Here is a 57358-nt window from a genome sequence, read left to right as displayed (position 1 = left end):
AATTCGGTCTCGCGCATTTGATCGTCGCGATAGCGCAGAAACGTGGATACGTTCTCGACCAGAATGCGCCGTCGCAGTCGCGACTGCATGCGGTCCACGCGGTCGGCCATCAGCGTGAGCGCATCCTCGGTCAGCGGCAACGGCAGCAGGTCGTTGAACTGGTGACGCGCCACGCGGTTCCAGCACAGGTGTTCGGAGACCAGCGCCGGTTCGACGCGTTCCACGAGCGCGGCAATGCGTTCGAGATGCGGGGCAAAGTGATCGTCGCCAGCGGAGCCCAGTCCGAGCCCCACGCCGTGCAGGCTCAGCGGGTAATCGGCGCGCAGGGTTTCCAGGACACGGAGATCCCGTCCCCCCGCGCCGAGATAGTTCTCGGTATGGACTTCGAACCAGTCAACACGATCGGCATCATGGCGCCGGGCCAGCACTTCCGCATAAAGGGAAGTGCGCAGCCCGATACCAAAGCCGAGATCGCCCTGCGGGGGAGAGGCTTTGGGGGTCATCTTGAGGCTCCGCCGGACAAGACGACTTACTTGGCGCTCAGCTTGCCACCCATCTGCGCGCACGTGCCCTTGGCCACGTACTTCCAATCCTTCGGATCCTTGTCAGCCTTCGACTGGCCAGCGCACGAGTGGCTGCCCGAGCTGCTGGCACAGTCGTTCTGCCCGGCCATGGAAACGCCGTAGCACTTCTCCTTGCCCGCATTGGCATCGGCGGCATGCGAGATACCAGCCGAGAACAGACCGACGAGCGCGGCGGCGACGAGAGCGGATTGCTTGTTCATGGTGAAGACTCCTTGGATACGTGTGGATGCCGCGCGGCCATCGAAGTGGGAGCCGTCGCGGCGACCGTCGGTGACGATCTGGACGGTAGTCGGAGCCTAGACCCACTTCCTTACACGTATCGGAGAACTTTTTTTGCGATGCGCACGATGGGCGCGTCGGGGCCCGCGTTTCAGATTCGCGTGGCCGCGTACACCAGCACCGCCGACAGCGACGTGGAAACCACGGCGATCAGCGCGCTTTGCCTGAAGCTTGCGCCGAGCGCGACGACAAAGCCGGCCGTGTACGCCACGAACATGGCGCCGACGCCCAGCAACGCAGGGATACCGTTGAGGCCGCCCGGGCGCGAGCCGGCGCTCATCACGGCCGTGATGGCGATGAACAGGAAGAACAGCGACAGCCCCACCGCCTTGAACGACTCGCCGAGCGTGGCCTCGTTGCCCGTGACCGCGCGCGCAATGCCTCTTACCACGAACGCTATGGCGATCAGCAGCACGGTGCCAGTCGCGAGGACGTTGATGGGGACGATGAACGCAGCGAATAACGCAATGACGATCAGCACGAGCGAGAGCAGCATGGTCGGGTATCGATGAAAGGTTGTTGTAAGGAGTGGAAGCGACCGCGACGGTATCACGGCGCGTTCCGGCCATGTCTCCCATCAAAGTGGGGTGTTGCATGTACCGCACGCCCGACTCTCGTTATCATCCAGACTCTTGCAGCCTTACGCCCATCACGTCATGCAACCAAGGATTGAAGCCATGCTCGAAATGCCAGACCGCTCGGCGCCCGGCATGATCGTGGATGCGCTGCGCAACGAGATCATCCAGGGGCAACTGAAGCCCGGCGAGCGCCTCAAGCAGGACGCCGTGGCCGCGCGTTTCGGCGTCAGCCAGACCGTGGCGCGCGAAGCATTCAAGGATCTGATCAGCGAGTGCTTTCTGGTCGCCGAGCCGCGACGCGGCGTCAGCGTGGCGCCGATGACGGCCGAGGAGGCCGAGGAAACCACCGCGCTGCGCAGCGTGATCGAGCCGCAGGCATTGTCGTGGGCGATCCCGCATATGACCGGCGCACAGCTGGATGCGGCCGAGAAGCTGCTGAAGGAGCTCGACCGCGCGCGCAAGGTGAATGACATCATCGCGCTCAACGCCCGCTTTCATCGCGCGCTCTATGCCGCTTCCGGCCGGACGCGCACGATCGCGCTGGTCGAGTCGCTACGCCTGAGCTTCGAGCGGTATCTGCGCTTTACGTGGGAATCCACCTCGCACCTCAATCAGTCGCAGCAGGAGCATCGCGAACTGCTGCAACTCTGCCGCGCGGGCGACGCCCAGCACGCGGCCGTACTACTGCGCGACCATATCGCGGCGACGGGCAGGGTGCTGGTCGATTGCCTGAAGGCCGCGGAGGCGGCTGGCACTCCTGAATAGCAGCACCGAAGCTATTAAAAGTTTCCCAATAGGGAAAATTTCCTGGCGGCTGCTGTCACAGGGCGTCGGCACCGCGATCGTGGTGCCAGTCCGCACATCTCTAGTGCTCTCCGCACTCAAATCGCGCTAATTTCCCGCTGAAATCCGCCTGCTCGAGTGACGTTTCGTCCCTTATGTTCCCGCTTTCCTATATTCCGCGCCGGGTGGCACGTCTCATGCGTATGGGAAACATCGGGAAACTTTTTGGGAAACCTAGGGGGAGTGCCACCGTGACCTATCCAGCAGCCATTTCGACGCCGGTCCAACCGGCCGTCGCCGACCAATCCAATCTCAGCCGTGTGCTGTTCGCCAGTTCAGTCGGCACCATCATCGAATGGTACGACTTCCTGATCTACGGCACCGCGGCCGCGCTGATCTTCAACAAGTTGTTCTTCCCCGCCGCGGACCCAATGTTGGGCACGCTGGCCGCGCTTGGTAGCGCGGCCGTGGGTTTTCTGGCGCGTCCATTTGGCGGTGCGGTGTTTGGCTTCATGGGCGATCGGCTCGGCCGCAAGTCGATGCTGCTGATGTCGCTGCTGCTGATGGGCTTTGGCACCTTTGCGATCGGCCTGCTGCCGACGTATCAGCAGATCGGCGTATGGGCGCCCGTGCTGCTGGTGCTGCTGCGTATCGTGCAGGGCATTGGCCTGGGTGGCGAGTGGGGTGGCGCGGCGCTGATGGTGCTCGAGCATTCGCCGAAGCATCGGCGCGGCCTGTACGGCAGCCTTGTGCAGGTTGGCTTTCCGCTCGGGTTGATTCTTTCCACGGCGGTGTTCTGGGCGGTGTCCTCGCTGCCCGAGGAAGCGTTGATGAGCTGGGGCTGGCGCGTGCCGTTCCTTGCCAGCATCGTGCTGGTCGGCCTTGGCAGCTTTGTGCGCATGCGCATCACGGAATCGCCGGTCTTTGAGGAGATGAAGGCGAAGAACGAGCTGGCGGCCAATCCGCTCAAGGAAGTGTTCACGCGCCATCGCAAGTCGTTCCTGGTGGCCATTGGCCTCAAGCTGTGCGAAGTCTCGTGGGTGTATCTGCTGACCGTGTTCCTGGTGGTCTATGCCACCACGAAGCTGGGCCTGCCCAAGAAGATGCTGCTCAACGCGATCTTCATTGCGGCAGTGATCGAGGTATTCATCATGCCGCTGTTCGGTCTGCTGGCCGACCGCATCGGCCGTCGCCCGCTGTTCTTTATCGGTACCGCCTTTACGATCCTCTTCGCCTACCCGCTGTTCTGGATGGTCGATACGCGCGATCCCACCTTGATCGTGACCGCGATCGCACTTGGGCTGATTCTGGGGCAGGGCATGATGTTCAGCATCGAGGCCACCTATTTCCCCGAGCTGTTCGGCGCGCGGGCGCGCTACACCGGCGCCTCGTTCGGCTTTCAGGTGGCCGCCGCGATCGGCGGTGGTCTGACGCCACTGTTTGCGACCGTGCTGGTGGAGAAGTTCGGCGGTACCGAAGGCGTCTCGATGCTGCTGATCGGCGTGGCCATCGTCACGCTGGTCGCGGCCCTGTTCGCCCGCGAGACGCGCGGTTCGTCGATTACACAGGCCTGAGCGATGACGAGTCCCGCGCGTGACAGCGCGCGCGGGCTGCGCTAGACTTAAGTTTCCCGGTGGGAAACTACGGGAAACATCACCCGCAACACCTTCAACACACAGAGACTCACAGCATGCCGCAACCAACCACCCTCCGTACCGATCGTGCGCCCGCCGCCGTGGGCCCTTACGCGCAGGGCGTGCGCCTGGGCGACCTGGTGTTCTGCTCGGGTCAACTGCCGATCGACCCCGTGACGGGCGAGATCGCCGCTGACGTCGAGGCGCAGACCCGCCAGTCGCTGGCCAACGTGGCCGCCGTGCTCGAAGCCGGCGGCGCCAGCCTGGCCACCGTCGTCAAGACCACGGTGTTCCTCAAGGACATGAACCAGTTCGCGCTGATGAACGCCGTTTATCAGCAGTTTTTCGGCACTAGCGTATCCGCGCGTTCGACCATCGAAGTGGCTCGCCTGCCGCGCGACGTACTGGTGGAAATCGAGGCAATCGCTGGCGTTTCGGCGCCGCAGGAGTAAGCCATGATCCAGTGGAGCGGTGGCCGTCTGCACCATATTCATATCGCGCCGTCGGCGTCGTACGAGATGGAAGAGCTCGAGCGCGCGGAACTGATCGCCGGCAAGGGCATCGTCGGTGACCGTTACTTTCTGGGCACCGGGACGTACTCGCCCAAGCCGGACGTCCGCGAGGTCACGTTGTTCGCGGCCGAGGTGCTGGACGCGCTCGCGCGCAACGATCCGCCGCTGCAGCAGGCGCCGCTGATCCTCAAGCCCGAAGAGCACCGGCGGAATCTGACCGTCTCCGGCGTGCCGCTCAACGATCTGGTCGGCAAGCGCTTCCGCGTCGGCAACGTGGTGCTTCAGGGCGGGCGGCTCAACTTCCCGTGCAAGTACCTGGAGGAACTGCTCGGCATGCCCCTCTATCTGCCGCTCTACAACCGTTCGGGCCTCAATTGCTCGATCGTCGAGGGGGGCTGGATCGAGAAGGGCGATCCGATCGAGCCGCTGGCCTGACCACGCATTCTTACCGCATCCCGCCTCATGTCTGCACGCATCATCATGAAACTCGTCGTTGACCAGATCATCGACGACACCGCGGACGTCCGCGTCATCACGTTCCGCCATCCGCGACGCCCCGAGTTGCCCGAGGCCGAGCCCGGCGCACACGTGGACGTTCATATCCCGGGCGGCAAGATCCGCCAGTATTCGCTGTGCAACGATCCAGCCGAGCGCGGCGTATATCGCATCGCGGTCAAGCGCGAGGCCGACGGCCGCGGCGGCTCGCGCTGGCTGCACGAACATCTGGCACCGGGCATGGAGATTCCGGTCACGGTGCCGCGCAACAACTTCGGGCTGGCGAGCGCGGCCGAGCGGCATGTGTTGATCGCAGGCGGCATCGGTATAACGCCGTTTGTCTCGATGGTCCGTCATCTGAGCGCCGCGCAGGGAGCGTTCACGCTGCACTACTGTGCGCGCACGGCGGCAGAGGCCCCGCTGCACGCGGAACTGGCGCAACTGTGTACGCCCACGCAACTGCGCACGTGGTTCAGCCGCGAAGCGGAAGGGCAGCGCTTTGACGCGCAGGCGCTGGCGACGCCCGAGCCGGGCACGCATCTCTATTGCTGCGGACCGGCCAGCCTGGTCGATGCGGTACGCGCGGCCACAGCCGCATGGCCGCCCGAGCAGGTGCACTTCGAAGTATTCGCGGCAACGCTGGACGAGAACTTCAAGCCAGAGCCGTTCGATATTCGCGTGGCGTCCACCGGCGAGACGATTCGCGTGCCAGCCGATGCGTCCGCGCTGACGGTGCTGCGCGAGCGCGGTTTTCCGCTGGCGTCGTCGTGCGAGATGGGCGTGTGCGGATCATGCGTGTGCGGCTACACCGACGGCGTCGTGATCCATCGCGACGCGTTCCTCGATGCCTCGCGCCGGCAGGAGAAGCTGGCGCTGTGCGTGTCCCGGGCGCGCGTCGGCGTGACGCTCGATTTGTAGCTCCATTCGTAGCTCGTTTATAGGACCGGGTGCCTGATTTTTGGCAGGACGCGCGCAAGGCGGTAAACTTGCGCGCAGATCAGGCAACTCGCACCGTACGCATGAAACCGAGCCGTATCTCTGGGAGCAAGAAGAAACCTTCGCCGGCGCGCGCCGCCACCAAGGCTTCCGCGTCGACCCGCGCCAGCAAGTCCGCCAGGCTGACCAAGGCCATCAAGTCCATCGAGCCCACCGAGAGCGCCGCCAACGAGCCATCGCAGGACGAGGCGAGCGGCTCCGCGCATGGCGCGCTCGGGCAACGGCTGCGCCGCCATCGGCTCGATGCGCGCATGACGCTGGCCGAGGTGGCCGAGCGATCGGGGTTCGGCAAGGCTTATCTGTCGCGCATCGAGAACGGCAAGAAGGTGCCGCCGATCGCCACGCTCGCACGTATCGCCGCCGTGCTTGGAGTCGAGCCCGGCGCGCTGCTGGCCGAAAGCGCGGGCCCTGGCACCGCCGTGCCGGCCTGGCGTGGGGTCAGTGTGGTCAAGCGTGACGATCACCGGCCCACGGTGCTGGGCGGTACCGCGTTCGGCTACAACTACCTGTCGGTCACCAACGCCGCGCATGGTCAGGCGCTGCAGGCGTTCCTGTTCAGCTTTCCCGAGGAAATCGACAAGTACGTGTTCTTCGAGCATGACGGGGAGGAGCTGATCCACGTGCTCGAGGGCAAGCTCGAGTGGCAGATCGGCATGGACAAGTACGTGCTGGAGCCCGGCGACACGATCCACTTCGACTCGCGCATCCCGCACCGCGGCCGCAGCCTGTCCGGCTCCACCAAGGCGCTGATGGTGATGTACGCGCCAAGCACAGACAAGGAAACCCTCGCCTAGCGAGGGCTTGGGCCTCGTTACAGCGCCAGATGGATCGGCTGACTGTTCGCGGCCGGCATCGCGCAGCAGATCAGCGCCTCGCCCTCCGGCACCGGAAACTCGGGTTGCTGCGCATAGGTGACCTCACCCTGCAGCACATGCGTGCGGCAGCTGCCGCAACTGCCGGCGCGGCAACTGAAGGGCGGAGACAGACCGCGGTCCTCCGCCAGCTCCAGCAGCGAACCAGCACCTGGATTCCAGCGTGCTTCCTTGACCGACTCGGTGAAGATGACCGGCACCGAGTCGGTTGCCACCGGCGCGAGCACGGGCGCATCGTCACGCACGATCGACGAGGTACCGAACGCTTCCGCATGAATGCGATCGTTCGGCACATTGAGCGCGCGCAGGCCGTCGTACAGCGACTGCATAAATGCCGCCGGCCCGCACAGGTAGAAATCGTAGTCGTCGAATGGCAGATGCGCGCGCAGCACGTCGATCGTGACGCGGCCGGACTCGTCGTAGTCCCTGCCAATCATCGCGCCCGAAGGATCGCTCAGCAGACGCACGATTTCCACCGCGCCATTGCCGCGTAGTGCCAGCGCATCGAGTTCCGCGCTGAACGCACGCTCGGCCAGCGAGCGTGCCGAATGGAAGAACCATGTCGGCCGCATACGCTGCTTGCGCGCGCCTTCATAGATCGTATGACGCAGCATCGCCAGCATCGGCGTGACGCCGATGCCCGCCGCCAGCAGCACCGCCGGCCGGCGCACGGTGGGATCGATCGTGAACGCGCCAGCGGGAGCGCGCGTCTCGATGATGTCGCCGACTTTCACATGATCGTGCAGATGGCGCGACACCTCGCCCTCGCGCTTGACGCTGATGCGGTAGTCCGCATCGGACGGGGCTACCGACAGCGTATAGGTGCGCATCACAGGCGCATCGTGGCCCGGCAACGTGACGCGGATCGGCAGATGTTGCCCGGCCTGATGCGGAATGCGTCCGGCGTCATCGGCCGGTGCCAGATAGAACGAGCGCACCACGCTGCTTTCATCGACGATGCGTGTGACGCGAAACGGCCGCCATTGGTCGGCTACGCTCGCGGCGCGCAGACGATCGGCCGCCTCATCCCAGTCGCCCGTCATCAGCGAGCTCGGTGCCTCGCCATCGGTCCTGGTGACCCAGCGCAGCGGCAGCGCGCGTTCGCGTCGCACGATCTGCTCGGGGAAAAAGCGCCACAGACGCTCGGCGCCCTGGAACGCGGCAATTTCGGGCGAGTCGACGATGACCTCGGTGCGGCCGTACATCTGCAGCAGTTCCCCGGTAGAGAAGTCCGCGAAGGTGACGCCGGCCACCGGGTTGAGCGTGAAGTTGCCAAGCGTGTTGAAGAACAGATTGCCGTTGAAATCCGGAATCGTGAGGCCGCCGTCGGCATCGAGACGAACGAAGCCAGGCTTGCCACCACGGTGCGAGACATCGACCTGACGCGGCTCGCCGTCGAGGTCGGCATAGGACGCGACAAACAACGCGCTGGCACTGGCGATCAATGCGCGGGCCCGCTCGTCGAGCGCTTCCAGGCGCTGCACGGGCGTGCTGGTATTGCTCCCGCCCGCCGCGTCGTCCACCGGCGTCAGAATGCGTTCATGAATGTAGCGCGGGCAATTGCCGAAGCTGTGCCCGACGTCGATATGCGCCCGGGCCGCACCGTCGAAGCGCAGCACACCGTTCATGCGGTTGCGCCGGCGCGTGGCCAGGTCGATACCCAGCAGGCCGATCGCATCGCCATCCTCGAACCCCGCATCGGCGGGGTCGGAGGCGTCGCGCACGATGGCGATATCGAGCACGCGCGGATCGGGCGAGCGCAGGAAACCCGGCGCGCCGGTACGCAGCGTCGCCCAGACGCGGCCATCGGGTGCCACCGAACCCAGCACGACGAACGGCAACTGCGCGAAGAACTCGCGATGCTGGTCCGGCATGTAGTCGCGCACCACGCGGCGGCCGACCTCATCCATTCTTGCCGCCACACCAACGCGGGTTTGCATTGCGACTTCGCCTGGATGCCAGGGGGCACGGGTAGTGAACATGGTTGGGTACCTTTTTGCGATGCGCGGGGGAGATTCAGGCGGCCAGACCGACCGGCGTCTGCTGGAACGGTACGAAGCCGGGCAGGGCTTCCACACGTTGCAGCCATTGACGCACGTTGGCGTAGTCCTTCAGATCGACAAAACCTTCCGGCGCGCGTGCCGTGTAGCTATACAGTGCCACGTCTGCGACGGTTGGGTGTTCGGCGGCAAACCACTTCCGGCCGGCCAGCGCGTCGTCCATGCGCTTGAGCACGACGTGGGCGCGGGCAATCACCTGCTTGCTGTCGAGCGGCGCGGCAAACACCGTGATCAGGCGTGCGGCGGCGGGGCCGAAGGCGATATCGCCGGCGGCAACCGATAGCCAGCGTTGTACGGCCGCGGCTTCAGCCGGGGTTTCGGGGAGCCAGTCGGTCTTGCCAAACTTCTTGCTGAGGTAGACCAGGATCGCGTTCGAGTCCGCCACCACCGTATCGCCGTCCACCAGCACGGGAACCTGGCCAAACGGGTTGATCTTCAGGAACTCGGGGGCCTTGTGGGCACCGGCGCCCAGATCGACGTCCACCAGATCGAACGGCTTGTCGATCAGCGAGAGGAACAGGCGGGCACGGTGCGAGTGGCCGGAGAGCGGGTGGTAGTAGAGTTTCATGAGCGTGTCCTAGGTTGTTGGTTTCGCACGTAATGTCGTGCTGGAAACCATCATAGGGCGGCTCAATCTCCAGAAAAACGGGCTATCGGAGAAGGGATTCTTCTTGAAATAAGAAGAATCGAGGTTATTGAGGGCGACTCGGCACTCAGTTCAGGGATTTATCCGCGCGCAGGCGGTCAATGGCCAGATCCAGGAATGCACGGACCTTCTGCATGGCGTGGCGGCCTTCCCGATGGATCACGTGGATCGGTATCTGGGGAGGCTCGTAGTCGGCCATCACCACGCGTAACTCGCCGGCCCAGAGTTCGGCCGCCACCTGATAGGACAGCACGCGCGCGAGGCCAAGGCCGGCCACGGCGGCCCGGATCGCGGAATCGTTCGTGGTGGTGGACAATCGCGGCCGAAAGCGCAGGGGCACGGACTCGCCCTTGACCATAAAGCGCCATTCGGGCGTGAGCGCGACGGCGGTGGTATGGATCAACGCGTGACTGGCCAGGTCTTCGGGCGTGCGCGGCGTGCCATGACGTTCGAGGTAGGACGGTGCCGCGCACACGACGCGGCGCACGCGGCCGACCTGCACCGCCTGCAGCGAGGAGCTCGACAGCTCGCCGATGCGGATGGCGACATCGACGCCCTCATCGACGAAGTTGACGTTGCGATCGAGCAGCAGGGTGCTGACGTCGACCTCGGGGTAGCGCTGCAGGTATTCGACGACGATTGGCATGACATGCCGCGCGCCGAACAGCGTGGGCGCGGTCACGACCAGATGCCCCCGCGGCGTGCCGTGCGTGCCGGCCGCCGAGAGTTCGGCTTCTTCGATCTCGCCAAGGATGCGGCGGCAGTTCTCGAAATACGCGGCGCCGGTGTCGGTGGGCCGCACCAGCCGCGTGGTACGCGTGAGCAGCCGCACGCCGAGGTGCGCCTCGAGCTCGGTGACGACGCGGCTGACCACCGACAGCGACACATCGAGCTTGCGCGCGGCCGCGGTGAACCCACCCGACTCGACCACCGCGACAAAGGTCCTCATGCCCTGCAGTCGATCCACGCGCGCTCCCGAGAATGGTTGATGGCACGCAGTATATCGGTTGAAGGCGCGGTTGAAGGCGCGGTTGAAGGCGCGACTGCGGGGCGTGGTTAGGCTGCCGCCTCCATCTTCATCGTCAGCGGCGTGCGCTGGCCCGGCGCGACGTAGGCGGCTTCCAGCAATGCCTGCGTGTACGCATGCTGCGGACGATCGAGGATGTCATCGACGCTGCCTTCCTCGACGATGCGGCCCTGATGCATGACCACGATACGATCGGCAACTTCGGACACCGCCGCCAGATTGTGCGACACGAAGAAGCACGCGAAGCCATGCGTGCGCTGCAACTCGCGGAACAGCGTCAGCACCTGCTTCTGGATTGTCATGTCGAGCGCGGACACCGGCTCGTCCGCCACCACCAGCGCGGGGTTGCGGATCAGCGCGCGCGCAATGGCTACGCGCTGGCGCTGCCCGCCCGACAGCGCGTGCGGAAAGCGCTCGGCCAGCCCATCGAGGCCAACTTCGGCCAGCATGCGATCCACCCGCAGGCGGCGTTCTCCGGCGGTCATCGGCTCCGCATGATTGAGCGGTTCCGACACGATCTCGCCAATGCGCTGGCGCGGATCGAGCGAGGAATACGGATCCTGGAACACCATCTGGCAGGCGAGTCGGAACTCGCGCTGCGATTGGCGCGTGCCACTGCCAACCGGATTGCCACGGAACTGCAGCGTGCCGCCGGCCAGCGGCAGCAGACCGATCATCGCGCGGCCGAGCGTGGTCTTGCCCGAACCCGAACCGCCCACCACCGCGACGACTTCACCGGGACGAATTGCCAGCGACACGCGATCGACCGCAAGCTTGTCCGTGCCGCGCGAGAACATGCGATGCGCGCCGGGGTAGGCCACAGATACATCGCGCGCCTCGATCACGGGCGGCAGGTCCGCGACCAGCGGACGTCCCACCGCGCGCTGCGGTAGCGCATCGATCAGGCTGCGCGTGTACGGCGACTTGGGCTCGCGCAGCACGGCATCCGCGCTGCCATATTCCACCTGATCGCCCCGGCGCAGTACCAGCACCGAGTCCGCGTAGTGCGCCACCAACTGCAGGTCGTGCGTGACCAGCAGCACGGCGGTGCCGCTGTTGCGCGTCAGATCGGCCATGATCTCCATGACCTCGCGCTGGCTCAGCGCGTCGAGCGCGGTGGTCGGCTCATCCGCAATCAGCAGTCGCGGCTTGAGTAGCATGACGGACGCAAGCATGATGCGCTGGCGCATGCCGCCCGAGAATGCATGCGGGAACGACGCCATGCAGCCCTCCGGATCGGCGATCTGCACGCGGCGCAGCATCTCGATGGCACGCTCGCGCGCCACCTTCGGCGAGAGCTTCTCGTGCAGCAGCAGCCCTTCGCACAGTTGCGCGCCCACGGTCATGGCCGGGTTCAGAGAGACCATCGGTTCCTGAAACACCATGCCCGCTACCTGACCGCGCAGCCCGCGCATCGCGCGATCGGACAGTACGGCCACGTCCTTGCCGTCGAGCATGATGGTGCCGCCGGTCTGTGCTACCTGTGCCGGCAGCAGCCGCATGATCGCGCGGCCCGCCATGGTCTTGCCGCTGCCCGACTCGCCGACCAGCGCGAGTACCTCACCGGGCGCCATCTCGAACGAGATCCCCTTCAGAATGGCGTTGCCGCGGGTGCTGTGCAGCGTCAGGTTGCGCACCGAAAGCAGCGGGGCGGCGGCCGACGCGGATGACGTGGGGTTAGCCATTGCGGTAGTCATGCCTGCTCCATGCGGGGGTCGAGCCAGTCGCGCAGTGCGTCGCCCAGCAGATTGATGCCCAGTAGCGTGAGGGCGATGCACAGGCCGGGCGCAATGCCGAGCCACGCTGCGGATTCGATATAGGGGCGGCCCGACGAGAGCATGTTGCCCCAGGTCGGCGCCGGCGGCGGCACGCCCAGGCCAAGGAAGCTCAGCGCGCTTTCCGCCAGCACCACCCAGCCGAACATCGACGTGCCGAGCACCATCAGCGGCGCGGCGCAGTTCGGCAGGATATGGCGCAGCATGGTGGTCAGTTCACTGTTGCCGATCACGCGCGAGGCTTCGACGAATTCCTTCTCGCGCAGCGACAGCACGGTGCCGCGCACCAGACGCACCACGGTCGGCGTATAGGCCAGGCCCAGTGCCAGCACGATGCCGTACTTGTTGGCACCCGTCACCACCATGATGCCGAGCGCGAGCAGGATGCCCGGAAATGCCAGCAACGCATCGTTGACCACCATCATCAGGCGATCGGTCCGGCCGCGGAAATAGCCGGCCACGAGGCCGAACAGCGTGCCCAGCAGCAGCGCCAGCACCACAGTGAGCGCTGCCACCAGCAGGCTGGCGCCGGCGCCGGCGATCAGGCGCGAGAGGATGTCGCGGCCGAATTCGTCGGTGCCGAGCCAGTGCAGATCGGTGGGCGGCTTCAGCCGCATGCGCAGATTGAGTTTGAGCGGATCGAACGGCGTCCACACCAGCGACATGAGCGCCATCGTGATCACGGTGCCGACGAGCGTGCCGCCGATGGCCGCATTGAGACGAAGTTTCATGAGGTTGCCACTCGCGGGTCGAAGAGGGGATAGAACAGGTCCACGACGAGGTTGACCACTACATAGATGATCGCGGTGAACAGCAGGCAGCCCTGCACCACCGGATAGTCGCGCGCAAAGATCGCATCGACCAGCAGCCGGCCGAGGCCCGGCAGCGTGAACACGGTTTCCAGTACCGCGATACCGCCCAGCAGGTTGCCGAGCACGAGGCCGATCATGGTCCACGTGGGCGCAAACGCGTTGGGCAGGACGTGGCGCAGCAGCACGCGCAGCTCGGACAGACCCTTGGCGCGGGCGTGCGTCACGTACTCCAGGCGCAGCGTCTCGATCGCGCTGGCGCGCGCCATGCGGGTCAGCACACCCATCTCGATCAGCGTCAGCGTAACAATGGGCAGCAGCAGATAGCTCAGCGCCGCGCGCCAGTCCTCACTGAACGCGACATAGCCGACCACGGGTACCCAGCCGAGCTTGAGACCGAACAGCAGCAGCAACAGCAGGCCGAGCCAGAAGCTCGGGATCGACAGGAAGAGCGTGGCGCCCGCCACGATCGTGGTATCGGCGAGCGAATTCTGCTTCCACGCGGCAAACAGGCCCGCAGGCACCGCGATCGCCGCGGCGGCGGCTACCGCGACCAGCACGATGGTCGCGCTGACCTGAAAGCGTTCGAACAGCAGCGGCAGCACGGCCTCATTGGTGGTGATCGAATGACCGAGGTCGCCACGAACCATATGCGAGAGCCACACGCCGAACTGCACGACCAGTGGCTGATCCAGCCCGAGTTGCGAACGCAGGTCGGCCAGTTGCTCGGCGGTGCCGCTATCGCCAAGGATCAGCTGCGCCGGGTCGCCGGGAATCAGGCGCATAAGCACGAACACGAGCAACGCCACCAGCAGCAGCGTCGGTAGTGTCCACAGCGCGCGCCGCAGCAGATAGAGAACGAACGAGGATGACACGGGATTCGGCTCCGGTTACTTGGTAATGCCCGCCTGTGCCGAACCCGGGGGCGCGGCAGCGGTCGTGGCTGCAGTTTTGGCAGATGCGGGTGCGGCGGCACCAGCGAACGTGACACTCCACGCGCGCGGCTGTCCAAGCGGCCAGCCATGGAAATTGCGCACGTAGTTGCGGGCGGCGCTGGTACGGGTCTCCGAGTAGACAAAGAGCGCCGGCACGTCTTCGCGCATGCGCGCCTCCAGCGCGTCGAACGTGGCCTGCCGCTTCGCGGGATCGGCCTCGTTCATGCTTTCGTTGAGCAGGCGGATTGCCTCGGGCGCTTCCCACACCTTGCGCGGCTGCTTGTCCTTGGGGCCGACGATCATCTCGTACGACAGCGACGGGTCCAACCGCGCCGAGTAGCTGAACGCCATCGCCTGATAGTCACCGCGTGTGTAACGGTCCAGCAGCGTGGCCCAATCCAGCACCTCGACGTCGATGCGCAGTCCGGCTTCCGCGGCCATGGCCTGCGTGAGTACGGCGATATCGAACAGCGCGTTGTAGCGCTTGGTCGTCAGGATCTTGATGGTCTGGCCACGATAGCCGGCTTCGTTCAGCAACTTGCGCGCGGCGGCAATATCGCGCCCTGGCATCACGGCCTGTGCCTTTCCGTAGAACGGGCTCGGACGCGGGATCACCGAGCGGCTGGCCTTGGAGCCGCCACCGGTCACTGCATCGACGAGTTCGGGCACGTCGAGCGTGAGCGCGATCGCGCGGCGGATGCGGGCATCCTTGAGCAGCGGGTCGCGGGTCTGGAACAGCATGCCGGCCTGACTCATCGTCGGCGTGCTATCCAGCACGATGTCCTTGCGCGCGCGGTACTCGGGCAGATCGTTGTCCTCGACATCGGGAATCACGTCGATGTTGCCCGACAGCAGCGCGGCCTTGGCCGCCGACGGATCGGGAATGACCATAAAGCGGACCTTGCCGATCTCGGGCGTCTTGTTGCCGGTGTTGCCATCGCGCTTGCCCGGTAGCGCCTGATAGTAGGGATTGCGCACCAGCTCGAGGTACTGGCCGCGCTTCCAGTCGGTCAGCTTGTAGGGGCCGGAGCCGACGAGCTCGCGCCACTTGCCGTCATGCCCGATGGAGCTGCGGTGATAGATGCCGGTGCCGCCGCAGTCGGGGCGCGCGAGCGTCTTCAGGAACAGCGCCGACGGCTTGTCGAGCGTATAGACCACGGTCAGCGGATCTTTCGCGTCGACCTTGAGCACCTTCGCGTAGCCGCGCCCGTCGAACTCCGACAGGCAGCGCCAGTTGTTCGCGGGTGTCATGTACCGATGCCATGCAAAGACGACGTCGTCCGAGGTGATCGGCGCGCCGTTCTGGAATTTCAGGCCCGGACGCAACGTGAACGTGTACGTGAGTCCGTCGGCGGACACGTCGACCTTCTGCGCGAGCAGCGGGCCAACCGAAGTGTCTTCGCGAAAGGCGACAAGCCCCTCGACCAGGTGAGCCACCACGGCGTCGGTGTTGACGTCGCGGTTGATGCCCGGGTCGGTCGAGCGGATATCGGCATTGAGCCGCACGCGCAGTGCGTCCTGCGCCGGCTGCGCGTGCGCGGTCAGTGCCGGCAGCGTTATCAGCGCGGCGGCTGCGGTTGCGATCGATGCCTTTGTCGCCTTGGCCATGCTGTCTCCTCCTGGGAACGTCATCGACTGGTGGATGTCTGGATATCCATCTCGAGATGGAACTTGGTGAAACTCGGATACAGCGCGGGCAGCATCGAAACCTCCATCGAACCCAGTTCCGGTTCCATCACGATCATCGCGACCGTGGCGGACAGGTTGTTGCTGGTGTTGGGGCGCGGCGGGCGGCACACCGACCACGGCGTCTCGAAGTCGTCGAACAGGGCGTGCTTGATCGTGTCGACGGTGACGTTGCCGATATGCGGCGTCACCAGCTGGCGCACGCGTTCGTCTCGATAGAGCGAGTCAGGCATCTTCTGAATGCCGAGGTCGCGCAGCTTGGTCAGCGCCACGGGGCTCAGCCAATGGTTCGCGTGCACGACGATGCCACGCTCCGGCTGGATCTGGAAGGTCTCGTCGGGCGCGCACTCGAAGTTGATCGCCACGCCGCCGGCATGCGCGACCATGATGTTGTTGGCGGCCGACTTCGCCGTCACGTACACCGCCTGCATCGCGAGGGCCAGCCGCTTCTGCTCCAGGACCTTGCGGCGGATCAGTGCCAGGGGTACCGCGAGTGTGCGATAGTCGCGTTCGCATTCCAGATAGTTCGCGGTAATCGAGATGCCGGCCGCGTTCATGCCCGAGCGCGCGAGCGCGCCGGCTTCGGTGAACGTCAGGTAATCGGGGCCGTCTTCGCGGTGGACCTTGAGCACGACCGACGACTCGGCGCATTCGGCTTTCCAGTCCCAGTTCTGGGCATGGATCACGCGACCATGCGCGGTGGCTTCGGGCAGCGCGATCACGCCGGTGCAGCCGTCGGGCTCGATCGGCACCGGCTGCTTGTTGCGCATGCGGTCTGCCAGCTTGAGGACTTCGGTCCGCGCGTTGAGCATGACCACGGCCGCGTATTCCACGCCGGCGCCCTCGGCAATGCCCTGCATCTCGTCGATATACGTCGCATCGAACGCGGCGATGGTCGGCTCGAACGTCGCGACGATCTTCTGTAGTTCCGGCCAGCTGAGCTTGTTGTTCTCGAGCTGGCGGGAGTAATGTTCAATGCCACGTTTGATACGCGTGGCGGCTTGTTCGCCATATTGGCGGCCGCGCTCGCGCGGCGGGCCGCTGACTTCGATCAGCGGGCATTCGGGAGCGGTGGATGCGACTTGTTGGTTTTCGGTCATGGTCGTAACGTACGGCGGGAGAGGTCAGGAGTACGGCTATGGTTATGCGTGTCTGGTTTTGCGCGTATGATCTGAAGTGTATTTTGGTAACACAAAAAAATCAATGAACATTCCGAATCTGGCGTCGAGTGAGGGCTCGGGCCGCACACGGCTCGCGTTGCAGGACCGCATTGCGCAATGGATCCGGGACGAATCCCTGGAGGTCGGGGATCGCCTGAACGAACAAAAGCTGGCCGAGTCGCTGGGGGTGTCACGCACGCCGATCCGCGCCGCGCTGGACCAGCTGGAAGCGCAGGGCTTTGTGGAGCGGCGCCGCAACAAGGGCGTGGCGCTGCTGGCGCCGCCGCCGGTGGCGGAGGCCGAAGCGCAGGTGCCGGCCGACGAGGACGAACTACTCGCGCGCATCGCACACGACCGGCAGCGCAAGTCGTTGCCGGACGAAGTGTCGGAACGCGACCTCATGGAGCGTTACAACGAGACGCGCGTGACCATCAAGCAGGCGCTGGTGCGGCTGGCGGACCTCGGCATCGTCGAGCGCCGGCTTGGCTATCGCTGGAAGTTCCAGGATGCGGTCTGGTACAGCGAGGCGCGCCTCGAAAGCTACCGCTTCCGGCTGGTGATCGAGCCGGCCGCGATCCTCGAGCCATCCTTCGTGCTGCCGCCGGACTGGGCCGCGCGCATGCGCATCCAGCATTCGGCGTTCCTGACGCAACCGTGGACCGAAGCGTCGCCGGTGGCGTTCTTCGAGACCAACGCGGCCTTCCACGAAGGCCTGGCCATCGCGTCCGGTAACCGCTTTTACGTCGATGCGATTCGCCGGCTGAACCGCATCCGGCGCCTGTCGAACTATGACTGGAAGCACGGCCGCAGCCGCGTGGAGGTGAGTTGCCACGAGCATCTGGGGATTCTCGCGGCGCTCGAATCAGGCAACCTCGCCGGGGCCGCGGAGTTGATGCGGCGCCATCTGGATGTGGCCAGCCGCCTCAAGGCACCGCCGGCACCGTCAACCGTGGCGGTGACTCAGGACGCCTTGTAGCTCGTCAGATGGATGCTGGTTTCCGTGGCGCTGATGCCGCGGATCAGCCGCACGCGTTCGAGCACGGACGCCAATCCATCCAGCGATGTGGCGCTGACCTCCGCGAGCAGATCCCAACGCCCGTTGGTATCGTGGAGTGCGGTCACACCCGGCTCGCCCAGCAGGCGCGCGATGACCTCGCGCGCCTGATTGCCTTCCACGGCGATGCTCATCCATGCGGCAATCGTCTCGCGCTGGGTATCTGGCCGCACCTGCACCGTATAGCCGACGATCACGCCGGCCTTCTCCAGCCGGGCAATACGATTGGCAATGGTGGTGCGGGCCACGCCTAGCCTGTGCGCGAGCAGGGCGGCACTGGCCCGCGCATTGGCCCGGAGCAGGCCCAGCAACTGGTGGTCGAAGTCGTCCATGACAGGAAAGGCGGTTGTCGGCATTGGTGCTGTGGTGATACGATGCGAAAAGTATTTTGTGAATACAATAACCACTTTCGCCATGAAACGCCAGACCCATCCGTTGTTGTCGCCATCGCCCGGCGTCTCGTTCGAACTCGTGAGCCACCACTTCGGCGAGCCCGGTGGCGGCCGCAAGGTGTACCTGCAGGCCGGCCTCCACGCGGATGAGATTCCCGCGATGCTCACCGCGACCATGCTCAAGGAAGATTTCACGAAGCTCGAGCAGGCGGGGCGGTTACGCGGCGAGGTGGTGCTGGTGTCCGCCGCGAATCCGATCGGGCTGGCGCAGGGCGTGCTCGGCAATTTCGTCGGCCGCTTCGAGGTGACGAGCGGCAAGAACTTCAACCGCGACTTTCCGATGGTCGCCACCGAGGTCAGTGCCGCGATTGCCGAGCAACTGACGCAGGATGGCCAGGAAAACCTGCGCATCGTGCGGGCCGCATGGCGCGAGGCGCTGCTCGCGCGCAAGCCGGCCTCGGCCTTTGCGTCGCTGCAGCAAAAATTGATGCTGCTGGCGCACGATGCCGATTACGTGCTTGATCTGCATTGCTCGCGCGAAGCCGCGATGCACGTCTACACGGGCGATGCGATCTGGCGCGAGGTGGAGCCGCTGGCGCGCTATCTGGGTGCCACGGCCAGCCTGCTCGCGCTGGACTCGGGCGCGTACTCGTTCGACGAGGCGCATAGCTATACGTGGTATCAGATCCAGCAGGCCTTCGGCGAACGGCATCCGATTCCGCATGGCAGCGTTGCCGTCACCGTGGAGCATCGTGGCCAGCGCGACGTAACCGACGCGCTCGCGCGGCAGGACGCCGATGCGCTGATCGCGTACCTGACCCACGTGGGCATCATCGATGGCGAGGCGCCACCGCTGCCGCCTCTGCTGCAACCGGCCACGCCGCTCGCGGGCAGCGAGCAGCTGGTGGCACCGGCCGCGGGCATCCTGGTCTATCGCGCGGCGGTGGGTTCGACCGTCAGGCCCGGACAGCCGTTGTTCGATATCGTCGATCCGGTCGATGGCACGCGCACCACGATGGAAAGCCACACCGAAGGTGTGTTCTACATGGGCCGCGAGGTGCGCTTCGTCAAGCCGGGCGACCAGATTGGCCGCGTTTCCGGTGCGCGCGCATACCGCACCGGCAAACTGCTGAGCCCCTGATACGCGTTACTTGCGCCGCTGCGCCATGTACGACAGGTAGGCAATGGCGGCGTCGAGATCGGCGTCACTGAGGTTTGCCTGCGGGAAGCTGGGCATCTGCATGCCCGGCCACGCACGGATGGCGCGTGGATTGCGAATGAATTCGCGCAGCACGCCCGGCTGGAAGTACTCGGTCGGACTACGCGGCAGGTTGAGGTCGGGCCCCAGCGCGGCATCGCCAGCGCCGTTCAGCTTGTGGCAGACCATGCATTGCGTGACCACTACGGTCTGGCCGCGGCGCACGATCGAGTCGGCCGGCACTTCGCTGCCGACCTCGATCTGCGGCCACTTGCCCGCGCGCGCGGACACCATGCGGATTGAGCCGATCTGGAACGGCCATTGCTCGCTCTTGATACCCGACGCGGTGGGGCGCAGCCACACCAGATAGAACGGGCCGGTGGCCTTGCCATCGTTGGCGCGCGGCCATGGCGCGTCCGGCGGTTCGATCGCGAGCCACGGCTCCGCGCCCTTGCCGGTTGGATCGACGACGAGCGCGTGCGGAAGGTTGGTCACGTAGCCGTCGATCGCGGCAATCTGCAGGTCCTGATCCTTCCCAAGCGTGGCAATGCCGGGCAGCGCTCGCAGCGGCACAGCGCGATAAGTCATCGTGCGGTGATACGACACATCGCCGGGCACGGTGATGGTCTTCACATCGCGGCGCGCGAGCAGTTGCTGCGTGGTGAGGGTGGTCGGCGCGTTACCGGCGGCGTCGATCCTGAGTTCGGCTGCGGAGGCGATGCTGGCGAACGTCAGTACCAGCGTCAGGCAGACTGTGCGGATTGAAAAAAATCGGGGCATTTCGTCAATCGCCTCGGGGGCGACGTTCTTGTCGTGAAGCGCGATTCTGCGCTCACCCCCCGAAGCGATCAAGGCGAAACGCTTAAAGCAGATCGACCACGCCCCCATCGACGCGCAACGACGCGCCCGTGGTAGCCGAGGCCTGCGGCGAGCTCGCGTACACGACCATGTTCGCGACTTCATCGACGTTCGCCGCGCGCTGGATCAGCGACGTGCTGCGGTGCTCCATCACGAACGCCGCGCCGGCTTCCTCGAGGCTCTTGCCAGTGCGGGCGATCTCGTCCTTGAGCATCTCCGCCACGCCTTCGGTCAGCGTCGGCCCCGGCAGCACCGAATTGACGGTCACGCCGGTACCAGCCAGACGCTTGGCCAGGCCGCGCGCAATCGCGATCTGCGCGGTCTTGGTAAAGCCGTAGTGGATCATGTCCACCGGAATATTGAAGCCGGACTCCGACGCGATAAACACGATGCGGCCCCACTTGCGGTCGGCCATGCCGCGTGCGTACGCGCGCGACAGGCGCACGCCGCTCATCACGTTCACCTGGAAGAAGCGCTCCCACTCGCTGTCCGGGATCTCGAAGAAGTCCTTCAGCTCGAAGATGCCAAGGTTGTTGATCAGCACATCGACGACCGGATGTTCGGCCACGATCTGGTCGCACACCTTCGGGTCAGACAGATCGCCGACAAAGCCCACTACCTTGGCGCCGGGGACTTCCGCGGCGAGCGTCTTCAATGCCTTGTCCACGCCGGCCGCGTTGCGGCCATTGACGATGACGCGTGCTCCCGCGGCCGCCAGGCCCTTGGCCGAGGCGAAGCCGATGCCAGCGGTGGAACCGGTAACGAGGGCAGTCTTGCCGGACAGATCGATGTTCATGCGAGCTCCATGGTTGGATGAGTCCACCGTGCGGAGGACAACCGGATCAGTGTAGGCCGTGCGCGCATGAGAAAAAGGGGCGCTTTGAAAATGACTTTTCCAGAGCAGGCAAGAATCGTCGATTCTGTCGCCCAAAAACAAAACAGCCGGCACGAGGCCGGCTGTTTTGCGAGGGTACGAAGTTGTCTTACTGGAACAGCTTCGTTGCTTGCAGGATCGTGTTGTACACGCCCCAGCACAGCGGGATCGTGACATACAGCCAGAACGCCGCCAGCAGGCCCTTGTTGGTTTCGACAGTCTTGTTTTCCATGTCGATAGACTCCTGTTCCGGTTAGTGTGCCGCGCCTGCGACGCCGCCCATGCGCGCGACTTCGTCGTCGCTCATGTGGTGCTTCTCATTGACGCGCGAGACCAGCAGGTTGCAGAGGAAGCCAACCACCAGCACGCCGGCCATGATGTGCACGGTCATCGTGTACGCTTCCGCGGCGGCCACGCCCTGCGACACCTGATACTCGCGCACGTAGTTCACGATCACCGGACCGGCGATGCCGGCAGCGGCCCAGGCGGTCAGCAGACGGCCGTGGATACCACCGACGTAAGCGGTGCCGAACATATCGGCCAGGTAGGCCGGAATGGTCGCGAAGCCGCCGCCGTACATCGACATGATCACGCAGTAAGCCAGCACGAACAGCACGATGTTGCCTGAGGCGCCCAGTGCGGGCACCAGCCAGTACAGAATCGCGCCCAGCACGAAGAACACGAAGTACGTGTTCTTGCGGCCCAGCAGGTCAGACGACGAGGCCCACACGAAGCGGCCACCCATGTTGAACAGCGACAGCAGACCCACGAAACCGGCGGCCGAAGCAGCGTTCACGGTGGTCTTGAAGCTTTCCTGGATCATCAGCGAAGCCTGGCCCAGGATGCCGATACCGGCGGTCACGTTCAGGAACAGCACGAGCCACAGCAGGTAGAACTGGGGCGTCTTGAGGGCCTGGTCGATGTGAACGTGGTTCTTCGACACCATCTTGTTGACGGTTGCCGGCGGGGTCCAGCCTGCCGGCTTCCAGCCGGGCGGCGGGACGCGAATGGCCAGCGAGCCGATCGTCATCGAGATGAAGTACGCCACGCCCAGCACCAGGAAGGTCTGTGCCACGCCAACCGAGGTGGCGCTCTTGAAGTGGTTCATCAGCGCGACGGACAGCGGCGCGGCGATCATGGCGCCGCCGCCAAAGCCCATGATGGCCATGCCGGTCGCCATGCCGCGACGGTCCGGGAACCAGCGGATCAGCGTCGACACCGGCGACACGTAGCCGAGGCCAAGGCCGATACCGCCCAGCACACCGTAGCCGATGTAGAGCAGCCAGATCTGGTGCAGGTACACACCAAGCGAGGAGATCAGAAAGCCGCTGCTGAAGCAGCATGCCGCCGTGAACATGGTCATGCGCGGACCGACGCGCTCGAGCCACTTGCCGGCGAATGCGGCCGAAATGCCCAGGAAGAAAATCGCGAGCGAGAAAATCCAGCCCAGCGTGGTCAGCTTCCAGTCATCGGGGGCCGACGACGTAATGCCGATGGCCTTGGACAGCGGGCCATTGAACACGGAAAACGCATAGGCCTGGCCAATGCACAGGTGCACGGCGAGGGCGGAAGGCGGCACCATCCACCGGGAAAATCCCGGTTTGGCGTAAGTCGCCTCTTTTGAAAAGAACGGTGCACGGCCATAAGCCACGCCGCCGCCATCATTCATGACACTGCTCATGATGTAAATCTCCGGACAGGGATCCCGGACAGGACGACCAAGACCTGGCGTGTCCAACCGGGTTGTCTGTGGCACCCTGGCTGGTTGACCCCGTCACGCCGTGGTCGTACTGCCCAACGATGTCGCGCCGGCGTACGCGTGTTCGCGCCTGCCGTTGCGACGTTTTGCTACAAAGGACGGTTACTTCAAAGGGCGGTTGCTACTCGGAAAAAATAGAAGGGATGGCGCGGCTGGAAGGGTCGTGCGAGGAAAGTGGCACGAGCCTGAGGCAGGCGAGGCGGAGGTGGTGGGCGCCGCTGGTGTCGGCAGGCAGCGCGGGGGCGCGCTGACTTGTTATGCTGTTTTTCATTGTCTTCCCGTTAGGGCGTGGCGATATATGCTTTGTTTTGCATATATCTACCGGAAAAATATTTTGGTCGAACCTTAGCGCCACGCATTGGCGACTTCAATAGGAAAAGAATGACATATTCCCGTTTCAACTCAATGTTGGGGTTTCAGCACGGATAAACCCGGTCTAAATCCCCCGCATGCGTATGGTTTCTGCAACAGACTGGCGTCGGGCATATTGGAAAGATGGGGGTGCCATCGATATATGGCATGGCGCCACGCGACTGATGCGCTACTCTTTCGGCAAAACATACGGGGGGTAATGTCAGGATGGATCTTGACCGCATCGATCGGGAGATTTTGCTGGCCGTACAGGCGGATGGCCGTATCACCAACGCGAGTCTGGCGGACTCCGTGGGCCTTAGCGAAACACCTTGCGCGCGCCGGCTCCGGCGTCTGGAAGCGGATGGCTTTATCGAAGGCTATCGCGCCACGCTGTCGCGCCGGGCGCTCGACCTCGGCCTGATGGCCTTCACGCAGATTCGCTTTGGCATGCACGATCGCGAGCTGACCGATCGCTTCGAGCGCGAGGTGCAGGGCATTCCGCGCATCGTGGCGTGCCATAACGTGGCGGGCACCGCCGACTACATGCTGACGGTGGTCGCGCGCGATCTCGATGACTACGGCGCATTTGTGCGCGACGTCATCCGTACGCTGCCCGGTGTCACATCGGTGGAGTCGATTCTGAGTCTGCGCGAAGTCAAGCGCCATGGCGGGTTGCCGCTCCTCTGACGGCGTTCCGCGGCGACGCAGGCCGCGTAAATCAAAGCGCCCGTAGAGGAATCCTCTACGGGCGCCGGATGCGCGCGGATTCTACCGGAAATTTCCCGACTACCTCCGGCGACTTGTTTCGAGGCGCAATTACTTGGCTGCCGCGAGGATGGCGTCCGCTACCGCCTTCGGCTGCGACACCATCGGCACGTGGCTGGCATTCACCTTGACCACCGTCGCGTGGATCTTCCTGGCGTCATCGGCCTGCTGCGTGGGCGGAATCATCTGATCCTTCTGCGCCAGCACGAACCACGACGGCTTGCTCTTCCAGGCCGCGCTGTCGCCAACCTTCTCGCCGAACACCTTCGACTGCACCGGGCCCTGCGTCGCGGCCATCAGCTTGACCTCGGCCGGCGACACGTCCGGCGCGAAGTAGGTCTTGAAGTCGGCATCGGTCAGCGTGAGGAAGCCACCGCTGTCCGCTACCAGGTTCTTGAGGCCGGGCGCCGGAGCGTACGACTTGGACGCATCGGCCACCGACTGGCCGGCTTCCGGCGCAAAGGCCGCCACGTACACGAGCGACTTCACCTTCGGGTTGTTGCCCGCCTCGGTAATCACCACGCCGCCCCACGAGTGGCCGACCAGCACCACGTCGCCTTTCTGCGCGTCGATCACGCGATTGGTGGCGGCCACGTCATCGGCCAGCGAAGTCAGCGGGTTCTGCACGGCCACCACCTTGTAGCCGCGTTGCTGCAGCGTCGGGATGACCTTGTTCCAGCTGGAGCCATCGGCAAACGCGCCGTGCACGAGCACGATGGTCTTGCCGTTGGCTACGGCTGCCTCAGCGGCTTCCGCCGGGCGCGCGGCCAGCGAGAATGCGGTGGCGGCGACAGCAGCGACGAGGGCGATGGTGGTGGTGCGATAAACGTTGGCGACACGGTCCATGATGCTGATCCTTTTGAGTTCTGGGTTCGGGTATGAAAGGGCGCTGATCGGGTATCGCCACACCGCATGTACCGGATGCCGCTGACGACGAACGAAGATTAGTGCACTAAGAGTTAGCGCGTCAATAGTTATTGCGCAAAATATTTGCGTACAGTATGCTTTGAGAACATTCCCGCATTCCGCCATGACTACCAAGCCTCCCGCCAAACTCTCCGCCAAGCCTGCCAAGGCAGGCCCCGCCGCATTGAGGCCCGTCGATCAGCGCCTGTGCTTTCTGATCTATTCGACGTCGCTCGCGATGACGCAGACCTACAAGCCATTGCTCGAGGAGACCGGCCTCACGTATCCGCAGTACCTCGCGATGGTCGTGCTGTGGGAGCAGGATGGCATCGCGGTGAAGGACCTCGCCGCGCGTCTGGGGCAGGACTCGGGCTCGATGACGCCGCTGCTCAAACGGCTGGAGTCCGCCGGACTGGTCACGCGCCAGCGCACGCCCGGCGACGAACGCAGCCTGTCGCTGCTGCTGACGCCCGCGGGCCAGGCGCTGCGTGAAAAGGCGCGCAAGGTCGACGCGGCATTTGAACGCGCCTGCGATCTTAGCGATGACCAGGTAGGTCAACTGCTCGATGGCATGGAGACATTACGCGGTCATCTGCAGCGCTGAGCATGCATCGGAACGATAGCCTTCGCTCTCCTTTCGGATGACTTGTCATGTAGACATGTTGTAACGAAAAAGACATGTGACTTCCCTACTATCGGGGCCGGTATTGCACCGACCCCACAAGGAGAAGACATTCATGTCGTACATCACGGACAAGCTGCGCGCGCCGCGCCGCGAAGCTGAAGGCGTAGTCACGGTCCCCGGCCAGACCCTCGAAGAGATCGTTGCCGCCAACCCCGCGCGTCGCAAGGTGCTGCGTGGAGGGCTCGGTGTTTCGCTGCTGTCCGCGTTTGGTAGCGGTGGTTTGCTCGCGGCATGTGGTGGCGATGACGATCCCGCGCCGGCACCGGCTGCCGCGCCTGCACCGGTGCCCGCTCCGGGCCCGACGCCGGTACAGCCGCTGGACTACAGCGTCAATTTCACGCCGCTCTCGTCGAAGCTCACGCCGAACACGGTGCAGGTGCCCGACACTTACACGATGGAAGTGCTGTTCTCCGCCGGCGATCCGGTGGCCGCGGGCGCGGTCGGCTACAAAGGCGCCTTCCAGACCTCGATGGAAACCGAGCAGCAGGCCGGTGGTAACCACGACGGCATGCACTACTTCACGCTGCCGGGCGTGGACCCGCAGAAGGGCGGTCTGCTCGTGATGAATCACGAGGCGCCCGACAGCAATATCCTGTTCTCGGGGGCCTATGACCCCCTGACGGCGCCCGCCGAGCAGAAGCGCATCGTGCTGTCTTCGGTAGGGGTGTCGGTCATCGAGATCGAACTCGTCGCCGGCAAATGGCAGGTCAAGCGCAACTCGCTCTACAACAAGCGCTACTCGGGCAACACCATCTATCGCGTATCGGGCCCCGCGGCGAGCGTGGTTGGCGCCACGGTCGTGGGTACGCTCAACAACTGCTCGAGCGGCCATACGCCGTGGGGCACGTACCTGACCTGCGAGGAAACCACCGACAACTACATCGATCCGACGCAGCCGGACAATGGCTATGGCTGGGTTGTCGAAATCGATCCGCAGCAGGAACTGCCGGGTGTGCCGGTCAAGCGCACCGCGATGGGCCGCTTCGATCATGAGAACACCGCGTTCATGACCGACGCCGCGAATCGCGTGGCGTTCTACATGGGCGACGACGGCACGCCGGGCTGTATCTACAAGTTCATTCCGAGCGTGGCGTTCGATGCGACCAATCGCCTCAACAACGCCAACCTGCTCGATAACGGCAAGCTCTATGTCGCGCGCTTCAACGCCAACGGCACCGGCGACTGGATCGAGCTGACGCAAGGCCTCAACGGCCTGGTGGCCGGCGCCATCGACCCGGGCAACACGACGCAAGGTCCGCAGACCCCGGCCAACATCGACTTCAACACGCAGGCCGATGTGCTGATCAACACCAAGGCCGCGGCGCGCATAGCTGGCGGCACGCTGATGGATCGTCCGGAATGGATCACCGTGGGTACCGATCGCAAGATCTACTGCACGCTGACCAACAACGGTGGCCGTCAGGTCGTTGACGCCGCGAACCCGCGCGTCAACAACTCGCATGGCCATATCGTGCGCTGGAACGAGCAGGGCGACTCGCCGCTGGCGATGACGTTCAAATGGGAATTGCTGTTGCTCGCGGGCGATCCGTCGATCGCGGCGGCAAACCTCAAGGGCGACATGAAGGGCGCGACGTTCTCGAGCCCCGATGGCATTCGCGTCGATCCGAAGGGCCGCCTGTGGGTGCAGACCGATGCAGGCACCGGCACGAGCGTGACCAATATCTTCGGTGCGAACTCGATGCACTACATCGATCAGGTGACGCGCGAGGTCAAGCGCTTCCTGGTCGGCCCCGTTGGCTGCGAGATTACCGGCATTGCGTACACGCCGGACCTCACCACGTTCTTCATCAACATCCAGCATCCGACCGGGACGGGTTTGCCCAACGGCAACTGGCCCGATCCGGTGTTGCCTTCGCGCTCCTCGACCGTCGTTGTACGCCACAAGGCAGGCAAGCCGATCGGCGCGTAAGGAACGGCCATCTCATCTTTTTTTACCTGATGGGTTGGAGCGACACGATGTCACGGGAGCGTCATTAATACTCCGTAATATTTCGTCGTGGCGATAACCTCTGCCATCCCGCTGACCGCCCCAGGCAAGGGGAAGCGGACGACATGTGGGTGTCGTCCGCGTCGGCAACCTTCATCACCGCGACCCTGCGTCGCGGTTTTTTTCGTTGTCTCGTAGTGTTGCGCATCTGGGTCACGCTTGTTCGGATGTCTTGAAATCCACTCAGGTTCAACGTCTTGTCACAAAAGATTCTTAGCATCCGCGTCGGCCTGATGGATTGTTGGTCGTCCTGACTACCCCACAACGCGGCGAGCCGTAACCGCGTACAACATACGAGAAAAGAAAGCATGTTCGAAAAGCCAGACGCTTCCCGCCGCAAGGCACTCAAGTTCCTCGCCGGCGCACCGATGCTGCCGCTCGGGTTGGTTTCCACCTCGCTGCTCGCCGGTTGCGGCGGTGATGGTGACGATGCTCCCGCCACGGCTCCGGGCACTCCGCAGAACCCGGCGACCCCGACGGTGACGTTCCAGAAGGCCGAGTTCACGCCGATGTCGGCGCCGACGCTGTCCGAACCGGCCGCGATGGCCACGACCACGGTCAACTCGACCCTGACGGTCACGTACAGCGACGCCTCGACGCAGAGCTTCAAGCTGGCCTATCAACCGTTCTTCATGACCGGCGATCAGGTGCCGAACGGCGCTGGCGGCACCGTACTGGCTGGCGGCTACTTCGACATCAACAATCAGCCGATCATCGACGCTTCGGTGGCTGGCAAGGAACGCCAGTTCTACTCGGACTCGCCGGACGGCACGTCGCTGCTGAAGGTCGAAGGTGCCAAGGTGGCCGGCGTGGCCGGCAACGCCGTGTTCGCGGTGGTGCAGTTCGAATACACCACGCGTGACCAGGCTCTGGTCAGCACCTACGGCTGCCTGCCGTCGCCGATCGCCGTGCTCACGCTCGATCAGGATCCGAAGACCGGCAAGCTGAAGCTGGTGAAGTACCACAACGTCGATACGTCGAGCGCCAACGGCCTGTGGATCACGTGCGGCGCGAGCCTGTCGCCGTGGAACACGCACCTGTCGTCGGAAGAGTACGAGCCGGACGCGTTCACCACCGTCGCTGCCAACCTGACGCAATACGCCGCGTTCGCCAAGAACCTGTACGGCAATGCATCGATCCCGCTGAACCCGTACCTGTACGGCCACCTGCCGGAAGTCACCGTCAACGCCGACGGTACCGGCTCGATCAAGAAGCACTACTGCCTGGGCCGTATCTCGCACGAACTCGTGCAGGTGATGCCGGACAACCGCACCGTGCTGATGGGCGATGACGCCACCAACAGTGGCATGTTCATGTTTATCGCCGACAAGGAGAAGGATCTGTCGGCCGGTACGCTGTACGTGGCTCAGGTTGGTACTGGCTTCTCGATCGTTCCGGGCGCAACCCCGGCCGCCCTGAAGTGGATCAAGCTTGGTCACGCCACCAGCGCGGAAGTGGAGGCGATGGCCAAGTCGCACCGTCCGACGGACATCATGGACGTGAAGTGGGTCGATCCGGTCGACAACACCTACACCAAGATTTTCGCAAGTGGTGTGGCGCAGTGGGTCAAGGTCGTGCCGGGCAAGGAGCGCGTGGCCGCGTTCCTGGAAACGCACCGCTACGCCTACCTGGCCGGCGGCAGCATGGGCTTCACCAAGATGGAAGGCACCACGGTCAACATCAAGGACAAGATTGCCTACTCCGCGCTGCAGAACATCGTTGATTCGATGGTGCTCAACAACGCCAAGGGCTGGAACCTGCAGAGCAACATCAGCGTGCCGGCCGCGCTGAATGCCGGTGGTGTGATGCAGCACAAGCTCGCCGGTGGCCAGACGGACACCACCGGTGCGGCCATCGCCAGCGAATGGGTGCCGATGCAAACCAGCGCGCTGATCGTCGGCAAGGACATCGCCGCCGATGCGCTGGGCAACACGGCTGATCCGGACATGATCGCCAACCCCGACAACCTCAAGTTCTCGGAAAAGCTGCGCACGCTGTTCATCGGCGAAGACAGCGGCCAGCACGTCAACAACTTCCTGTGGGCGTACAACATCGACACGAAGAAGCTGACGCGCCTGCTGTCCGCCCCGGCTGGTGCCGAATCCACCGGCCTGCACGCCGTGGACGAGCTCAACGGCTGGACGTACATCATGAACAACTTCCAGCACGCCGGTGACTGGAGCGGCCTGCACGCCAAGGTGCAGGGTGCGCTGGATCCGCTGATCCGCGCGAACTACAAGGATCGCTTCAGCGCAGCCGTGGGTTACCTGACGGCCGACGCTACCAGCGTGAAGACGACCAAGGCCTGATTTCACATAGGCCCAGCAGAACTGAAGCCGCGACCGTGAGGTCGCGGCTTTTTCCATTTGTGGAGGTCAGCCGTCGGTCGAAAGCGTGGTGGTTTCCCACGCATCGATCTCATCGTTCAGAGACGACCAGTTCCTGCGCACCAGCTTTAATGCATCGCTGCCGAGTAACAGATGCGCGGGCGGATGATCGGAAGCGATGACCGCCAGCATGGCCCGCGCGGCTTTCTGCGGATCGCCGAGCTGTTTGCCACTGCGTTCCTCGCGTGCCTTGCGCACCGGATCGAAGACCGCATCGTAGTCCGCGATCGAGCGGGGCGTGCGCGTCATCGAGCGTCCTGCCCAGTCCGTGCGGAACGAGCCTGGGGCCACGGCCGTCACCGCGATGCCGAGGTCTTTCACTTCCTTGCCCAACGCTCCCGAGATGCCTTCCAGCGCGAATTTGCTGCCGCAGTAGTAGGTAATGCCGGGCATCGTGACGTGGCCGCCCATCGAGGTGATATTCAGGATATGGCCGCGTCGGCGCTGACGCATGAACGGCAGCACTGCGCGCATCATGGCCACCGCGCCAAACACATTCACATCGAACTGCCGGCGCAGTTCCGATAGCGGCGATTCTTCCATGACGCCTTCGTGCCCGTAGCCGGCGTTGTTGACCAGCACGTCGATCGGCCCCACGGACTTTTCGATTTCCGCCACCACGCCATCGATGGCGTCGAAGTCGGTCACGTCGAGCACGCGCGCAAAGGCGTGGTTGGGTGAGAGCGCCTCGAAGTCCTGTATCGCCTGTGAACTCCGCACCGTCCCGACCACGGTATGCCCGTCCGCCAACGCTGCTTCCGCGAGTGAGCGGCCAAAGCCGCTGCTGACGCCGGTGATCAGCAGAATCCTGGTGGTTGCCATCGAAGCTTCTCCTCTGTATCGATTGAAGAGTGCATGCTAGTCTAGTGCGCGAGATGGTTTAAGCCAAATTCCGCTATATCTCTTGCATAAAACTATGACCTTGCCGGATCGATCTCCGCACATACGCCAGCGCGTGGTGGCGCTGCTGCGTGGGCTGGCACCTGATGAGGGCTATAACCTGACGGCGCTGCCGAGTGTCCGTATCTTGCGTTCCAACCGCGCGCTGGCGCGTACGCCGGTGCTATACGACCCCGGTATCGTGATCGTCTGCCAAGGCCGCAAGCGTGGCTATTTCGGCGGCGAGCTCTACCTGTACGACCAGAATCACTATCTCGCCGTATCGGTACCGGTGCCGTTCAGCATGGAAACGGATGCCACGCCACAACGCCCGCTGCTCGCGCTGTACTTGCACCTCGACTTCGCCATGGCCGCCGAGCTGGCCGCGCAGATCGACCGCGAAGCGCCCAACACACGCGAGCAGGCTCCACGGAGCATGATGTCCACGCCGATGGATGAAACCATGCAGGCGTCGGTGCTGCGCTTTCTCGAGGCATTGCATCACCCACTCGAGGCAGCGGTGCTGGGCCCCGGCTTGCTGCGAGAGCTGTACTTCCGCGTGCTGACGGGAGAGCAGGGCGGCGCGATGCGACAGGCACTCGCGATGCGCGGACAGTTCGGCAGAGTCGGCAAATCGCTGCGGCGCATTCACGCCGACTACGCGCAGACGCTCGATGTCTCGCAACTGGCGGAAGAGGCCGGGATGAGCATCCCGAGCTTCCACAGCCATTTCAAGTCGATCACGCAGGTATCGCCGATGCAGTACGTCAAGTCAACGCGACTGCATCAGGCGCGGCTGCTGATGGTGCGACAGGAACTGACCGCGGAGGCGGCAAGTGTCGCGGTGGGCTATACAAGCCCGTCGCAGTTCAGCAGGGAGTTCAAGCGGCTATTTGGTTTGACACCCGCAGCAGAGGCGAAGCGCATGCGCGAAGGCTTCGCCGTTCCGGAGGCGTTCGAAGATGCGATGTATGTGTCATCGCATTGAGCAGGAAGCTCGGTGCCCCGAAATTGTGCACTGCAAAAATCAGACATCGCCCGACATGGGTATAGCGCGGTGGCGGGTACGCTCGTCTCCGAGCAGTAGCGCTCCTTGACGGCCCGAACCATCTCCAGTGGCGGGCCGCTTTTTTCTTCGGTCTAAAGAGACGCCCCGGTAACCCCTGTGCCTCGATTCCACCAATGTTCGATTACCCAACCTTGTGGGGATGAGTTCGGGGGAATGGAACTAGGATGTCCGAGCTTCTGGTCGAAGGCCACCCAGTGCTGCGACTTGTAGCCAAAAGGCACGATGAGCCATTGATCCATGACCTTTCTGTCCAACGCACGTGCCAGTTCTATCTGCGACGTGCGCGTTTTGGCCTGCACAAGTGAATCGATTAGCTCGTCCACTTCGCTGGATGCGAGGCCGGAATAATTGCTGGATCCAGGTGTGCCTGCGGCGATGGAACCGAACATTCCCCGCAACTCGGTACCTGGCGCCTCCGAGTTGGCGAAGACCATGACGCACATGTCGAAGTCGAACTCCCACAAGCGCTGGCGATGGGCTTCGGGGCTGATGTCGCGCCGGCGAACTTCGATGCCTAGTTTCGCGAGGTCTTCGGAGAATTTCTTGATAGAGGTGTTTGTTGCAGCCCCTGCATCAACGAACTCGAACGAAAATGGCTCTCCCTGATCGTTTCGTAGCACACCGTCGCGGATGCGCCAGCCCGCCTGTGCCAGCAGCTTTCGTGCTTCAGCCAGGGCCTTGGCATGGTTGCCATCAAAAAGGCGAGGCGTTGTCGTCGAGTTCCTTCTGGCATTGGGATTCGCCGCCAGTTCGCTATTTGGGAACCAACTGGTCGTACGCCGATAGATACCGTTGAAATTCTCGCGATTGAGTGCGTCGAAATCGAACGCCAGTGTAATAGCCTTACGTACGCGAAGATCCTTGAACAAGGTTTTTCGGGAGTTGAAGACGAAGCCTTGCGTGCGAGCGATGCTTTGAACCGGAAACTCCTGCTTGATAAGCCTGCCGCTCTGAAGAGCTTTACCCGTATAGCCAGATCGCCAGATGTCGCTTTGGTACTCAACAGTCAGATCTATCTCGCCACTGTGTATTGCCAGTAGCCTGTCTTGTTCGCTTGAGAAGAGGCGATACTCGATGCGATCGAAGTTGAAGGTGCCGACCCGGACCGGAAGATTGCGGCCCCAGTAATCGGGATCGCGCACGTAGACGACATGATCTCCATGATCATGCGCGGCGATGCGATACGGGCCTGTGGTAATCGGTGGCGCTAGGTTGCCACCCCTGGACGCCTCACCCGCGCGCCACTTCTTCGAGAAAACCGGGATGGTGCCGGCGATCAGAGGAAGCTCTGTACTTGGGATGCGGAACTGAAATCGTATGGTGCGCGAGTCGACCACTTCGGCCGCATTTAAGTCCTTAAAGAACTCTCGCGTCGATGAATCCGCGCCTTTGCCTGTCAGCTTCTCGAAGGAGTACTTGACGTCTGCAGCTTGCACACGATCTCCATTGGAGAACCGCGCTTCAGGACGAATCCGAAAGGTCACCGACCGTTGATCCGCGGCTACGGTGACATCTTCCGCGAGCAACCCATACGCGCTGGCCGGTTCATCGGCGCTCGGTTCGAGCAGCGTCTCGAACATAAGCGAAGAAACCCCGGGCGCTGCGGTACCGCTCGAGTAGGGATTGAACGTATCGAATGTTGTACTACGCGTTGGGTTCGAAAGCCTTATGCTGCCGCCTTTCTTGGCATCGAGTGAAACGTAATCGAAGTGCGTGAAATTGGGCGGGTACTTGAGATCGCCAAATTGCGCATAACCGTGCGCCGCTACTGCCAACTGCGACATACCGATGGAAGCAAACGTGGCAAGCGCTATGAGCTTGTGCATCATGTGGTCATTGATCTGGAAGACTGAACGGCGAGCGATGTACGGCGGTCGTGCCGGAGGGCTGAGGCGTATCCCAAAGCTCAGTATGCGTACTATTCGTCCTCGGGACGAAGCTGCGAGTAGGACCAGTCGAAGTAGATTAAGACGGCTTTGGAGTCGGCGTCATACTCGGCACGGTAATGATGTGCATGCACGAAATCAACTTTCGCTGAGCCAGCGGTGAATCCAATCTGCCGCAACGCGGATTCAAAGCGAGCGGTGGGCCCATATGCATAGATGAGATTGTGCCGATCCCAAACCACTGTGGCATTCGAGCCTGGTGAGTGGACCCAGACGTCATGTCGAGCGTCCATACCAAGAAACTGGGAGAACCTTCCCAAAAAATCCTTTAGCTCCAGTTCAGACAGCGCTGGGCTCTGGTATCTCCCGCTGACACCTTCACCTCTGGGCGTGTGCAAAAGATAGAGCAGGTAGAAAGGCGGAGCCATGTGCTCCAGCATCTGAAATAGAACGACGCTGTTTCCTCCTGGGACACCGGCGACAAGCCGTGCAGAGCCGCTTGGGAGCTCTTCACGCGAGAAAACAGGGGAATGGGAATACTCGACCCAATCGTCGCCGCTCTTGATAGACAGCTTTTGCATTGAATCGCACCTCGAGTGGATATCGCGGAAACGAGACTAGCAGATTGTCGGACGATCCAGAGGCGCCGTGAAGTGGGGTGTTGGCAGCTGGCGACGGCGTATCAATAATCTTAATTACTAGATTGCCGCAATGAAAGGGTCGAGAGAAGAAGGATCGTCAATTTCACACGTGCAAGATGATGTTCTGCAGAAGGGCTGTGAGATCACGACGTTGGTCAATGATGAGATGGACGTAGACGGTATCGTCCCGGACTTCATAAATAATCCGATTCCTTCCGCAATTGACTTCGCGGAAGCGGTCCGCCGTTATCCCACTGAGCTCATCAACGATGTGGCCGCTTTCTGGAAACTCTCGGATGCGAGTGATAGACGCCTGGATCTGAGCATACGATTCCTCCCAGACTGCCATGCCAAACGCGTCTACGACGTAACGGCGCACTCGCTTCAGTTCAGCTTTGCCACTATCGAGAAGCTTCGCTCTTAGCAACTTCGACGCCATCAGCGCTGCTTCTCCTGCCGATCCAGTTCGTCCAGTTCTGCAAACACATCATCGATGTCGGAGAACTTTCCCTGCTCGATCTGCTTCTGGCCGAGAGCGAGAACCTTGAGCAATGCCAATGTCTGCCGATCGGACTCATAGCTCCGTACGTCCTGGACAACAAGCCTGGCTTCGCCGTTTTGAGTGATGATCAGCGGCTCGCCGGACTCCGCGAGATCCTTGACGATCTGGGCAGCTTCGCTCTTGAGATAACTGATCGGCTTGACGTGACCGGCGATTCGCATGAAGGGCTCCTGAATACGGCGCAATAAGACTGAATATAGTCCGTTAAGAGTCTTCCGTCAACGTTTCATGATCTGCGTGCAATTGTTGTACGATACAACTCATGGGTTGTGACATGCAACAATACGACGGAGCATCGATGATGAACCCTGATCCGACATTGGTGGAAGAACTGCGCACGGTCTCGCGGGCGATGGTGCGTGAGCTTGGATTCATGGGGGGAGACTTTGCTGGTACCGACCTGTCCCCGTCCGCTGTCCATGCGCTGATAGAGATCGAGAAAGGCGGCGTCACCGCGCGCGATCTCGGCGAGCTGCTTCAGCTTGAGAAGTCGAGCGTCAGCAGAATGCTGCGCAGGCTGGTTGACGCTGGCGATGTGGCTGAAGAAACCGATGGTCGGGTGAAGCGGCTTTCCCTGACCCGTTCCGGCAAGCATCGCGTGAAAGCGATACATGAGTTTGCCCGATCGCAGGTCATAGACGCGCTCAAACGGCTCAAGCCCGGAGAAGAGCGTGCCGTCTTGCAGGGCATGCGCCTATACACGCGCGCGCTTGCACGATCCGAAAACGCGATCGGCGCTCCTGGCATTCAACTCGTTCGTGGATATCGACCGGGTCTAATCGCCCGTATCGTTGAGATGCATCTCAATTACTACTCGCGCGAATCAGGATTTGGTCAGCGTTTCGAGTCCGTTGTTGCAAGCGGCCTGGCTGAATTCTGCAATCGACTCGAGAATCCGCAGAACGCGATCTGGACGGCACGACAAGACGGCGAGATCGTCGGGTCCGTCGCCATTGATGGCGAAGACCTCGGCGACGGTAAAGCGCATCTCCGCTGGTTCATCATTGACGACAATATCCGCGGCGGGGGTGCAGGCAAGAAACTGCTGGATGCGGCGATGGCATTTGTCGACGAGAGGGGCTTTGCGGAGACTCACCTCTGGACGTTCTCTGGATTAAATGCAGCGCGCCATCTCTACGAGACGAGGGGATTTGTTCTTAAAGAGGAGTGGTCCGGCGCGCAGTGGGGAAGAGAGGTATTGGAGCAGCGCTTCATAAGGCTTCGCCCGTGAATTTCGCAATGGCACCGATAGTGCGTTCCAGACCCTTTTCGCAACGGGGATATTCCCAACCGTGTTAGTACTGCCACGGGAGGTTTTGAAGCACTTACATACCTTCACAATGTGATCTAACATCTGCCCCGCAGTACATGTAGCAATAACAATACAAATAAGGGGTAGTCAGTGAAGTCCAATTTTTGTCGTGGAATTGCGCGTGCCAACCGGCGCGCGCCGAAGGCGTCTTCTATTACCGTTGCTGTCGCGTTGTTGTTTCCGCTTGGCGCATCGGCGGCCGAGTACTTCGCCTCCGGCCTTGCCGAGTTGCAAGCGGCCGTCACAGCTGCCAATGCGGATCCGGATAGCAGTGCCACCATCCGCCTCAGCGCTAATGTCACGTTGCCGAGCGGGGTGTGGGGCACCAGCGCGCCTGGCAAGCCGATCACCATCGATACCAATGGCTTCGTCTTGACCAAGACAGGGAGCCTCGGCAACTACGGCACTTCCGCCGTGTATCCACTGACATTCAACGGGACGTTCGCCGCCGCCGCCGACGCCGGCGCAAACGCAATGCTTCTGTCCGGTGGCGGGACCGCCATCATTAATGGCACCGTTACCGGGGGCGACTCGACGGTAGCTGGCACGGCGGCAACCTCGGCGATTTCGGTGTTGAACAACACAGACCTCGTCAACAATGGTTCGATCAAGGGAGGTAACGCGACGGCTGCCAATGGCGGCGCCGGCGTGCAACTCGGCGTTGGCGCTACCCTCGTGAACTCGGCTACGGGGCTGATCGTCGGGGGCGATGGCAACGGTGGTTCTGGAGGAGCGGGTGTCACCTTCACAAACACCCTTAACGGAAGCCTGATTAACCAGGGGACTATTCGCGGCGGCGTCGGCCAGACCGGAGGCCGCGCTGTAGTTGCGCAGGGTGGTGGCACCGCTACGGTAGAGAATCTTGGCCTGCTCGAAGCTGGTGCTGGCAATACGGCAGTAGCCGTGTCGTCGGCGACCGGAACGCTCACGGTGATCAACTCCGGCACCATTCGCGCGGGCACCGGCTACGCCAATGCGATCGAGTTCGCCACCGGCGCGGGCCGCGCCACGCTCGAATTGCGCGCGGGCTCGAATATCGTCGGCAACGTTGTCGCGGGTTCGGGCGCTAACGACACCTTCCGTCTCGGCGGCGCTACCGATAGCGTGTTCGACGTCTCCTCGATCGGTGACACCGCGCAGTACCGATTCTTCGACACCTTCGTCAAGACCGGCACCAGCACTTGGGCGCTGACCGGTACCGGCACGGTTGCCGCGCCATGGACCGTTGATCAGGGCACGCTGCAGATCGGTAACGGCGGCACCAGCGGCAGTCTCGCTGGCAATGTCGTCGTCAACACAGGCGCCACGCTCGCGTTCAATCGCTCCGACGCTTATACCTACGGCGGCGTCGTCTCTGGCGTCGGCGCCCTGACGCAAAACGGTACCGGCACAACGACGCTGTCTGCGGCCAGCACGTACACCGGCCCGACTACGATCAACCTCGGCACGCTGGCCGTCGATGGCTCGATTACGAGCCCGGTGACGGTTGCCGCAGCCGGCACGTTGTCCGGTACCGGCACCATCTTCGGCAACGTCACGAACAGCGGCACGGTGACGCCGGGCGGCGGCTCGGGCGTTCTGACCGTTGCCGGCAACTACGTTGGCAATGGCGGCACGGTGCGTGTGAACACCGTGTTCGGCGACGATGCATCGCCCTCCGGCCGCCTCGTGGTGACCGGGGACACGTCTGGCACCAGCCAGATCCGCGCCGTCAAGGTTGGCGGCAACGGAGCCCTTACCGTGGAAGGCATCAAGGTAATCGACGTGCAGGGCGCTTCCAACGCGACCTTCACGCTGGCGGGCGACTACACGTTCCAGGGCCAGCAGGCCGTGGTGGCAGGCGCGTATGCGTATCGTCTGGTCAAGAACGGCGTCGCCACCCCGACCGACGGTGACTGGTATCTGCGGTCGTCCGTGTCCGACGCGCTGTCCGCAAGCAATTCGGCCACGACCCCCGCAGCCGCCGCCGCCACGCCACTGCTGGCGCCAACCGTGCCGTTGTACGAGGCGTACGCCAGCGTACTGCAACGCTTCAATGAACTCGGCACGCTTCAGCAGCGCGTGGGCAACCGCTCGTGGTCGCCCAGTGCCGCCGTGCAAGCCGAGCAGGATGCCGGCAAGCCAATCATCGGCCGCGGTGCCTGGGCGCGCGTAGAGGGGTCGAACACCCATATCGATCCCTCCACCAGCACGACCGCCGCCAGCTACAACGTGCGCATGTGGAAGTTCGAGGGCGGTGTGGATGCACCGGTCGTCGAGAATCAGGCCGGCACGCTGGTGGTGGGTCCGACCTTCCACTACGGCATTGCCAACTCCAATGTCTCGTCGATGTTCGGGCAAGGGTCGATCGATGCCACCGGCTACGGCGTGGGCGCTACGGCCACGTGGTACGGCACCAATGGCGCCTACGTAGATGCACGTGCCACGGTGAGTTGGTACGACACCGATATCCGCTCATCCACGCTGAGCACCAAGCTGGCCAATGGCAATCGCGGCAACGGCGTGGCTACCAGCGTGGAAGCCGGTCATCGACTGCCGCTGGGCGGCGACTGGTCGGTCACGCCGCAGGCGCAACTGGCATGGTCGCAGGTCCGCTTTGATGCGTTCACCGATCAGTACGGTGCGACGGTATCGCGCGAGAACGGCAATAGCCTGGTGTCGCGCCTTGGTGTGTCGCTGGATCACGAAACCAAGTGGACTGCCGGCAATGGCAAGACGCGTCGCTCGCACGTGTACGGCATCTCCAACCTGTACTACGACTTCCTGAACGGCACAGCGGCCCGCGTCTCGAATCTGAGCGTGGTCAGCAAGGAGCAGGCACTATGGGCAGGACTCGGCGTGGGTGCATCGCTGAACTGGGATGATGACCGCTATACGGTCTACGGTGAACTGCTGGCGCGTACCAGCCTGCAGGACTTTGGCGATAGCAACGCGATCGGCGCCAAGCTGGGCTTCCGTGTGAAGTGGTAAGCGTAGTCGGGCCGCGCCCTCCGGGGCGTGGCGCTAAATCCAGTTAATACGGCGCTGAAAAAACTAAATTCCCTTTGCGGAGGCGTGCCCGCACACTCGACAGAGTGTGATTCCGCAGCGTTTGGGGAGGGCCATCGTGTGTCGAGCGATCAGCTTGCTGCTTGCCTGCATCTTCACATTGGGAGGGGCAAGTTCAGTCCTCGCGGCGTCGGCTACAACGGCGGGCACAGACACCACCGACGCGTCGTACACGCGGGTCACCTCCGTCGAGGGCGTTACCGAATACCGGTTGCCCAACGGTTTGCGCATCCTGCTGGCGCCGGACGACGCGATTCCCCGTACGACAGTCAACATCACATACCTCGTTGGCAGTCGGGATGAAGGCCTGGGCGAGGCCGGCATGGCTCACCTGCTCGAGCACATGCAGTTCAAGGGCACCAGCAGGTTGACCGCCACTGCGCTCCGTGAGGAATTCGCCCGTCGCGGCATGATCGCCAACGGCACCACCTCGGTCGATCGCACCAACTACTTCGCGACGTTTCCTTCCAGTGAGGACAATCTCGATTGGATCCTCAGCATGGAAGCAGATCGCATGGTGAACAGCCGCATCGAAGCGGCCGACCTGCGCAGCGAAATGCCCGTGGTGCTCAACGAGATGGAGATTGGGCAAACGCGGCCGGATAGGGTGATGCTTCAGGCCATGAATGCCGCTGCCTACAACTGGCATCCCTATGGCAAGGCCACGATCGGCACGCGCAAGGATCTGGAGAACGTCTCGATTCCATTGCTGCGCGCGTTCTATCAACGCCACTACCAACCCGATAACGCGGTGCTGGTGATCGGCGGCACATTCGACCCCGCATGGGTGCTCGCCACCATCTCCACCTACTTTGGCCCGATTCCACGTCCTACGCGCACGCCGGTTGCCGCGGTCACGGCCGAGCCCGCGCAGGAGGGAGAGCGCCTCGTGACACTGCGCCGGCCCGGCGACACGCAGCTTATCGGCGAGATGTATCACGTGCCGCAGGCCGCGCATCCCGATGCTGTGCCGATGTGGCTTTTGCTTCAGGTGTTCGCGGGGCCATCCGGCGGGCGACTGGAGAAGACTCTGGTCGAAACGAAGAAGGCCGCCAGCGTGTCCGCATCGATAGATGCGATGCGCGACCCCGGCACGGTGCTGTTCCTCGCCGAAGTCCCCAAAGGGCAATCGCTGGACCAGGCGCGCGACGCGCTGGTCGAGCAGGTGGAAGGGCTCGCCGCGCGTCCGGTCTCGGAGGTCGAGCTGGAACGTGTGCGCGTTGAGATGCGCAATGCCATCGAGGACGCGTTCAAGAACCCCGATACGCTGACCCTTCAATTGTCTGAAACGATTGCTTGGGGAGACTGGCGCCTGCTGTTTCTTCTGCGCGATCGCGTGGAGAGCGTACGTCTGGAGGATCTGCAGCGTGTGGCCGCGCAATACCTGCGGCGCGCGAATCGCACGGAGGGCCGGTTGATCCTGGTGGATCAACCTCAACGCGTGGAGATGCCACCGCCGGTCGATCTCGCGCGCCTGCTCGATGGCTATCACGGCAAGCCCGTAGCAGCACCACCGCCACCGTTCGCCCCAACGCCGGAGAACATCGAGGCGCACACGCAGCGCTTCACGCTCGCCAATGGCATGAAGTTATCCATGCTCAGTCGCCCAACGCGCGCCAACACCGTGACCGGCGTGATGATGCTGAACATGGGTACCGTCGACAGCCTCAAGGGTAGAGCGCCCGCCGCGGCATTGACGGCTGCCATGCTGATGCGCGGCGCGGGTGCTCGCGACCGGCAGCAATTAGCCGATGCGTTGGCCATGCTTAAGTCCACGGTCCGGATTAGCGCGCAGGCCGATCGCACGACGATTCAGTTCGAGACACATCGCGATCAGCTTCCCGCTTTTCTCGCCGTCTTGCGTGACATCCTGCGCAACCCCACGCTGGACCCGCGTCAACTGGACGACATCAAGCAGATCCGCATCGCGGAGATTGAACGCTCTGGTAATGCCCCTGGCACGCTGGCTACCGTCACGATGGATCGTCACGGTAGCCCCTATGTGCCGGGCGACCCGCGCCACGTCGCGGATCAGAAGGAGGGCATCGCTGGCTATAGCGCCGCGAGTATCGACGATGTCCGCGATTTTCATCGGCGCTTCTACGGCACCAGCCACGCGCAATTGGCACTGGTGGGGGACGTCGACGTGGATGTCGCGAAAACGCAGCTCGAAAGTCTGTTTGGAGACTGGAACGCGCCCGAGCCCTACACCCGCATCGATCGGCCCTATCGCGCGATTGCACCGGCGACGTTGACCGTGCAAACCACCGACAACGCCAGTGCGATTTACCTTGCCCGTATGCCGATCTCCATGACCACGGCCTCTCAGGACTACGCGGATCTCGCCATCGCCAACCGCATCTATGGTGGCAATCCGTTACGTGGCAGATTGTCCGAACGGATTCGCCAACGCGATGGCATCAGTTATTCGGCGGGCAGCTCGCTGCAGGTAGGCGCAATCGACACGGCGGGGAGCTTCACGATGCGGGCCTCGTTCGCGCCACGCAACCTCGCGCGCATCAAGCGCGCGACCAGCGAGGAACTGGCGCGCTTCGTGAGGGACGGCGTTACGGAGCAGGAGCTGGCCGATGGAAAGAGCGGCCTGGTTGAGCAGGCCATCATCGGTCTCACGCGCGATAGCGTGCTGGCGCAGACGCTAGCCGATCAGCTGTACGCCGGCCACACCATGGCTTTCACGGCCGAGCAGGCGCAGCGCGTGCGCAAGGCCACGGTCGGCTCGGTCAACGCGGCGATCCGCAAGTACATCGACCCCAAACGCGTGACCACGGTCTTCGCTGGCGCGCTCGACGAACATTAGAAACATAGAGTCACCGTTACGTCACTTTCGCTCTCTATCATCGGCTGGCTTTTTGAGCCCCTGCGCCCGAAGGGTGCAACCGCGCAGGTCAGAAGATGTGAACAAGAGAGTCGCATGACCCAAAAGAATCCGTTACTCCGTCCGTTGGCCGCGCTAGCGCTTGCGTCGTCGATGTTGCTTGCCGCTTGCGGCAGCGATGACAACACCAACGCGGGTGTTCCGCCGGCGAGCAATCCGCAGACGCCGGACAAGCCGGCTCAAGTGGTGACGACCCAAGTCGCCTTTATGCCGGACATTCATTTCCACGATGTGTACGCAACATTTCAGGATGGTTCTTTTCCTGGCGTGCCGAACAGCAAGTCTGGCCGTAACGCGACCATCCGCCTGATGCAGGCGCAGATGACGTCGACGCGCCTGTTCAACGAGAACTACTTTGCGTTTCTCGCCGCGCTCGACGACGCAGTGGCGCGTGGCATCAAGCTGATCGCGCTGCCCGGCGACTTCTCCGATGATGGCCAGCCCGTTCACATGCGCGGTCTCAAGAAGGTGCTGGATCAGTACACCGAGCGATACGGTATTCAGTTCTTTGCGGCTCCCGGCAATCACGATCCGAACCGCCCACTCGCGCGCGCTGGCGGCAAGACGGACTTTCTGGGTATCGACACCACCAATGGTCGCGTAGGTTTTCCGCAACCGATCTTCAGCCGCGGTGGCAATGCCGATTGCTCGACCGGTTATTCGGGCCAGTGGGCCAAGGTCAATACCAGCTATTGCACCGAGGAGATTCAGGAAGGCGGCTACGCCACCATCATGAACGCGATCGAACAACACGGTCTGATGCCGAAGGCATCGAACCGCTACTTCGAAACGCCGTATAGCAAATACTCGCAGGCGAATTACTCGCTGCAGACGGCATTGCAACAAGCCGACTGGTCCAATCGCCAATACGAGATCTGCAAGGAGGGCACTGGCGGCATCTACAAGAAGCCGGCCTACACCTTCTGCAAGATGGTGCCGGATACCACCTATCTGGTCGAGCCCGTGGAAGGCATCTGGCTCGTGGGGATCGATGCCAACGTATATGTGCCGACCGGCGCCGGCCAGAACGACTTCAATGGCTCGGGCGATGCGGGTTACAACATGATGCTCACGCACAAGCAGCACGTCATTACGTGGCTGACGGATGTCGTGGCACGTGGCAAGGCCGCGGGCAAGCAGGTCGTGGCGTTCAGCCACTTCCCGATGAGCGAGTTCTTCAACGGCGCGTCCGATGACATCATTGCGCTGCTCGGCGCCGGCAAGATGCAGATGGTGCGTCGCCCGAAGGAGGACGTGACGCGCGCGCTGGCGGACACTGGACTGCAGGTGCACGTGGGTGGGCATATGCACTTCAATGACACGGGTGTGCGCAACTACGATGCGAAGCACGCGCTGGTAAATATCCAGGCACCGTCCATGGCGGCCTACGTGCCGGCCTACAAGGTGCTGACGATTGGCCGCAACGACGTGATCGATGTGCAGACGGTCCGGCTGGACAACGTGCCGCGCTACGACGAACTGTTCGAGCACTATCGCGAAGAGCACCGCTACTTCACCGATTTCCCGGCGATGATCCCGGGCGGCGGCGAGCTGTGGGACGCGTCGATTCTCAATGCCACGAACTACGCGGACTTCAATACGCGCTATATGTCGGAGCTGGTGCGACTGCGCTTGTTGAAGGATGACTGGCGTTGCGAGATGCGCGAGCTCGTCAAGAGCCCGCTGACGGGGTCGGACATGCTGATCCTGTCGCAGTTGCAGACCACGGTCACGCTGAAGGAGCTGGCGAATACCGGCACGAAGAACAACCTGTCGACGGCGTTCTTCAACTGCCTCGCCGAAGCGGGTGGCACCGGCGTTGCCAATCCGCAGTACGCGACCGACTATGCCGCGGCACAAGCCAAGGCAAGCGCGCTGGCGCAGGCCAACGGCATGCAACTCGCGGACTTCGACCAATGGAAGGCACTGGATCTGGCCGGCGATTTTGTGCGCCTGGCCAACGCCGGCGACCTCGCATTCGCAGATATCCCCGAAGCGCGTGCGCGTCAGTACAAGCTGGTCGCCCAGGCACTGCAGGCCACGTCGTCGAGCATCACGCTGACGGGCGATCAGGTCAATAACAACAACACGCTGGCCGCGCTGTATCAGGCCCGGTTCAAGCCGTTGATGGCCATCCTGCTGAAACTCGCCAACGGCGCACCGACGCGTCATTTCTCGATCGATCTGAAGTCGAATCAACTGACCGATTTGACGAACGAGCCTTCGAAGTTCTGATAGACGCAAGCAAGCAAGTAAGCAAGCGGGCCGCTCCCTTTCCCGGGGAGCGGCCCGAGGCCCCTTTGTATCCCATTGGCCACTCGCCGTTAGCGATCCCATCTGGCCACGATCTATACCCCACTAAAGTTGGGGTTAAGGACCTCATTTGGAAAGCCGTTCTGCAATCGACAGTGCTCACCTTGCGCGTCAACTACGCGGCAGGGCAGATAAAAACCAAATAGGACCTATCGCTGACGGCGTAGGGGAAACGGGGGAAAAATGGCGTTCATCGGCAACATGAAGATAGGCAAGCGACTGGCACTTGGCTTCGCTTTGATTTTGGCATTTTCCATTGCGATTACTGCTATTGCCATCTGGCGGCTCGACAACGTTGCAGCTTCGACGCGCGAAATGATGAAGGTGCCGCTCCTCAAGGAGCGACTGATTGGCGATTGGTATGCCAATCTGGCATCGGGCATCCGACGTACTAGCGCGATCGCGAAGAGTAGTGATCCCGCGCTGGGCCCATATTTCGCCGAAGAGGCAGTGGCTTCGTCCAAGAGCTCAGGCGAGCTTCAGAAACAGGTGGAGACCCTGCTTTCCAGCGAGGAAGAAAAGGCGCTGTTCGGCAAGCTCGGCGAATTTCGGAAGGCCTACTTGAGTTCTCGCGATGAGATCAACAAGGCCAAGGCTGCTGGCAATGTCGATGAAGCCACGCGTCTTCTGGACAAGGTGTTCACCCCGGCGGCAAACGCCTATCAGGGCGCCATGCGCGAGCTGGTGGAAATGCAGCGACGGACCATTGACGATACCGCCAAGGAGATCGATGGCGTTGCCGCTCAAAGCCGCACGCTGCTGTTCGTGCTCGAAGGACTCATCCTGGTCCTTGGGATCATCTGTGCGTACTTCCTGACGCGCAGCATCAGCGGTCCGCTGGCACAGGCCGTCAGCGTGTCGCGTCGCGTGGCCGATGGTGACTTGTCCAGCGACATCGTGGTGACGTCCACGGACGAGACTGGTGAGCTGTTGCAGTCCCTGAAGGACATGAACGACAAGCTCGGTGGCACGGTCGGAAATATCCGAACGGCCAGCGTGGCAGTCGCCAGCGCCGCCGGACAAATCGCATCCGGCAATATGGATCTGTCCTCCCGCACTGAACAGCAGGCTGCTTCGATCGAGCAGACTGCAGCCAGCATGGTTGAACTGACGGAAACGGTGAATCAGAATGCCGAGCATGCGCGTCAGGCGACTTCCCTCGCGGGAAGTGCCAGAGAGATGACGGAGTCCGGGCGCACCGATGTGGCCGCGATGGTGCAGACTGTCAATGAGGTGAGTGCCGAGTCGAGGAAGATTGCAGAGATCACCGGCATGATCGAAGGCATCGCCTTTCAGACGAATATTCTGGCGCTCAATGCTGCAGTCGAAGCGGCACGTGCTGGTGAGCAAGGTAGAGGCTTCGCGGTTGTCGCCGGCGAGGTACGATCGCTCGCGCAAAGGGCGTCTGGCGCAGCCAAGGAAATCAAGGAGCTGATTGAGACGTCGACTGGGAAGGTGGAAGTCGGCGCTCGCCAGGCCGAGCATGTCAGTGCTGGAATGGAGCGGATCAGCACGGCAATCGCACGCGTCTCAGACATCATCAGCGAGATTTCCGCGGCATCCGACGAGCAAAGCAAGAACCTCGAACAGGTGAGTCTTGCCATTGCCCAGATCGACCAGGTGACTCAGCAAAATGCGGCGCTGGTCGAAGAGTCTTCCGCTGCAGCACAGTCTCTGCGCGAACAGGCAGTCGGCATGAAGGACGATGTGATGTACTTCAAGACCGCAGGCCAATTCGCGTAAGCACCTGGCGCCGATGTGCTAGCATCGGCCTGGTTCGCTCCTCACTTTCTCAGAGTCCGTCGCCCTATGCACCACGCATACCCATCGCTGTCGAGTACGGTCGTTCGCCCCGCGCGAACGCTGTCGACACGCGTGTGTGCCATGGCAATCGTTCTCTCCCAGGTCAGCGCTCCGCTTGACGGAGCCCGGTCCCCGACTTACTGATCCCCCACTGGGATTCTGAGCGGGGCCGGGCATCCGGCAATACCCGCTCCGGTACGTCAACGTTGAATACCGACCCTCTGTTCTGACCCGTCGCCGCGCCCGGCTTTCGACATCCGCGCACGGCGCAATGCGCTCGCCCGCAGGAGAATGCCATGTTATCCACGAACCAGGCCGCCCCTTCGCTTTTTCTTACCGAATTGGATGTCGTCCGCCTCGAGCGTCTTGCCAGCCGGGCTGGCGCTCCTCATATGGCGGAGATGCTGGACCACGTGCTCGCGCGCGCCACGATCGTGCCACCGCAGGACATCCCACACGATATCGTCACCATGAACTCGCGTGTCACATGCATGCTGGCAGGCGAAGCGACGCCGCGCGAATGGACGCTCGTCTATCCGGACTCCGCCGATTACGATGCCGGTCGCATCTCGGTACTGTCGCCCGTCGGTGGCGCGCTATTAGGCGTGCATGCCGGTCAGACAGTGGGATTTCAGTTGCCGGATGGCCGTGCACAGCAGCTCGTCGTGACAGCCATCGGTTACCAGCCCGAAGCGCACGGCGAATACACGATCTGATCTACGCGGGCCGCAGCGTAAAAATAAAATCCACTTCTATCGACGCGCCTTTGGGTAGTTGAAGTACACCAACGGACGTGCGAGTGTGGATGCCGACGTCGCCAAGCACCGAATACAACACGTCGGACGCGCCGTCGGCGACTTCGCTTTGCATCGTGAAGTCCGGCGCGCTTCGCACAAAGACGGTGATGCGCGGCACCGCCTGTATGGCGTCGAGAGTTCCGCAGCTTTTTTTGATCAGAGCCAGCGCGCGCAGCGTCGAAGTCCCTGCGGCACGACGCGCCTCGTCGAGCGAAATGGAATCGCCCACTACGCCAACGAAGCGCACCGTTTCCCCAACTCGCGGGATCTGGCCAGCAATGTAGGCGACGTTCCCATCAACCAGAATGGGCGTGTACTTTCCACCGATCTTGATTTCCTCGTCCGGATTAAATCCGAACTCCGCCGCGATCTCTCGCAGCTTGTCGTCTCTTGTCATAGGTACCTTCACCGGCGCTGTCGAAAGAGTCAAGCGTAATCGATTTTGGCTTTATGCTCTTACTTGCACCCACTACAACAAGGAAGAGAATGAGCCCGACACCTGTCCGTAAACTCGCACTGCTGATTGCCACCGCCTGTCTGAGCGTCAACGTGGTGCAGGCCGCTTCGCTGGCGCCTGACATCGCCCAGAAACAGGCCCAGGCGAGCTACCGCGAATATCTTGATCTGTTGAGCATCCCGAACGACTCGATCGTTCCCGAGGACATTCGCCGCAATGTCACTTGGCTCGAGGAAGCGTTCCGCAAACGTGGGTTTGCGACGCAGTCTCTCGACAATGACGGCAAGCCGATGCTGTTCGCGGAATACCCGGGCAAGCAGGCGGGTCGCAAGACCGTCCTCTTCTATATGCATCTGGACGGCCAGCCCGTGATTCCCGCCCAGTGGGCGCAGAAGAGTCCGTGGACGCCAGTGCTCAAGCAAAAGGCGGCCAATGGCAATTGGGAGGAGATCGACTCCGCGAAGCTGTTTGCGGGCGCGGTGGACCCCGAATGGCGAGTGTTCGGCCGTTCGTCTTCGGACGACAAGGGTCCGATCATGATGATGCTGGCCGCCATCGACGCGCTGAAAGCCGCCGGCGGTGCGCCCGCGGTCAACGTCAAGGTCATTCTCGACAGCGAAGAGGAGAAGGGCTCGCCGTCGATCGCCAAGGTCATGCAGGCCCATCGCGACCTGCTGGCCTGCGATGCGATCGTGATTCACGATGGCCCGATGCATGCCACGAATCGCCCGACCCTCGTGTTCGGCAACCGCGGCGCGGCCAAGGCCAAGCTGGTGGTGTTCGGACCGAAGTCGCCGCTGCACAGCGGTCACTACGGCAACTACGCGCCCAACCCGGCGCAGCGGCTCGCAACGCTGCTGGCATCGATGAAGGACGACACCGGCCGCGTGACCATCCCCGGCTACTATAGCAAGGTGCGGCTCGGTGACGCGGAGCGCAAGATCATGGCGGCCGTGCCGGACGACGAGGTAGCCCTCAAACGTCGCCTTGGTATCGCGCAGACGGACAAGGTCGGTGCCAATTATCAGGAAGCGATGCAGTATCCCTCGCTGAACGTCCGCGGCATGGGCGCCGCAGCAATCGGCGACAAGGTGGCGAACATCGTGCCGGACAAGGCGGAAGCGGAACTCGATCTGCGCACCACGCCCGATTCGGATGCCGCATACCTCGGCAAACTGGTCGAGCAGCACATCGTCAAGCAGGGCTACCATCTGGTGCAGGGCACGCCGACCGATGAAGATCGCGCGCGCTACGACAAGCTCGCGAGCTTCACGTATCAGAGCGAAGGCGGCAACGCGGCGGGCTCGCCGATCGACTCACCGGTGGCCAAGTGGGCCTATCAGGCCATCACGGGCACGTTTGGCACCAACCCCGAGCCGGTGCGCATCCGCATGATGGGCGGCACCGTGCCCACGGCAGAGATTGTGGAGGTGCTGAAGGTCCCGTTCGTGATCGTGCCGCTGGTCAACGCGGACAACAACCAGCATGCGGCGAACGAAAATTTGCGACTCGGTAACTATACGAACGGCATTCGCACGCTGCACGGCTTGCTGACGCAGCCGTTCTAACGGCCGCAAATGCAGATGGCCCGCCACGACGTTAATCACGCCGTGACGGGTCATTTCACTCAGTACTCGTTCAAGCGCAGCGCATCAGCAGCGCATCAGCATCGCTTCAGCATCGCGTTAGAAGCGATGGCGAATGCCAACGGTGAACGCCGTCTGGTTTTCATCCGGCACCACGGTGCCCACGCCGGCTGCACCGAGGTTCGAGTTGCCGCGGTTGCGTGCAAACGCGAGCTTGGTATAGACGTCGGTGCGCTTCGAGAACGCATAGTCCGCGCCCACGATCGCCAGCAGCGGATCCTGATTGCCATGACGCTGGTCGGTGTAATACACGCCACCAAGCAATTGCAACGCACCGGTCAGCTGATAGCTCGCGCCGAGCCAGTACAGGTTCGTATGCGTGCCCATCGCCGTGGCGCTATCGGCGCCCTGGTCCTGCAGCCAGCGATAGCCGCCGAACAGCTTCACTTGTCCGATCGTGTAGTTGGCACCGGCAGCCAGGCGCTTGGCGTTGCGCTGGCGAATCGCCTGCGTGTTGCCCTGATACTGGTCGTAGGCCACACCCACCTGCAGATTGCCGGCGCTGTAGCTCACGCCACCGCCAACGTCGCGCGACGTCTCGGGCGAGCCCGGCACTTCGCCATCGTTGTTGCGGCCAAAGCTGTAGTAACCGATGGTCGTCAACCCACCGAAGCTTCCCTTGTATTTGACGGCGTTGTCAGCGCGGCCGTTGAACGCGGCATCCACTGCGGACAGCGAATAGCGCGCGTTGGTCGAGAACGCATCGAACGCGCCGAACATCTCGTAGATGGCGGTCTGCTGACGACCGAACGTCAGCGCGCCGTACTGGTTCTGCAGCCCGACATACGCCTGGCGGCCAAACAGTCGATTGCCTTGCGCGGACACGCCGGTGTCGAGTTCAAAGCCGCTCTCGAGCACGAAAATCGAGCGCAAACCGCTACCGAGGTCTTCAACGCCGCGCAGGCCCCAGCGGTTCGTCGACATGTTGCCCGAGGAGACGCGTGCGGCCGTGCCGCCGTTGCCGCCAGGCGAATGCGTGACAACTTCCACGCCGCCATCGACAATGCCGTAGAGCGTGACGCCGGTCGGCGTGGATTGGGCGAAGGCACCCTGTGCCGCGCACATGGCGCAGGCAGCCGCCGCGAGCGGCAGGATGATCGTTTTCATTGTAGTTATTCCCTGTGGCAGATCCGGTCGCGCATTTTTTGGCAGCACGCAAGGCGAATCTCAATTCAAGTCAGAAACACATCAATGGCTTGATGTGAGTCGAGGATGCTAGAAGAGGAGTGCCACGTCGCTCAAGCAAAATGCAGAAAAACGGCGGGAATTTGGGCAAATCGCGATACGTTATGTCGCGAAAATCAGACGCGGCGGCATCTCTGATACATAACGATTCAAATGCGCCGGTTTCAGATACAAAGGCACGCCGCAAGGAACGGATGTCGGCGCCCAAAGGTATTTCGCCGCGCCCCCTCATAACAGCGTATGCTCGCCGATAACAGGAGGTCGCCATGTCTCAGAACAATGCAATCTACAAAGGCTTCAAGGTCTCCGCAAAGGTACGCCAGGCACCCGACGCCTTCCCCGGCGGCGACGTCGTCCACCCGCGCTTTCTCGCTACCGTAACCATCACGCAGGTCAGTACGGGAATGGGTTCACAGCGCCTGCTCCCGCCTGAAATCCAGCAGTTCGCAGATGCCCCGCACGCCGCCATCACGCTGGCGTTGACCTCCGCGCGGGAAGCCATCGATGGCATGTCCACCTTCGTCAAGGCGAAGTAGATATTGACCTTGTCGCAGGCATTGATTCACCACAATAAGAGGGAGACATCATGTCAAGACAGATCAAGAACAAGGCTGAACTGCGTGCCATGCTCCGCGCCGAGCAGGCAAAACATCCGGAATGCGAAGGCTCCTGCTTCGGTGACGTCTGCTGGCATGCCGCGGACGACGAAGGCTGCAACTGGAAGCTCTCGACAATGGAAGGCGGCAACTGCGCCGCATGCCTCGCGGCGATTCAGCCGTACGTAACGCAGCTGCGCGCGAGCTACAACGTGCCGGAAGAGGGGAAGTAGCTTCCCCGCCGTGCGCCGCACTCACCGGCGCACGGTCGTATCCGCGGCCGTCATGCGCGTTGCTACTTCGTCCAGAACCACTTCTGGCTCGTCGGCCTCCGCGTCCGTCTCGGCATCAAGCCTCCGATGCAAGCGCTCCATATCGAGGTCGCCGGTCCATTTGGCCACGACCACGGTCGCAACGCCGTTGCCAATCAGATTCGTCAGTGCGCGCGCCTCGGACATAAAGCGGTCGATGCCCAGAATCAATGCCAACCCTGCTACCGGGACATGCCCAACGGCAGATAGCGTGGCCGCCAGTACGATGAAACCACTGCCAGTCACCCCGGCGGCACCCTTGGAGGTCAGCAGCAGCACGACCAGCAGGGTGATTTGCTGCGTCATGCTCATATCGGTGTTGGTGGCCTGGGCAATGAACACCGCGGCCATGGTCAGGTAGATGGCGGTGCCATCCAGATTGAACGAATAGCCAGTGGGGATTACCAGTCCGACCACGGATTTACGGGCTCCCAGATTCTCCATTTTGGCCATCATGCGCGGCAGCACAGACTCGGAGGACGACGTGCCCAGCACGATGAGCAGTTCCTCCTTGATGTACTTGATGAACTTCCAGATCGAGAAGCCATGCACGCGTGCGATGGTGCCAAGCACAACGAAGATAAAAAGCAGGCATGTCGCATAGAAGGTGGCCATCAGCTGACCAAGCTGCAGCAGCGAGCTCACACCATACTTGCCGATGGTAAAGGCCATGGCGCCAAATGCACCGATTGGCGCGATCTTCATGATGTAGCCCACGATGGTGAAAAGCACGTGAGACAGCTTCTCGATGAAGTCGAACACCAGTGTGCCGCGACCACCGAACTTATGCAGCGCAAAGCCGAACATCACCGCGAACAACAGCACCTGCAGGATTTCGCCTTTGGCAAAGGCATCGACGACCGTGTTGGGGATCACGTGCATCAGAAAATCCACCGTGCCCTGCATCTTTCCCGGGCCTGTGTACGCGGCGACAGCTTTCGTGTCGAGGGTTGATACGTCGACATTCATGCCGGCGCCCGGTCTGACGATGTTGATGATCAGCAGACCCACCAGTAACGCAATGGTGCTCACAATCTCGAAGTAAAGCAGCGCCAGCCCGCCCGTCTTGCCGACCTTCTTCATATCCTCCATGCCGGCGATACCCACCACGACCGTGCAAAAGATAATCGGCGCGATGACCATCTTGATCAGCTTGATGAAGCCGTCGCCCAACGGCTTCATCGCCTCGCCAGTTTGTGGGTAGAAATGGCCAAGAATGACGCCGATGATGATGGCGGTGATGACCTGAGCGTAGAGGGATTTGTAGAGAGGTTTGGGGTGGGGGTCTTTGTCCATCATCGTCTCCGCTGGGTTTGAGTCGCTACCGCTCGCTCACCTACCAAGGAAACAACATTGGCACTGGAAAGCAAGCGTGACGCACCCCTACAGCAGTCGATCGTGTGACGAAAGTGACATCTTCACGCTTTGAGCATGACGCGCCGGTCGCGCTATCCTGCGGACGGCAACGTCGCCTGCATCGATGCGCGCTGCTCGAACTGCGCGAACCATGCCGATAGCGCTGGCACGCCGTCGCGCCACCCAAGATCCGTGAATCGGAAGTCGAGATAGCCGACCGCGCAGGCAATCGCAATTTGACCGATGCAAACCGGCGCGTCGGCAAGCCTTCCGGCTTCGCCATCGAGCGTGGCCAGTGTGGCGGCGAACTTGGCACGCCACGCGGCGATGGTCGGCCGGTGCTGTTGTTCCTCCGGGCGCAACCGTTCATTCCGCCACAGCACGAGCAGATCGGTCAGCCCGTGGCCAAGCGCGTGCCAGCGCATGGATTGCATGCGCGCGGCATGCGCTTGCGGAAACAGTCGCGGCGAGGGCGCCACGCCGTCGAGGTACTGGCAGATCAGCGTGGTGTCCGAGAGCACGAAGCCGTCGTCGGTGATCAGCGTGGGGATCTTGTTGAGCGGGTTGATCCGCATCAGCTGCGCATGGCAGCCCGTCATTCCCACCACGGTGTCGATGCACGTGATGCGGCCGGCGAGGTCGAGTTCGTGCGCGGCCACCATGACGCGGCGCACGAAGGGCGAGCGTGGCGACCAGCACAGTCGAAGCTCTCCTGCGCCCGCCGTAGGGCTGAAGGCGTCGTCGGTTGGAGCGATAACTGTCGTCATGTCATTCTCCGCGAATGTTCTGAGACTTGATCACCTTGGCCCAGCGGGCGGTGTCCGCGCGGATGATGGCGGAGAACTCCGCCGGCGTGCCTGCCGCGGGCTCCAGACCGAGCTGGTCGAGGTTCTTGCGAACCTCCGGCGCGGCCAGGGTGCGGCGCAGCGCGTCATTGACCCTTTTGACCACATCCGGTGCGGTGCCCGCCGGTGCCATCAGTCCATACCAGTTGCTGGCCTCGACATTGGCGATGCCTTGCTCGGCAAGCGTTGGCACATCGGGCAGGAAGGGGAGGCGTTTCGGGGCCGCGACGCCGATCGGCCTCAGCCGCTTCGACGTGATGTATGTCATCAGTCCCGAGGTGTCGCCGAAGAACCCATCCACCTGCCCACCGAGCGTGTCGGTAATTGCCGGGGCCGCACCCTTGTACGCGACGTGCAGGAAGTTCACGTGCGTGGCGGCCTTGAACAGCTCGATGGTCATATGGGGCATGCTGCCGATGCCCGTGGAAGCCAGGCTGGGCGGTTTGCCGGCCGCCTGTGCGCGTTTGACGAACGCGGCGGCATTGGCAATTGTGTCGTCTGGCTTGACCACCAGCACCTCCGGCGTGTTCACCACGAGCGAGATTGGCGTCAGGTCCTTCTGCGGATCGTACGGCAGGTTCGGATACAGCGCGGGGTTGATGACGATGGCACCCGCACTGGTGAGAAACAGTACGGAGCCATCGGTAGGCGCTTTGGCCACAGCGTTGATGGCAATGGCACCATTCGCGCCGGGTCGATTCTCGACGACCACGGTCTGCTTAAGTTCGGCCTCGAGTTGGCGCGAGAGGCTGCGCGCGAGCGTGTCGGCTGGGCCGCCGGCGGGGAAGGCCACCACAAGCCGCGTGATGGGCGCCGCGCTGGCTGACGACGCCATCCATGGCGTGCCGAGGGCGAGCAGTGCAAGGGGGAGCGCGAGGGCGAGCGCGAGGGCGAGCGCGGACATGGCGCCGCGGCGCGTGTACCGAATAGGCATGACGATGTCTCCTGATAGGGTGCCGGCGTGGCGCTTAACCGCCCGCGGCACCTTGTGTGTTCACGTACAGCGAGTAGATGGAGGTGCAGGACGCCATCAGCAGTCGATTGCGATGGCGGCCGCCGAAGCAGAGGTTGGCGCAACGTTCGGGCAGCGAGATATGCCCGATGGTCTCGCCCTCCGGAGAAAACACGCGCACGCCGTCGAGTTCTGGCGTGCCCATGCCCCAGCCGCACCAGAGGTTGCCGTCGACGTCCACACGAAAACCGTCCGGCGTGCCGGGACCCGCGTCGATCAGCACGCGGCTGTCATCGAGGCGCTTGCCATCTGCGTCGAGGGCCAGCGCGCGGATGCGGCGCGGCCGCGCGCGCGACTCGATCACGTACAGCGTGCGTTCGTCGGGCGAGAACGCGAGGCCATTGGGCCCGCTGATATCGTCAGCCACTACGGTCGCTTTGCCCGTGATGGGGTCGAGCCGATAGACGCGCTCCGGCAGTTCCTGCGGCGCCTGCTCGCCCTGGTAATAACCTGCGATGCCAAACGGCGGGTCGGTGAACCAGATCGAGCCATCGGACTTGACCACGATGTCATTGGGCGAGTTCAGGCGCTTGCCGTCAAAGCTGTCCATCAGGACGGTGATGCTGCCGTCGTACTCGGTGCGCGTGATGCGCCTGCCGCCGTGCTCGCAACTGACAAGGCGGCCCTGCCGGTCGCGCGTGTTGCCATTGGCGTTGCCCGACGGTGAACGATAGACGCTGACGATGCCGGTTTCCTCTTCCCACTTGAGGATGCGGTTGTTTGGGATGTCGCTCCAGAGCAGATAGCGGCCATCGCCGAACCAGACGGGACCTTCGGCCCAGCGCGAACCGGAGGCGATACGTTCGACCGCGGCGAGTGCCAGGCGGTACTTCTCGAACGCGGGCGCCAGAACCTGCACGGCCGGATCGGGATAGCGCCCGGTGGGCATTGCGATAGTGGGGATGGTGTTCATGATCGATCCGGGGAAGGTGTTCATGCGGTTCATGCGTACAGGCGTGGTGGGTTGGTGCGCAGCACCGCGTCCGCGCTGCCAACAACCTCCTCGCATACGCGGCGAATCCAGGCGAGCAGCACGCCTTCATCGGGCACCGGGTAAGCGATATTGGGATGCGGCCAGTCCGTGCCCCAGATAGCGCGCTCGGGCGCGGCCGCCAGCAGTCGGCGCGCGATGGGGAGCGCCGCCTCATAGGGTGCCGCGCCGCCTGTAATGCGATCCGCGCCGGACAGCTTGATCCAGATGTTGGGCGACGCAAGGCAGAGTTCCAGCGCGGCAAATGCCGGATAGTCGATGCCCTTGGCCGCATCGACGCGCGCCATATGGTCGATTACCAGCGTGACCCCTTGCGGCGCCAGCACATCGAGTGCCTCCACCACATCGCCGACCTCTCCGTGCAGGAGCGCATGCCAACCGTAGGGTTGGATGCGTTCGAGCTGAGCGACCATGCGACCGGCATCGGGTTTGCCGCCGAGATGCGACATCAATCCCAGGCGAATGCCACGCACTCCCCGTGCGTGCATCTGATGCAGGTGGTCCTCGTCCACATCGGGCGAGATCAGTGCGACGCCGCGATAGTTGCCGTCGGCGCCGTCTAGCGCGGTCAACACCGCATCGTGATCATCCGCGTAGCAGGCGCCCTGCACCAATACACCGTGTGAGATGCCGAGCGCGCGGTGCAGCGCGCGCAGCGCGGAGAAGGGTGCCGCGGGCGGGCGATAGACGGCGTCTGGAGGCAGTGGGTGTTCGGCATAAGGGCCGAAGATATGCGTGTGGCAATCCCAGATACCGTCGTGTGACGGCGTGTCGTCATGGTTCCGTGTAGTCATCCCGGGTCTCGTTAGAAGAGGGAAGCTTTAATCCGAGCGCGCACCGGTGTCCTTCACTACCTGCGTCCAGCGCGCGTACTCGGTCTTGATGAGTTGCCCGTACGCGGCGGGCGTGCCCCCGGTGGGCTCGGCACCCTGCGCGCGTAGCGCGGCCAGCGCGTCCGGGTCCTGCATCACGGCGAGAATCTCGTGGTTCAGCCGGGCGACCACATCGGCAGGCGTGCGTGATGGTGCGACAATGCCTTGCCACGTGCCCGAGTCGAATCCCGGCACGATGGTTTCGGCGAGCGTTGGCGTGTCAGGCAGCACGGAGACACGTTGACGCGTGGTCGCGGCGATGGCGCGCAACTTGCCATCCTTGATGAATGGCAGCACGGCGTTCAGGCTGCCCGACATCATGAAATCCAGCCGCCCCGACAGCAGGTCTGGGAGCGCCGCGGCGTTGCCCTTGTAGGGGATATGGTTGAACGCCGTATGCGTCTTCGCCGCGAACAGCACGCTGGTCAGGTGGTCGATGGTGCCGTTGCCTGAAGACCCGAAGTTGAGTTTGCCCGGGTTTGCCTTAAGCTCCCGAAGAAAGTCTTCCGGCGTCTTGATCGGGCTCGCCGCGTTGACGATCACCACCAGCGGAACGGTGGCAACGTAAGCCACGGGCGTGAAGATCTCGGTCGGGTTCAGCTTCGGATTACGAAACAGGGCGGGCGATATCGCGATCGAAGAGCTGTTATAGAGCAGCGTGTAGCCGTCGGCCGGTGACTTTGCGACCTGTTCCGCCGCGATATTGCCGCCCGCACCGGGGCGGTTGTCCACCACCACCTGCTGGCCGAGGCGCTCACCCAGCTTGCGCGCGATCACGCGTGCGATGATGTCCGTCGGGCCGCCGGGCGA

Annotated in this window: 52 protein-coding genes (2 of these 52 running past the window's edge); 22 read left to right on the top strand and 30 right to left on the bottom strand. The window is 62.9% G+C overall.

Features of this window, described 5'->3' with window-relative positions:
* The 3 genes from bufB to LDO41_RS13840 form a co-directional block, all read right to left on the bottom strand.
* Positions 1-503, bottom strand: the 5' portion of a protein-coding gene (gene bufB, locus LDO41_RS13850) for an MNIO family bufferin maturase (protein ID WP_223989022.1). 406 nt of this gene lie to the left of the window's left edge; the window shows 503 of its 909 coding nt (coding positions 1-503); its start codon is at positions 501-503; its stop codon lies off the left edge, out of view.
* A gap of 26 nt (positions 504-529) precedes the next feature.
* On the bottom strand, positions 530-784 hold the full coding sequence (locus tag LDO41_RS13845; RefSeq protein ID WP_223989020.1) for a BufA1 family periplasmic bufferin-type metallophore: 255 nt from the start codon (positions 782-784) through the stop codon (positions 530-532).
* 170 nt (positions 785-954) lie between these two features.
* Entirely contained in the window at positions 955-1359 is a 405-nt protein-coding gene (locus LDO41_RS13840) for a hypothetical protein (RefSeq protein WP_223989018.1), read from the bottom strand.
* Positions 1360-1540: 181 nt separating this feature from the next.
* Between LDO41_RS13840 and LDO41_RS13835 the strand changes: the two genes are divergently transcribed.
* The 6 genes from LDO41_RS13835 to LDO41_RS13810 all read left to right on the top strand — a co-directional run bounded on the left by LDO41_RS13835 (position 1541) and on the right by LDO41_RS13810 (position 6655).
* Positions 1541-2206: a GntR family transcriptional regulator gene (locus tag LDO41_RS13835; RefSeq protein WP_223989016.1), complete on the top strand. Its 666-nt coding sequence runs from the start codon at positions 1541-1543 to the stop codon at positions 2204-2206.
* Positions 2207-2475: 269 nt separating this feature from the next.
* Positions 2476-3798, top strand: coding sequence for an MFS transporter (locus tag LDO41_RS13830; protein ID WP_223989014.1), 1323 nt, complete (start codon positions 2476-2478; stop codon positions 3796-3798).
* A 116-nt stretch (positions 3799-3914) separates the two neighbouring features.
* Positions 3915-4310 (top strand): RidA family protein, encoded by a 396-nt coding sequence (locus LDO41_RS13825; RefSeq protein WP_223989013.1) that lies wholly within the window; start codon positions 3915-3917, stop codon positions 4308-4310.
* A gap of 3 nt (positions 4311-4313) precedes the next feature.
* Complete coding sequence (locus LDO41_RS13820; protein ID WP_223989011.1) at positions 4314-4805, top strand: MOSC domain-containing protein; 492 nt, start codon at positions 4314-4316, stop codon at positions 4803-4805.
* A 45-nt stretch (positions 4806-4850) separates the two neighbouring features.
* A complete protein-coding gene (locus LDO41_RS13815; RefSeq protein WP_223989008.1) occupies positions 4851-5783 on the top strand; it encodes a PDR/VanB family oxidoreductase in 933 nt (310 codons plus the stop codon).
* A 101-nt stretch (positions 5784-5884) separates the two neighbouring features.
* Positions 5885-6655 (top strand): helix-turn-helix domain-containing protein, encoded by a 771-nt coding sequence (locus LDO41_RS13810; RefSeq protein WP_223989006.1) that lies wholly within the window; start codon positions 5885-5887, stop codon positions 6653-6655.
* Between the two features lie 17 nt (positions 6656-6672).
* On the opposite strand, the gene LDO41_RS13805 is transcribed toward LDO41_RS13810, so the two are convergent.
* The 8 genes from LDO41_RS13805 to LDO41_RS13770 form a co-directional block, all read right to left on the bottom strand.
* Positions 6673-8673, bottom strand: a complete 2001-nt coding sequence (locus LDO41_RS13805) for a 2Fe-2S iron-sulfur cluster-binding protein (RefSeq protein ID WP_223989004.1) — start codon at positions 8671-8673, stop codon at positions 6673-6675.
* A gap of 76 nt (positions 8674-8749) precedes the next feature.
* Positions 8750-9361 carry a glutathione S-transferase family protein gene (locus LDO41_RS13800; protein WP_223989002.1) on the bottom strand — a complete coding sequence of 204 codons (612 nt, stop codon included), beginning with the start codon at positions 9359-9361 and terminating at the stop codon, positions 8750-8752.
* 145 nt (positions 9362-9506) lie between these two features.
* A complete protein-coding gene (locus LDO41_RS13795; protein ID WP_223989000.1) occupies positions 9507-10406 on the bottom strand; it encodes a LysR family transcriptional regulator in 900 nt (299 codons plus the stop codon).
* Between the two features lie 89 nt (positions 10407-10495).
* Entirely contained in the window at positions 10496-12163 is a 1668-nt protein-coding gene (locus tag LDO41_RS13790) for a dipeptide ABC transporter ATP-binding protein (RefSeq protein ID WP_223988998.1), read from the bottom strand.
* Entirely contained in the window at positions 12160-12972 is an 813-nt protein-coding gene (locus LDO41_RS13785) for an ABC transporter permease (RefSeq protein ID WP_223988996.1), read from the bottom strand. The genes LDO41_RS13790 and LDO41_RS13785 overlap by 4 nt, the downstream gene beginning before the upstream one ends.
* A complete protein-coding gene (locus tag LDO41_RS13780; protein WP_223988994.1) occupies positions 12969-13925 on the bottom strand; it encodes an ABC transporter permease in 957 nt (318 codons plus the stop codon). Before LDO41_RS13780 ends, LDO41_RS13785 begins: the two co-directional genes overlap by 4 nt.
* Positions 13926-13940: 15 nt before the next feature.
* On the bottom strand, positions 13941-15593 hold the full coding sequence (locus LDO41_RS13775) for an ABC transporter substrate-binding protein (RefSeq protein ID WP_223988992.1): 1653 nt from the start codon (positions 15591-15593) through the stop codon (positions 13941-13943).
* A 20-nt stretch (positions 15594-15613) separates the two neighbouring features.
* A complete protein-coding gene (locus LDO41_RS13770) occupies positions 15614-16771 on the bottom strand; it encodes a C45 family autoproteolytic acyltransferase/hydolase (RefSeq protein WP_223988990.1) in 1158 nt (385 codons plus the stop codon).
* A 103-nt stretch (positions 16772-16874) separates the two neighbouring features.
* Here LDO41_RS13770 and LDO41_RS13765 point away from each other — a divergent pair, with 103 nt between their 5' ends.
* Entirely contained in the window at positions 16875-17807 is a 933-nt protein-coding gene (locus LDO41_RS13765; RefSeq protein WP_223988988.1) for a GntR family transcriptional regulator, read from the top strand.
* On the opposite strand, the gene LDO41_RS13760 is transcribed toward LDO41_RS13765, so the two are convergent.
* Entirely contained in the window at positions 17792-18217 is a 426-nt protein-coding gene (locus LDO41_RS13760; protein WP_223989613.1) for an Lrp/AsnC family transcriptional regulator, read from the bottom strand. The two genes, LDO41_RS13765 and LDO41_RS13760, sit on opposite strands and share 16 nt — an antisense overlap.
* A gap of 82 nt (positions 18218-18299) precedes the next feature.
* Between LDO41_RS13760 and LDO41_RS13755 the strand changes: the two genes are divergently transcribed.
* The gene (locus LDO41_RS13755) at positions 18300-19418 is read left to right on the top strand and encodes a succinylglutamate desuccinylase/aspartoacylase family protein (protein WP_223988986.1); all 1119 of its coding nucleotides are present in this window, start codon (positions 18300-18302) and stop codon (positions 19416-19418) included.
* Between the two features lie 6 nt (positions 19419-19424).
* Here LDO41_RS13755 and LDO41_RS13750 read toward each other — a convergent pair whose 3' ends face one another.
* The 4 genes from LDO41_RS13750 to LDO41_RS13735 all read right to left on the bottom strand — a co-directional run bounded on the left by LDO41_RS13750 (position 19425) and on the right by LDO41_RS13735 (position 22888).
* Complete coding sequence (locus LDO41_RS13750) at positions 19425-20255, bottom strand: cytochrome c (protein ID WP_223988984.1); 831 nt, start codon at positions 20253-20255, stop codon at positions 19425-19427.
* A gap of 82 nt (positions 20256-20337) precedes the next feature.
* Positions 20338-21129 carry an SDR family NAD(P)-dependent oxidoreductase gene (locus tag LDO41_RS13745; RefSeq protein ID WP_223988982.1) on the bottom strand — a complete coding sequence of 264 codons (792 nt, stop codon included), beginning with the start codon at positions 21127-21129 and terminating at the stop codon, positions 20338-20340.
* 187 nt (positions 21130-21316) lie between these two features.
* A complete protein-coding gene (locus LDO41_RS13740; protein WP_150374921.1) occupies positions 21317-21439 on the bottom strand; it encodes an MFS transporter small subunit in 123 nt (40 codons plus the stop codon).
* A gap of 21 nt (positions 21440-21460) precedes the next feature.
* Entirely contained in the window at positions 21461-22888 is a 1428-nt protein-coding gene (locus LDO41_RS13735) for an L-lactate MFS transporter (RefSeq protein ID WP_223988980.1), read from the bottom strand.
* 657 nt (positions 22889-23545) lie between these two features.
* Here LDO41_RS13735 and LDO41_RS13730 point away from each other — a divergent pair.
* Positions 23546-24007, top strand: a complete 462-nt coding sequence (locus LDO41_RS13730; RefSeq protein ID WP_223988978.1) for an Lrp/AsnC family transcriptional regulator — start codon at positions 23546-23548, stop codon at positions 24005-24007.
* A gap of 129 nt (positions 24008-24136) precedes the next feature.
* Here the strand turns inward: LDO41_RS13730 and LDO41_RS13725 are convergent, their stop codons facing one another.
* Positions 24137-24931, bottom strand: a complete 795-nt coding sequence (locus LDO41_RS13725) for an alpha/beta fold hydrolase (RefSeq protein ID WP_223988976.1) — start codon at positions 24929-24931, stop codon at positions 24137-24139.
* Positions 24932-25115: 184 nt separating this feature from the next.
* On the opposite strand from LDO41_RS13725, the gene LDO41_RS13720 reads away from it, so the two are divergent.
* The 3 genes from LDO41_RS13720 to LDO41_RS13710 all read left to right on the top strand — a co-directional run bounded on the left by LDO41_RS13720 (position 25116) and on the right by LDO41_RS13710 (position 29993).
* On the top strand, positions 25116-25595 hold the full coding sequence (locus tag LDO41_RS13720) for a MarR family winged helix-turn-helix transcriptional regulator (RefSeq protein ID WP_223988974.1): 480 nt from the start codon (positions 25116-25118) through the stop codon (positions 25593-25595).
* A gap of 133 nt (positions 25596-25728) precedes the next feature.
* Positions 25729-27606 carry a PhoX family protein gene (locus LDO41_RS13715; RefSeq protein ID WP_223988972.1) on the top strand — a complete coding sequence of 626 codons (1878 nt, stop codon included), beginning with the start codon at positions 25729-25731 and terminating at the stop codon, positions 27604-27606.
* Positions 27607-27992: 386 nt separating this feature from the next.
* Positions 27993-29993 carry a PhoX family protein gene (locus tag LDO41_RS13710; RefSeq protein WP_223988970.1) on the top strand — a complete coding sequence of 667 codons (2001 nt, stop codon included), beginning with the start codon at positions 27993-27995 and terminating at the stop codon, positions 29991-29993.
* Between the two features lie 66 nt (positions 29994-30059).
* On the opposite strand, the gene LDO41_RS13705 is transcribed toward LDO41_RS13710, so the two are convergent.
* The gene (locus tag LDO41_RS13705; protein WP_223988968.1) at positions 30060-30893 is read right to left on the bottom strand and encodes an oxidoreductase; all 834 of its coding nucleotides are present in this window, start codon (positions 30891-30893) and stop codon (positions 30060-30062) included.
* 94 nt (positions 30894-30987) lie between these two features.
* Between LDO41_RS13705 and LDO41_RS13700 the strand changes: the two genes are divergently transcribed.
* Positions 30988-31938, top strand: coding sequence for an AraC family transcriptional regulator (locus LDO41_RS13700; protein ID WP_223988966.1), 951 nt, complete (start codon positions 30988-30990; stop codon positions 31936-31938).
* A 152-nt stretch (positions 31939-32090) separates the two neighbouring features.
* Here the strand turns inward: LDO41_RS13700 and LDO41_RS13695 are convergent, their stop codons facing one another.
* From LDO41_RS13695 to LDO41_RS13680, 4 genes are all read right to left on the bottom strand, one after another.
* Entirely contained in the window at positions 32091-33848 is a 1758-nt protein-coding gene (locus tag LDO41_RS13695; RefSeq protein WP_223988964.1) for an extracellular solute-binding protein, read from the bottom strand.
* Positions 33849-33937: 89 nt separating this feature from the next.
* Positions 33938-34486: a hypothetical protein gene (locus LDO41_RS13690; protein WP_223988962.1), complete on the bottom strand. Its 549-nt coding sequence runs from the start codon at positions 34484-34486 to the stop codon at positions 33938-33940.
* A 163-nt stretch (positions 34487-34649) separates the two neighbouring features.
* Positions 34650-34985: a type II toxin-antitoxin system RelE/ParE family toxin gene (locus LDO41_RS13685; protein ID WP_223988960.1), complete on the bottom strand. Its 336-nt coding sequence runs from the start codon at positions 34983-34985 to the stop codon at positions 34650-34652.
* Positions 34985-35269, bottom strand: a complete 285-nt coding sequence (locus tag LDO41_RS13680; protein WP_223988958.1) for a type II toxin-antitoxin system Phd/YefM family antitoxin — start codon at positions 35267-35269, stop codon at positions 34985-34987. The genes LDO41_RS13685 and LDO41_RS13680 overlap by 1 nt, the downstream gene beginning before the upstream one ends.
* 140 nt (positions 35270-35409) lie before the next feature.
* Here LDO41_RS13680 and LDO41_RS13675 point away from each other — a divergent pair, with 140 nt between their 5' ends.
* The 6 genes from LDO41_RS13675 (at position 35410) to rnk (ending at position 47196) form a co-directional block, all read left to right on the top strand.
* Positions 35410-36339 carry a bifunctional helix-turn-helix transcriptional regulator/GNAT family N-acetyltransferase gene (locus tag LDO41_RS13675; RefSeq protein WP_223989612.1) on the top strand — a complete coding sequence of 310 codons (930 nt, stop codon included), beginning with the start codon at positions 35410-35412 and terminating at the stop codon, positions 36337-36339.
* A gap of 171 nt (positions 36340-36510) precedes the next feature.
* Entirely contained in the window at positions 36511-39390 is a 2880-nt protein-coding gene (locus LDO41_RS13670) for an autotransporter family protein (RefSeq protein WP_223988956.1), read from the top strand.
* A gap of 136 nt (positions 39391-39526) precedes the next feature.
* Positions 39527-42286 carry a M16 family metallopeptidase gene (locus LDO41_RS13665; protein ID WP_223988954.1) on the top strand — a complete coding sequence of 920 codons (2760 nt, stop codon included), beginning with the start codon at positions 39527-39529 and terminating at the stop codon, positions 42284-42286.
* A 114-nt stretch (positions 42287-42400) separates the two neighbouring features.
* On the top strand, positions 42401-44599 hold the full coding sequence (locus LDO41_RS13660; protein ID WP_223988952.1) for a metallophosphoesterase: 2199 nt from the start codon (positions 42401-42403) through the stop codon (positions 44597-44599).
* A gap of 261 nt (positions 44600-44860) precedes the next feature.
* On the top strand, positions 44861-46420 hold the full coding sequence (locus LDO41_RS13655) for a methyl-accepting chemotaxis protein (RefSeq protein ID WP_223988949.1): 1560 nt from the start codon (positions 44861-44863) through the stop codon (positions 46418-46420).
* 356 nt (positions 46421-46776) lie between these two features.
* Positions 46777-47196, top strand: a complete 420-nt coding sequence (gene rnk / locus LDO41_RS13650) for a nucleoside diphosphate kinase regulator (protein ID WP_223988948.1) — start codon at positions 46777-46779, stop codon at positions 47194-47196.
* Between the two features lies 1 nt (position 47197).
* Here the strand turns inward: rnk and LDO41_RS13645 are convergent, their stop codons facing one another.
* Positions 47198-47674, bottom strand: a complete 477-nt coding sequence (locus LDO41_RS13645) for a RidA family protein (protein ID WP_223988945.1) — start codon at positions 47672-47674, stop codon at positions 47198-47200.
* Positions 47675-47763: 89 nt separating this feature from the next.
* On the opposite strand from LDO41_RS13645, the gene LDO41_RS13640 reads away from it, so the two are divergent.
* Positions 47764-49302: a M20/M25/M40 family metallo-hydrolase gene (locus LDO41_RS13640; RefSeq protein WP_223988943.1), complete on the top strand. Its 1539-nt coding sequence runs from the start codon at positions 47764-47766 to the stop codon at positions 49300-49302.
* Positions 49303-49419: 117 nt separating this feature from the next.
* On the opposite strand, the gene LDO41_RS13635 is transcribed toward LDO41_RS13640, so the two are convergent.
* The gene (locus LDO41_RS13635; protein ID WP_223988941.1) at positions 49420-50487 is read right to left on the bottom strand and encodes a porin; all 1068 of its coding nucleotides are present in this window, start codon (positions 50485-50487) and stop codon (positions 49420-49422) included.
* Positions 50488-50831: 344 nt separating this feature from the next.
* On the opposite strand from LDO41_RS13635, the gene LDO41_RS13630 reads away from it, so the two are divergent.
* Both LDO41_RS13630 and LDO41_RS13625 read left to right on the top strand, forming a co-directional pair.
* Complete coding sequence (locus tag LDO41_RS13630) at positions 50832-51101, top strand: GTP cyclohydrolase (protein WP_223988939.1); 270 nt, start codon at positions 50832-50834, stop codon at positions 51099-51101.
* 50 nt (positions 51102-51151) lie between these two features.
* A complete protein-coding gene (locus LDO41_RS13625) occupies positions 51152-51394 on the top strand; it encodes a hypothetical protein (RefSeq protein ID WP_223988936.1) in 243 nt (80 codons plus the stop codon).
* Positions 51395-51415: 21 nt separating this feature from the next.
* On the opposite strand, the gene LDO41_RS13620 is transcribed toward LDO41_RS13625, so the two are convergent.
* The 6 genes from LDO41_RS13620 to LDO41_RS13595 form a co-directional block, all read right to left on the bottom strand.
* Positions 51416-52768 (bottom strand): dicarboxylate/amino acid:cation symporter, encoded by a 1353-nt coding sequence (locus LDO41_RS13620; protein WP_223989611.1) that lies wholly within the window; start codon positions 52766-52768, stop codon positions 51416-51418.
* 152 nt (positions 52769-52920) lie between these two features.
* Complete coding sequence (locus LDO41_RS13615; protein WP_223988934.1) at positions 52921-53595, bottom strand: glutathione S-transferase family protein; 675 nt, start codon at positions 53593-53595, stop codon at positions 52921-52923.
* Position 53596: 1 nt separating this feature from the next.
* On the bottom strand, positions 53597-54607 hold the full coding sequence (locus LDO41_RS13610; protein WP_223988932.1) for a Bug family tripartite tricarboxylate transporter substrate binding protein: 1011 nt from the start codon (positions 54605-54607) through the stop codon (positions 53597-53599).
* 34 nt (positions 54608-54641) lie between these two features.
* Entirely contained in the window at positions 54642-55598 is a 957-nt protein-coding gene (locus LDO41_RS13605; protein WP_223988930.1) for an SMP-30/gluconolactonase/LRE family protein, read from the bottom strand.
* 29 nt (positions 55599-55627) lie between these two features.
* Positions 55628-56470, bottom strand: a complete 843-nt coding sequence (locus tag LDO41_RS13600) for an amidohydrolase family protein (protein WP_223988929.1) — start codon at positions 56468-56470, stop codon at positions 55628-55630.
* A gap of 27 nt (positions 56471-56497) precedes the next feature.
* A protein-coding gene (locus LDO41_RS13595; RefSeq protein WP_223988926.1) for a Bug family tripartite tricarboxylate transporter substrate binding protein crosses the window boundary here: on the bottom strand, positions 56498-57358 show its 3' portion. Its footprint extends 132 nt past the window's final position; only the last 861 of its 993 coding nucleotides appear in the window; the start codon falls outside the window, past its right edge; it ends in the stop codon at positions 56498-56500.

The organism is Cupriavidus pampae, from assembly GCF_914271485.1.
Taxonomy (GTDB): Bacteria; Pseudomonadota; Gammaproteobacteria; order Burkholderiales; family Burkholderiaceae; genus Cupriavidus; species Cupriavidus pampae.
This window is presented reverse-complemented; position numbering and strand designations above follow the sequence as displayed.

Excerpts from the sequence above, each read along its gene's own strand:
- LDO41_RS13640 (WP_223988943.1), top strand. The coding sequence starts at position 47,764 with ATGAGCCCGACACCTGTCCGTAAACTCGCACTGCTGATTGCCACCGCC.
- LDO41_RS13815 (WP_223989008.1), top strand. The coding sequence starts at position 4,851 with ATGAAACTCGTCGTTGACCAGATCATCGACGACACCGCGGACGTCCGC.
- LDO41_RS13615 (WP_223988934.1), bottom strand. The coding sequence starts at position 53,595 with ATGACGACAGTTATCGCTCCAACCGACGACGCCTTCAGCCCTACGGCG.
- LDO41_RS13655 (WP_223988949.1), top strand. The coding sequence starts at position 44,861 with ATGGCGTTCATCGGCAACATGAAGATAGGCAAGCGACTGGCACTTGGC.
- LDO41_RS13730 (WP_223988978.1), top strand. The coding sequence starts at position 23,546 with ATGGATCTTGACCGCATCGATCGGGAGATTTTGCTGGCCGTACAGGCG.
- LDO41_RS13775 (WP_223988992.1), bottom strand. The coding sequence starts at position 15,593 with ATGGCCAAGGCGACAAAGGCATCGATCGCAACCGCAGCCGCCGCGCTG.
- LDO41_RS13605 (WP_223988930.1), bottom strand. The coding sequence starts at position 55,598 with ATGAACACCATCCCCACTATCGCAATGCCCACCGGGCGCTATCCCGAT.
- LDO41_RS13700 (WP_223988966.1), top strand. The coding sequence starts at position 30,988 with ATGACCTTGCCGGATCGATCTCCGCACATACGCCAGCGCGTGGTGGCG.
- LDO41_RS13610 (WP_223988932.1), bottom strand. The coding sequence starts at position 54,607 with ATGCCTATTCGGTACACGCGCCGCGGCGCCATGTCCGCGCTCGCCCTC.
- rnk (WP_223988948.1), top strand. The coding sequence starts at position 46,777 with ATGTTATCCACGAACCAGGCCGCCCCTTCGCTTTTTCTTACCGAATTG.
- LDO41_RS13685 (WP_223988960.1), bottom strand. The coding sequence starts at position 34,985 with ATGGCGTCGAAGTTGCTAAGAGCGAAGCTTCTCGATAGTGGCAAAGCT.
- LDO41_RS13805 (WP_223989004.1), bottom strand. The coding sequence starts at position 8,673 with ATGCAAACCCGCGTTGGTGTGGCGGCAAGAATGGATGAGGTCGGCCGC.
- LDO41_RS13720 (WP_223988974.1), top strand. The coding sequence starts at position 25,116 with ATGACTACCAAGCCTCCCGCCAAACTCTCCGCCAAGCCTGCCAAGGCA.
- LDO41_RS13790 (WP_223988998.1), bottom strand. The coding sequence starts at position 12,163 with ATGACTACCGCAATGGCTAACCCCACGTCATCCGCGTCGGCCGCCGCC.
- LDO41_RS13740 (WP_150374921.1), bottom strand. The coding sequence starts at position 21,439 with ATGGAAAACAAGACTGTCGAAACCAACAAGGGCCTGCTGGCGGCGTTC.
- LDO41_RS13675 (WP_223989612.1), top strand. The coding sequence starts at position 35,410 with ATGAACCCTGATCCGACATTGGTGGAAGAACTGCGCACGGTCTCGCGG.
- LDO41_RS13750 (WP_223988984.1), bottom strand. The coding sequence starts at position 20,255 with ATGCCCCGATTTTTTTCAATCCGCACAGTCTGCCTGACGCTGGTACTG.
- LDO41_RS13620 (WP_223989611.1), bottom strand. The coding sequence starts at position 52,768 with ATGGACAAAGACCCCCACCCCAAACCTCTCTACAAATCCCTCTACGCT.
- LDO41_RS13600 (WP_223988929.1), bottom strand. The coding sequence starts at position 56,470 with ATGACTACACGGAACCATGACGACACGCCGTCACACGACGGTATCTGG.
- LDO41_RS13660 (WP_223988952.1), top strand. The coding sequence starts at position 42,401 with ATGACCCAAAAGAATCCGTTACTCCGTCCGTTGGCCGCGCTAGCGCTT.
- LDO41_RS13755 (WP_223988986.1), top strand. The coding sequence starts at position 18,300 with ATGAAACGCCAGACCCATCCGTTGTTGTCGCCATCGCCCGGCGTCTCG.
- LDO41_RS13835 (WP_223989016.1), top strand. The coding sequence starts at position 1,541 with ATGCTCGAAATGCCAGACCGCTCGGCGCCCGGCATGATCGTGGATGCG.
- LDO41_RS13735 (WP_223988980.1), bottom strand. The coding sequence starts at position 22,888 with ATGAGCAGTGTCATGAATGATGGCGGCGGCGTGGCTTATGGCCGTGCA.
- LDO41_RS13710 (WP_223988970.1), top strand. The coding sequence starts at position 27,993 with ATGTTCGAAAAGCCAGACGCTTCCCGCCGCAAGGCACTCAAGTTCCTC.
- LDO41_RS13680 (WP_223988958.1), bottom strand. The coding sequence starts at position 35,269 with ATGCGAATCGCCGGTCACGTCAAGCCGATCAGTTATCTCAAGAGCGAA.
- LDO41_RS13715 (WP_223988972.1), top strand. The coding sequence starts at position 25,729 with ATGTCGTACATCACGGACAAGCTGCGCGCGCCGCGCCGCGAAGCTGAA.
- LDO41_RS13840 (WP_223989018.1), bottom strand. The coding sequence starts at position 1,359 with ATGCTGCTCTCGCTCGTGCTGATCGTCATTGCGTTATTCGCTGCGTTC.
- LDO41_RS13645 (WP_223988945.1), bottom strand. The coding sequence starts at position 47,674 with ATGACAAGAGACGACAAGCTGCGAGAGATCGCGGCGGAGTTCGGATTT.
- LDO41_RS13800 (WP_223989002.1), bottom strand. The coding sequence starts at position 9,361 with ATGAAACTCTACTACCACCCGCTCTCCGGCCACTCGCACCGTGCCCGC.
- LDO41_RS13725 (WP_223988976.1), bottom strand. The coding sequence starts at position 24,931 with ATGGACCGTGTCGCCAACGTTTATCGCACCACCACCATCGCCCTCGTC.
- LDO41_RS13770 (WP_223988990.1), bottom strand. The coding sequence starts at position 16,771 with ATGACCGAAAACCAACAAGTCGCATCCACCGCTCCCGAATGCCCGCTG.
- LDO41_RS13845 (WP_223989020.1), bottom strand. The coding sequence starts at position 784 with ATGAACAAGCAATCCGCTCTCGTCGCCGCCGCGCTCGTCGGTCTGTTC.
- LDO41_RS13810 (WP_223989006.1), top strand. The coding sequence starts at position 5,885 with ATGAAACCGAGCCGTATCTCTGGGAGCAAGAAGAAACCTTCGCCGGCG.
- LDO41_RS13705 (WP_223988968.1), bottom strand. The coding sequence starts at position 30,893 with ATGGCAACCACCAGGATTCTGCTGATCACCGGCGTCAGCAGCGGCTTT.
- LDO41_RS13765 (WP_223988988.1), top strand. The coding sequence starts at position 16,875 with ATGAACATTCCGAATCTGGCGTCGAGTGAGGGCTCGGGCCGCACACGG.
- LDO41_RS13635 (WP_223988941.1), bottom strand. The coding sequence starts at position 50,487 with ATGAAAACGATCATCCTGCCGCTCGCGGCGGCTGCCTGCGCCATGTGC.
- LDO41_RS13630 (WP_223988939.1), top strand. The coding sequence starts at position 50,832 with ATGTCTCAGAACAATGCAATCTACAAAGGCTTCAAGGTCTCCGCAAAG.
- LDO41_RS13760 (WP_223989613.1), bottom strand. The coding sequence starts at position 18,217 with ATGGACGACTTCGACCACCAGTTGCTGGGCCTGCTCCGGGCCAATGCG.
- LDO41_RS13625 (WP_223988936.1), top strand. The coding sequence starts at position 51,152 with ATGTCAAGACAGATCAAGAACAAGGCTGAACTGCGTGCCATGCTCCGC.
- LDO41_RS13820 (WP_223989011.1), top strand. The coding sequence starts at position 4,314 with ATGATCCAGTGGAGCGGTGGCCGTCTGCACCATATTCATATCGCGCCG.
- LDO41_RS13785 (WP_223988996.1), bottom strand. The coding sequence starts at position 12,972 with ATGAAACTTCGTCTCAATGCGGCCATCGGCGGCACGCTCGTCGGCACC.
- LDO41_RS13825 (WP_223989013.1), top strand. The coding sequence starts at position 3,915 with ATGCCGCAACCAACCACCCTCCGTACCGATCGTGCGCCCGCCGCCGTG.
- LDO41_RS13690 (WP_223988962.1), bottom strand. The coding sequence starts at position 34,486 with ATGCAAAAGCTGTCTATCAAGAGCGGCGACGATTGGGTCGAGTATTCC.
- LDO41_RS13695 (WP_223988964.1), bottom strand. The coding sequence starts at position 33,848 with ATGATGCACAAGCTCATAGCGCTTGCCACGTTTGCTTCCATCGGTATG.
- LDO41_RS13745 (WP_223988982.1), bottom strand. The coding sequence starts at position 21,129 with ATGAACATCGATCTGTCCGGCAAGACTGCCCTCGTTACCGGTTCCACC.